The organism is Terriglobales bacterium, from assembly GCA_035567895.1.
Taxonomy (GTDB): domain Bacteria; phylum Acidobacteriota; class Terriglobia; order Terriglobales; family Acidobacteriaceae; genus Gp1-AA112.
Genome location: DATMPC010000028.1, coordinates 57,672 through 115,342, shown reverse-complemented (window position 1 = coordinate 115,342; position 57,671 = coordinate 57,672). Strand labels below are relative to the sequence as shown.

Annotated in this window: 52 protein-coding genes (2 of these 52 cut by a window edge); 21 read left to right on the top strand and 31 right to left on the bottom strand. The window is 56.4% G+C overall.

What is annotated here, in order from left to right; translation table 11 throughout:
* Together VNX88_07475 and VNX88_07470 are read left to right on the top strand one after the other, a co-directional pair.
* Window positions 1-154: the 3' portion of an isoprenylcysteine carboxylmethyltransferase family protein gene (locus VNX88_07475; GenBank protein ID HWY68490.1), read on the top strand. Its footprint begins 428 nt before the window's first position; the window shows 154 of its 582 coding nt (coding positions 429-582); the start codon falls outside the window, past its left edge; it ends in the stop codon at window positions 152-154.
* Window positions 46-1,074 (top strand): DUF3108 domain-containing protein, encoded by a 1,029-nt coding sequence (locus VNX88_07470; GenBank protein ID HWY68489.1) that lies wholly within the window; start codon window positions 46-48, stop codon window positions 1,072-1,074. Before VNX88_07475 ends, VNX88_07470 begins: the two co-directional genes overlap by 109 nt.
* A 349-nt stretch (window positions 1,075-1,423) precedes the next feature.
* On the opposite strand, the gene VNX88_07465 is transcribed toward VNX88_07470, so the two are convergent.
* Window positions 1,424-1,705, bottom strand: coding sequence for a hypothetical protein (locus VNX88_07465; protein ID HWY68488.1), 282 nt, complete (start codon window positions 1,703-1,705; stop codon window positions 1,424-1,426).
* 335 nt (window positions 1,706-2,040) lie between these two features.
* Between VNX88_07465 and VNX88_07460 the strand changes: the two genes are divergently transcribed.
* The gene (locus VNX88_07460) at window positions 2,041-2,337 is read left to right on the top strand and encodes a DUF2007 domain-containing protein (protein ID HWY68487.1); all 297 of its coding nucleotides are present in this window, start codon (window positions 2,041-2,043) and stop codon (window positions 2,335-2,337) included.
* On the opposite strand, the gene VNX88_07455 is transcribed toward VNX88_07460, so the two are convergent.
* Window positions 2,273-5,071, bottom strand: a complete 2,799-nt coding sequence (locus tag VNX88_07455; protein ID HWY68486.1) for a ComEC/Rec2 family competence protein — start codon at window positions 5,069-5,071, stop codon at window positions 2,273-2,275. The genes VNX88_07460 and VNX88_07455 overlap by 65 nt on opposite strands.
* An 85-nt stretch (window positions 5,072-5,156) precedes the next feature.
* On the opposite strand from VNX88_07455, the gene VNX88_07450 reads away from it, so the two are divergent.
* Complete coding sequence (locus VNX88_07450) at window positions 5,157-6,122, top strand: hypothetical protein (GenBank protein ID HWY68485.1); 966 nt, start codon at window positions 5,157-5,159, stop codon at window positions 6,120-6,122.
* 280 nt (window positions 6,123-6,402) lie between these two features.
* On the opposite strand, the gene rlmD is transcribed toward VNX88_07450, so the two are convergent.
* The 4 genes from rlmD to VNX88_07430 all read right to left on the bottom strand — a co-directional run bounded on the left by rlmD (window position 6,403) and on the right by VNX88_07430 (window position 10,463).
* Window positions 6,403-7,701 carry a 23S rRNA (uracil(1939)-C(5))-methyltransferase RlmD gene (gene rlmD, locus VNX88_07445; protein ID HWY68484.1) on the bottom strand — a complete coding sequence of 433 codons (1,299 nt, stop codon included), beginning with the start codon at window positions 7,699-7,701 and terminating at the stop codon, window positions 6,403-6,405.
* 5 nt (window positions 7,702-7,706) lie between these two features.
* The gene (locus VNX88_07440; GenBank protein HWY68483.1) at window positions 7,707-8,402 is read right to left on the bottom strand and encodes a hypothetical protein; all 696 of its coding nucleotides are present in this window, start codon (window positions 8,400-8,402) and stop codon (window positions 7,707-7,709) included.
* 125 nt (window positions 8,403-8,527) lie between these two features.
* A complete protein-coding gene (locus tag VNX88_07435; protein ID HWY68482.1) occupies window positions 8,528-9,376 on the bottom strand; it encodes a type III pantothenate kinase in 849 nt (282 codons plus the stop codon).
* A gap of 262 nt (window positions 9,377-9,638) precedes the next feature.
* Window positions 9,639-10,463, bottom strand: coding sequence for a biotin--[acetyl-CoA-carboxylase] ligase (locus VNX88_07430; protein ID HWY68481.1), 825 nt, complete (start codon window positions 10,461-10,463; stop codon window positions 9,639-9,641).
* 450 nt (window positions 10,464-10,913) lie between these two features.
* Between VNX88_07430 and rpmB the strand changes: the two genes are divergently transcribed.
* Window positions 10,914-11,102 carry a 50S ribosomal protein L28 gene (rpmB, locus tag VNX88_07425; protein ID HWY68480.1) on the top strand — a complete coding sequence of 63 codons (189 nt, stop codon included), beginning with the start codon at window positions 10,914-10,916 and terminating at the stop codon, window positions 11,100-11,102.
* Window positions 11,103-11,511: 409 nt separating this feature from the next.
* Here the strand turns inward: rpmB and VNX88_07420 are convergent, their stop codons facing one another.
* Window positions 11,512-13,269: an ATP-dependent DNA ligase gene (locus VNX88_07420; GenBank protein HWY68479.1), complete on the bottom strand. Its 1,758-nt coding sequence runs from the start codon at window positions 13,267-13,269 to the stop codon at window positions 11,512-11,514.
* 124 nt (window positions 13,270-13,393) lie between these two features.
* On the opposite strand from VNX88_07420, the gene VNX88_07415 reads away from it, so the two are divergent.
* Window positions 13,394-13,819: a GIY-YIG nuclease family protein gene (locus VNX88_07415; protein HWY68478.1), complete on the top strand. Its 426-nt coding sequence runs from the start codon at window positions 13,394-13,396 to the stop codon at window positions 13,817-13,819.
* Between the two features lie 68 nt (window positions 13,820-13,887).
* On the opposite strand, the gene VNX88_07410 is transcribed toward VNX88_07415, so the two are convergent.
* On the bottom strand, window positions 13,888-14,289 hold the full coding sequence (locus VNX88_07410; protein ID HWY68477.1) for a hypothetical protein: 402 nt from the start codon (window positions 14,287-14,289) through the stop codon (window positions 13,888-13,890).
* A 140-nt stretch (window positions 14,290-14,429) separates the two neighbouring features.
* On the opposite strand from VNX88_07410, the gene VNX88_07405 reads away from it, so the two are divergent.
* From VNX88_07405 to prmC, 3 genes are all read left to right on the top strand, one after another.
* Window positions 14,430-15,428 (top strand): DUF1385 domain-containing protein, encoded by a 999-nt coding sequence (locus VNX88_07405; protein ID HWY68476.1) that lies wholly within the window; start codon window positions 14,430-14,432, stop codon window positions 15,426-15,428.
* Window positions 15,429-15,545: 117 nt separating this feature from the next.
* Window positions 15,546-16,622 (top strand): peptide chain release factor 1, encoded by a 1,077-nt coding sequence (gene prfA / locus VNX88_07400; protein ID HWY68475.1) that lies wholly within the window; start codon window positions 15,546-15,548, stop codon window positions 16,620-16,622.
* Window positions 16,623-16,632: 10 nt separating this feature from the next.
* On the top strand, window positions 16,633-17,505 hold the full coding sequence (prmC, locus tag VNX88_07395; protein ID HWY68474.1) for a peptide chain release factor N(5)-glutamine methyltransferase: 873 nt from the start codon (window positions 16,633-16,635) through the stop codon (window positions 17,503-17,505).
* A gap of 41 nt (window positions 17,506-17,546) precedes the next feature.
* On the opposite strand, the gene VNX88_07390 is transcribed toward prmC, so the two are convergent.
* From VNX88_07390 to VNX88_07375, 4 genes are read right to left on the bottom strand one after another with little or no spacing between them, the layout of a single operon-like run.
* Complete coding sequence (locus VNX88_07390; GenBank protein ID HWY68473.1) at window positions 17,547-18,092, bottom strand: hypothetical protein; 546 nt, start codon at window positions 18,090-18,092, stop codon at window positions 17,547-17,549.
* A complete protein-coding gene (locus VNX88_07385; protein HWY68472.1) occupies window positions 18,089-18,949 on the bottom strand; it encodes a hypothetical protein in 861 nt (286 codons plus the stop codon). The genes VNX88_07390 and VNX88_07385 overlap by 4 nt, the downstream gene beginning before the upstream one ends.
* Before the next feature lie 12 nt (window positions 18,950-18,961).
* Window positions 18,962-20,062, bottom strand: coding sequence for a hypothetical protein (locus tag VNX88_07380; protein HWY68471.1), 1,101 nt, complete (start codon window positions 20,060-20,062; stop codon window positions 18,962-18,964).
* Window positions 20,062-21,828, bottom strand: coding sequence for a hypothetical protein (locus VNX88_07375; protein ID HWY68470.1), 1,767 nt, complete (start codon window positions 21,826-21,828; stop codon window positions 20,062-20,064). The genes VNX88_07380 and VNX88_07375 overlap by 1 nt, the downstream gene beginning before the upstream one ends.
* A gap of 321 nt (window positions 21,829-22,149) precedes the next feature.
* Here VNX88_07375 and VNX88_07370 point away from each other — a divergent pair, with 321 nt between their 5' ends.
* The 7 genes from VNX88_07370 (at window position 22,150) to VNX88_07340 (ending at window position 31,723) form a co-directional block, all read left to right on the top strand.
* A complete protein-coding gene (locus tag VNX88_07370; GenBank protein ID HWY68469.1) occupies window positions 22,150-26,415 on the top strand; it encodes a tetratricopeptide repeat protein in 4,266 nt (1,421 codons plus the stop codon).
* A gap of 91 nt (window positions 26,416-26,506) precedes the next feature.
* Window positions 26,507-27,685 (top strand): hypothetical protein, encoded by a 1,179-nt coding sequence (locus VNX88_07365; protein HWY68468.1) that lies wholly within the window; start codon window positions 26,507-26,509, stop codon window positions 27,683-27,685.
* Entirely contained in the window at window positions 27,672-28,070 is a 399-nt protein-coding gene (locus tag VNX88_07360) for an STAS domain-containing protein (protein ID HWY68467.1), read from the top strand. Before VNX88_07365 ends, VNX88_07360 begins: the two co-directional genes overlap by 14 nt.
* A gap of 102 nt (window positions 28,071-28,172) precedes the next feature.
* Window positions 28,173-29,483, top strand: a complete 1,311-nt coding sequence (locus VNX88_07355; GenBank protein ID HWY68466.1) for a hypothetical protein — start codon at window positions 28,173-28,175, stop codon at window positions 29,481-29,483.
* Window positions 29,480-30,214, top strand: a complete 735-nt coding sequence (locus VNX88_07350) for a hypothetical protein (protein ID HWY68465.1) — start codon at window positions 29,480-29,482, stop codon at window positions 30,212-30,214. The genes VNX88_07355 and VNX88_07350 overlap by 4 nt, the downstream gene beginning before the upstream one ends.
* Window positions 30,215-30,394: 180 nt before the next feature.
* The gene (locus tag VNX88_07345) at window positions 30,395-30,973 is read left to right on the top strand and encodes a hypothetical protein (GenBank protein ID HWY68464.1); all 579 of its coding nucleotides are present in this window, start codon (window positions 30,395-30,397) and stop codon (window positions 30,971-30,973) included.
* Between the two features lie 39 nt (window positions 30,974-31,012).
* Entirely contained in the window at window positions 31,013-31,723 is a 711-nt protein-coding gene (locus tag VNX88_07340; protein ID HWY68463.1) for a dTMP kinase, read from the top strand.
* A gap of 22 nt (window positions 31,724-31,745) precedes the next feature.
* On the opposite strand, the gene purF is transcribed toward VNX88_07340, so the two are convergent.
* The 16 genes from purF to VNX88_07260 form a co-directional block, all read right to left on the bottom strand.
* Window positions 31,746-33,179, bottom strand: coding sequence for an amidophosphoribosyltransferase (purF, locus tag VNX88_07335; GenBank protein ID HWY68462.1), 1,434 nt, complete (start codon window positions 33,177-33,179; stop codon window positions 31,746-31,748).
* Window positions 33,180-33,211: 32 nt separating this feature from the next.
* Window positions 33,212-35,635 carry a phosphoribosylformylglycinamidine synthase subunit PurL gene (gene purL, locus VNX88_07330; GenBank protein HWY68461.1) on the bottom strand — a complete coding sequence of 808 codons (2,424 nt, stop codon included), beginning with the start codon at window positions 35,633-35,635 and terminating at the stop codon, window positions 33,212-33,214.
* Between the two features lie 119 nt (window positions 35,636-35,754).
* On the bottom strand, window positions 35,755-36,273 hold the full coding sequence (locus VNX88_07325) for a hypothetical protein (GenBank protein ID HWY68460.1): 519 nt from the start codon (window positions 36,271-36,273) through the stop codon (window positions 35,755-35,757).
* Between the two features lie 613 nt (window positions 36,274-36,886).
* Window positions 36,887-37,495 carry a hypothetical protein gene (locus VNX88_07320; GenBank protein HWY68459.1) on the bottom strand — a complete coding sequence of 203 codons (609 nt, stop codon included), beginning with the start codon at window positions 37,493-37,495 and terminating at the stop codon, window positions 36,887-36,889.
* A gap of 220 nt (window positions 37,496-37,715) precedes the next feature.
* Window positions 37,716-37,961 carry a YtxH domain-containing protein gene (locus VNX88_07315; GenBank protein ID HWY68458.1) on the bottom strand — a complete coding sequence of 82 codons (246 nt, stop codon included), beginning with the start codon at window positions 37,959-37,961 and terminating at the stop codon, window positions 37,716-37,718.
* Window positions 37,962-37,969: 8 nt separating this feature from the next.
* Window positions 37,970-38,812 carry a CBS domain-containing protein gene (locus tag VNX88_07310; protein HWY68457.1) on the bottom strand — a complete coding sequence of 281 codons (843 nt, stop codon included), beginning with the start codon at window positions 38,810-38,812 and terminating at the stop codon, window positions 37,970-37,972.
* A gap of 234 nt (window positions 38,813-39,046) precedes the next feature.
* Complete coding sequence (locus VNX88_07305) at window positions 39,047-39,688, bottom strand: VTT domain-containing protein (protein ID HWY68456.1); 642 nt, start codon at window positions 39,686-39,688, stop codon at window positions 39,047-39,049.
* A gap of 146 nt (window positions 39,689-39,834) precedes the next feature.
* On the bottom strand, window positions 39,835-40,311 hold the full coding sequence (locus tag VNX88_07300) for a MogA/MoaB family molybdenum cofactor biosynthesis protein (protein HWY68455.1): 477 nt from the start codon (window positions 40,309-40,311) through the stop codon (window positions 39,835-39,837).
* Complete coding sequence (locus VNX88_07295; protein ID HWY68454.1) at window positions 40,308-41,057, bottom strand: response regulator; 750 nt, start codon at window positions 41,055-41,057, stop codon at window positions 40,308-40,310. Before VNX88_07295 ends, VNX88_07300 begins: the two co-directional genes overlap by 4 nt.
* A 9-nt stretch (window positions 41,058-41,066) precedes the next feature.
* Complete coding sequence (moaC, locus tag VNX88_07290) at window positions 41,067-41,570, bottom strand: cyclic pyranopterin monophosphate synthase MoaC (protein HWY68453.1); 504 nt, start codon at window positions 41,568-41,570, stop codon at window positions 41,067-41,069.
* Window positions 41,570-42,844: a gephyrin-like molybdotransferase Glp gene (glp, locus tag VNX88_07285; GenBank protein HWY68452.1), complete on the bottom strand. Its 1,275-nt coding sequence runs from the start codon at window positions 42,842-42,844 to the stop codon at window positions 41,570-41,572. The genes moaC and glp overlap by 1 nt, the downstream gene beginning before the upstream one ends.
* A 56-nt stretch (window positions 42,845-42,900) precedes the next feature.
* Window positions 42,901-44,022 carry a tetratricopeptide repeat protein gene (locus VNX88_07280; protein HWY68451.1) on the bottom strand — a complete coding sequence of 374 codons (1,122 nt, stop codon included), beginning with the start codon at window positions 44,020-44,022 and terminating at the stop codon, window positions 42,901-42,903.
* 301 nt (window positions 44,023-44,323) lie between these two features.
* Window positions 44,324-45,004, bottom strand: coding sequence for a radical SAM protein (locus VNX88_07275; GenBank protein ID HWY68450.1), 681 nt, complete (start codon window positions 45,002-45,004; stop codon window positions 44,324-44,326).
* A gap of 89 nt (window positions 45,005-45,093) precedes the next feature.
* Complete coding sequence (queD, locus tag VNX88_07270; GenBank protein HWY68449.1) at window positions 45,094-45,471, bottom strand: 6-carboxytetrahydropterin synthase QueD; 378 nt, start codon at window positions 45,469-45,471, stop codon at window positions 45,094-45,096.
* Between the two features lie 123 nt (window positions 45,472-45,594).
* Window positions 45,595-45,849 carry a hypothetical protein gene (locus VNX88_07265; GenBank protein ID HWY68448.1) on the bottom strand — a complete coding sequence of 85 codons (255 nt, stop codon included), beginning with the start codon at window positions 45,847-45,849 and terminating at the stop codon, window positions 45,595-45,597.
* A gap of 366 nt (window positions 45,850-46,215) precedes the next feature.
* Window positions 46,216-48,234 (bottom strand): ATP-dependent DNA helicase, encoded by a 2,019-nt coding sequence (locus VNX88_07260; GenBank protein ID HWY68447.1) that lies wholly within the window; start codon window positions 48,232-48,234, stop codon window positions 46,216-46,218.
* A 172-nt stretch (window positions 48,235-48,406) separates the two neighbouring features.
* Here VNX88_07260 and der point away from each other — a divergent pair, with 172 nt between their 5' ends.
* A complete protein-coding gene (der, locus tag VNX88_07255) occupies window positions 48,407-49,870 on the top strand; it encodes a ribosome biogenesis GTPase Der (protein HWY68446.1) in 1,464 nt (487 codons plus the stop codon).
* Window positions 49,871-50,023: 153 nt separating this feature from the next.
* Window positions 50,024-50,521, top strand: coding sequence for a carbonic anhydrase (locus tag VNX88_07250; protein ID HWY68445.1), 498 nt, complete (start codon window positions 50,024-50,026; stop codon window positions 50,519-50,521).
* A gap of 88 nt (window positions 50,522-50,609) precedes the next feature.
* Here VNX88_07250 and VNX88_07245 read toward each other — a convergent pair whose 3' ends face one another.
* Window positions 50,610-51,098, bottom strand: a complete 489-nt coding sequence (locus tag VNX88_07245; protein ID HWY68444.1) for an HIT domain-containing protein — start codon at window positions 51,096-51,098, stop codon at window positions 50,610-50,612.
* 631 nt (window positions 51,099-51,729) lie between these two features.
* Here VNX88_07245 and VNX88_07240 point away from each other — a divergent pair.
* On the top strand, window positions 51,730-53,670 hold the full coding sequence (locus VNX88_07240) for a 30S ribosomal protein S1 (GenBank protein HWY68443.1): 1,941 nt from the start codon (window positions 51,730-51,732) through the stop codon (window positions 53,668-53,670).
* Window positions 53,671-53,746: 76 nt separating this feature from the next.
* On the opposite strand, the gene hemH is transcribed toward VNX88_07240, so the two are convergent.
* Together hemH and hemE are read right to left on the bottom strand one after the other, a co-directional pair.
* Complete coding sequence (hemH, locus tag VNX88_07235) at window positions 53,747-54,661, bottom strand: ferrochelatase (protein HWY68442.1); 915 nt, start codon at window positions 54,659-54,661, stop codon at window positions 53,747-53,749.
* A gap of 2 nt (window positions 54,662-54,663) precedes the next feature.
* Window positions 54,664-55,731 carry a uroporphyrinogen decarboxylase gene (gene hemE, locus VNX88_07230; GenBank protein HWY68441.1) on the bottom strand — a complete coding sequence of 356 codons (1,068 nt, stop codon included), beginning with the start codon at window positions 55,729-55,731 and terminating at the stop codon, window positions 54,664-54,666.
* An 85-nt stretch (window positions 55,732-55,816) separates the two neighbouring features.
* Here hemE and VNX88_07225 point away from each other — a divergent pair, with 85 nt between their 5' ends.
* Together VNX88_07225 and VNX88_07220 are read left to right on the top strand one after the other, a co-directional pair.
* Window positions 55,817-56,932, top strand: coding sequence for a peptidylprolyl isomerase (locus VNX88_07225; GenBank protein HWY68440.1), 1,116 nt, complete (start codon window positions 55,817-55,819; stop codon window positions 56,930-56,932).
* Between the two features lie 120 nt (window positions 56,933-57,052).
* A protein-coding gene (locus tag VNX88_07220) for an OB-fold nucleic acid binding domain-containing protein (GenBank protein ID HWY68439.1) crosses the window boundary here: on the top strand, window positions 57,053-57,671 show its 5' portion. 422 nt of this gene lie beyond the right edge of the window; only the first 619 of its 1,041 coding nucleotides appear in the window; its start codon is at window positions 57,053-57,055; its stop codon lies beyond the right edge, outside the window.

The following is a 57,671-nucleotide window of genomic DNA, read 5'->3' as shown; positions in this document are numbered from 1 at the left end:
GCTGGCGCCGCGCTGGTCCGGCGAGAGCCTGATTTCCAACTTCTCATCCACGCTCTATCTGAAGCATCGCGAGTACAATGCCTTAATCGGCGCCGTTTTGATGATGCTGGCGATTACAGTGAAAATGATCCGATCTGGAAGCGCGGGGGCCTAGTAAAAGGCAGGGCAAAAACACTGATCGATAGAGACCGTACTGCGCATTTCCGGAGGATCGGCGCGATTGTACCGATAGCGCTTGCAACGATCATCGCCACCGGATTTCAAGCGACCCATCCCACACCGGCTGCACCCTCTCAACCGCCGACCGGTGTCCCAAATCAGCACTCTGGTCCCGCTCCTGCGACCGGAAAATCTGACGCGTTCGTTTCCGGCTCAAAGATCAATCCGCCGATCCCAAATTACCGCTTTCCTGAAGGTCAGATATTTACTTACAGCGTTGACTGGCGCCTGGTCACCGCCGGCAGGGCGACGGTGCGGCTGGACAATGTGAACGGCGAGCATCATATCGTCGTCGACGCTGATGCCACTGGAGCGGTGGCGTTGCTTTATCACGTTCATGATCGGCTCGAAACTTTTTACCATCCGCCGACCAACTGCGTGCTGTCTCTCACCAAGCACACAGAAGAGGGTTTCCGCCGAGTCGAGACCAAAGTTCGGTACGACTACGGCCGCAAGAAGGCGATTGTTGACGAGCAGAACATTCGCGCGAAAAACCTGAAGCACGAAGAGAATGACAATGGGAGTTGCGCCACAAATACTCTCGCGGCGTTGTACTACGTAGGATCGCAGCCGTTGCAGCCGGGCTCGAAGTTCACCTTCCCCAGCAGCGACGGCGGAAAGACCACCGACATCGAAGTCACAGTCGAAGCCCGCGAGTCGGTGAAAACGCCGGCAGGAAAGTTCGACACGATTCGCGTCTCGGGGGAAGCTCTAAATGGTCCGCAAAAGGGAAAAGGAAAAATCTGGATGTGGTATTCGGAAGACGATCGTCGCATCCCGGTCCAGATGCAGGCTCGTGCCTTTTGGGGAACGACGACGTTTCGGCTTACCCAAATGCGGCCAAGCACGACGTGATTCTCGGGCATTTCCCGCCTGGCCTTAATGTGTCTTGAGCCAGCTCTTGATGTTTAAGATTCTGACAATGTTTTGAGCCTCTGTCCCACTGTCCCGCGGGTATAGGGTTTGGGACAGTGGGACAAACTCGATCAGTTAAAATAAGCAGTTTGTAATCAGCGAATTAGATGGAATGTAGCGGTTGGGACAAAAGCCTGTTTTTCGAGCATTTGTCCCGTAGAAAAAACAAGACATCAGCGACGTTGGCTTGATAACTCTAGAGTACACATCTATGCAGGCCTGGATTACGTGGTGCCGGCCCCCGACCAGCACCAGCCGTGGCCGAACCGAAACAACATTCTTCAGAGCACTATTGCAGTCTGAATCTCTCGTTCAACAACCGCTGAAAACGGGGACGGTAGATCAGATCGTAGGCAAGTTCCTTGTCGGGGAACATCGCGAGAGCCGCCGTCTTGGCGTTGGCGATCATCTCCGACGCCTGCTCCAGTGTGAGGTCTTCATCCTGAGCGAGGACTGACATCACCATGTTCATCATCAATTGCAGCCGGCGAATCTTGCGGTTCTCTTCTTCCTGTTCTATTTCAACCTGGCTGCGTTTCTGTGGTTCCTTATTCTGGCCCGTTTGACTCATCCGCAGTATCTCCTGAAACCTGCACGGGCAAGTTCCCTCACCTCAACGGCACAATCTGTGCTCGCCGAAGGCCCCGAATCCACGGAGTCTACTTGGCCCAACTCTCCTTGCAGGAGCATTAATGAATTGGATGGACTGACGATAGGGATGCGTTGCGCAGAAATTCCAAACCAGCCGAATTGCCCTTGAGCTGGACGCATTGCCGCATAATACATCGGTTTCGCCGAGACTCAACGTGACGCAGTACACTGTTGGGTACTTCAGTGCATCCAAGTCGCTGCACTGTGGCGTCGAGTAATGCGTGAACTCGCGCTTTGTTGCGCAAAAGTGGAGGAATGATGGCTACCAATCCGAGCTTTGAACCAACGCCGATCCATGAAGAAAAAGAATTGGTAACGGTGCTCGACACCAGCGACGAAGCCGAAGCATTGGTAGTTCAGGGATTGCTCGAATCAAACGGAATCGAAAGCCTGTTGACGAATCGCGACGCTCCGCAGGACGTTCTTCCTGGCGTTGGCGGAGTCATGCTACGCGTTCGTCCGTCGGACGCCGACGAAGCGCGAGAGATCATTGAATCGCAGCGCAATGACCAGTCTGCTGAGGAGGAATCCAGCGAGGCGGAAACTCCATAGCGAGCCGGCGGCTTCCCCATCGCGCCGACGTCACTCCGCTGGCGTCGAGATATAAGCTCACCGCTCCTTCGTAGTCGGTGCGAAAAGTACACGCACCGGAGTCTGCCAGCCTGGTCAAAACTTCCGCGCGCGGATGACCATAGCGGTTGAACTTTCCCACGGAAATAAGCGCAAATTGAGGCCGAATAGCGTCAATTAGAGCGGGAATTGAGGACGAAGAGCTGCCATGATGGGCCACTTTAAGCACGTTTATAGCGCCAATTTGAGGCGAAATAAGGTTCTCTTCGCGCCTCTCCGCGTCGCCTTCCAGCAGCGCTGAGGCGTTTCCGAACGTGATTTTAAGCACCATAGACGCGTCGTTGATGCGCTTTGGCGCCAGATAAGCGTCTGAAGATGGCGCAAGAACTTCGAAATGTGCGCCTCCGAAGTCGAATTTGTCGCCCGCTACGCGCTGTAAGACTGCGATGCGCAGCTCCTTAGCGTGGGCGATAAGGTCGCTATAAGCCCGCGCCGGAGGGCTTGGAGCAACCCATAACTCCGCTGGATGAAAGTTTTTGAGGACCGTTGGCAGCCCTCCAACATGGTCTCCGTGCGCATGGGTGAGCGCTACGGAGTCGAGATGCGACAATCCGCGCGCCCAAAGATAGTTCGATACCACTTCTTCGCCAACGTCGAAACCCGACCTACTGGTTCCTAGTGCGCCACCGGCATCGATCAGCAGCGTCTTGCCGGCCGGGGTAACTACCAAAATAGAATCGCCCTGAGCCACATCGATGACGGTAATCTCCAGTTTTCCGGCAACCGTGTCAGGACGCCGGACGATTACCAGCGCGACATCCGCGATCACTAACAAGAGAATTGCACCTAAGATGCAGTGAAATCTTCGCTTCGCGCTGAACAAACACGCAGCGATTGCTGCCAAGGCAAGCGCGATAACCCAAGCTGCAGGATCCGGTACGCGCAAATCTGCGCCACGAAAACGGGCAAATGTAGCGACTCCCGCGCTCATTAAATGCAGTAGAAGTGCTGTCACGCAGCGCGGTATGAACACTAGCCACGCTCCAGCGTAGCTAAGCAGCGTGGTTCCAATCGCCACTGGAAGCAGGAAGCTCATTACGGGAACGGCCGCGAGGTTCGCCGGCAACGCCAGAGTAGTGGCGCGATGAAAATAAACAGCCATCGGCAGGGCGAGAACGGCCTGCATCAGGGCAGAGATCAGTATCAGATCAGCCGTTCTCACCGCGAGTTTTAGTCCGCCAAGCGCAAGGAATCGCGCTACCCGTCGTGGCAGCAAGAGTTCCATTCGAGCGAGGATCATGCGCAGCTCTACGCGAAACTGCGCCTGTTTCGGGAGCAGATGCAGGTCGTAGCTTGTGGAGTCCAGGTGGCGCAAAGTCTTTCGATAGAAGGCTGTTGTACGGTCCATAATGGGAACGGCGATTCCCGCGATCGTTAGGACTGCCAGGAAGGTCATCTGAAATCCCGCATCGAACAGCGCCTTAGGATCGATCACCAGCGCCACAAGTGCGGCAACTCCCAGGGCATTGAGCGAATTTCGCTCGCGATACAGCAGCCGCGCCAGCATGTAAACCACGCACGTAAACGCCGCCCGCTGGACCGGAGCGCCTAAGTCAGTCACTGAAGCGTACAAGCCGACAAAGACGACGCTCGCAATCGTTGCCGCCGTATCGGAAAGTCGCTGCAGCCGCGCGAGCCAGAAGACAGAAAAAGCAAAGATTGCTATTCCCATTCCGGAGACAACCAGCAGGTGATAGGAACCTGTGCGCTGAAAATCAAGCTTCACATTCTGCTCAAGCAACGAGCGTTCGCCCAGGATCATCGCCGCCAGCAGCGCTACGTCGGGTGAGCTGATCGAGAACACGCGCCAGCCTTGCCCGTCCGGAGTTCTCAACCCAAGCATCTGCTGCAGGAGGCTGCGCCGCGCAGCCGCACGAAGAGCTCCCCATCGCGTTCCACCACGCCCCGGCAGTACTTCCACATCCGCCGACTTCGCGCTGAATGTAGCGACGATTCCGTTGTTCAGCAGATAGGCCCGCCGGTCGAACCCGCCTGGGTCGCCATAGATTTGTGGCGTCCGTATTCGTCCGCGAATCCGAAGTCGCTCGCCATAATGAAACTCGCGCGCTGCGTGTCCAGCAAATATTGCGGCGGTTTCTGCCGATCCATAGATACCGATCCTGATTCCTAACCTAGAGGTGAGAGTGCTCGGCGTGCCTGTTTCCTGGTCGAGTTTGCCAATCGTCTCAGCTTGCAGATCAATCTGCTGGTAGCTTTCCGTTGGAGCCTGTTCCGAATCGAAACTGGAGGCGTCGGTCTCGAGTACCGGAAGTGCAGCGCGAGTCACGAATCCTGTGACCTCAACTTGCGCGTTGTCAAGTTCTGGTGGCAACAGAGCAGTCTGCAACGGCTTGCCGAGACCGCCCTCCGCAATTCCGAGCATCGCAATTGCGATCAAAGCAATCGGCGATGCGGCTCGTGGGCGAGGTTTAGCCGAGACAGCAGACAGTGTGAGCAGCAGAATTGCTGCAAAAATCGGCCAGTTTGGCGGAATCCAGTACGTCGGACCAGTAGCGAAGCCAGCCCACAGCAGTCCAGCAGCGAACGCCGTAGCTGCCCACAGCATTGGATAGCGCGAAGAGACGAGCGCCGAAGCGGCGGTTGGCGCAGGAGCGGGTGCGGGCGGCGCGGGAGCAATCGACGGAGCAGCGGCCACGGAGGGGAGAGTTTACTCCAATTGCTGCGTTTGCTAGTCATACAAACGTCAAATTTCCGGAGTATGCTTGCGAGCGTATATGCGCATGGCCTTTGCAATCCTGGTACTACTGGCAAACGCAGCCTTTGCGCAGAAGGACACTGAGTGCGCGAACCTGGTTCTCGATCAGTCCGCTACTCTGGCCGATGTGTTCACTGCCGCGTGCATTCCCGAGCGGATGGCGAGGAACTCGCTACTCGATCTGCGCACTGCAATCACAAGCTATGCTGTGCTGAACAGCTCGATGGAGTTCGTCATCGCCTACTACGAGCGCGTTGAAGGCTCCGATCTCCTCAAAGCTCCGTTGCATGTTGCCCGGTTCGCAAGGGGCCCCAAGCGTTGGTTCCAGAACGAACTCTTCAAAGATGGTCAAGCGGGCATGTTTCAGACTCCTTGCATGGGCTCGGCGGTTTCCGTGCATCGCGTTGGTCTATTCATTCTTGTTGGGACCCATATCAATCCCCACTTGGAATGCATGCAGGGGCTGGACAGCGAACTCAAGCTCAAGGACACGCGCTACGGGCGGTTTGTCACCAGCGTGAGCGGTAGGGTTGTGTATGAGCACAACACGACGGAGTTTGCCCCCACTCACCCGTTGGTTCTGTCGCTGTATGACCCTTCGAAGGAATCCGATATTCCTGTTTATCCTTTACCGTCGGACAGGGAGCGCGAGGAGTTTATCAATCAACTCAACCACCTCGTGGCATTTGAGCGTTGTGAGGGTCAGAACTGCTCCGTGCTTCCCGATCAGTTTGAGAGCACAGTGACGCAAGCCGTTTCGGAGGAGAAGACAGCGTCTTTCGCTTTTATCGCGGAATTTTCGCCCGTAGGGTACGTGCGCGATGTGAAGCAGTCTGAGGTGAACGCGAAGGTCGCGTACGTTTACCGCTTAGTTGGCAATGGAGTTGAGCATTGTGAGTTTCCTGCGGCAGAGATGAAGTCGCGTTTTGGGACGGACAAGCTGAATGAGCTGCTTGCACGGAATCTCCTGATTCGGGTCTTTGGGGATTGAGTGTGCTTTTTACGAGCACCAGGCCCGAAGGGCCGGAATAGGAGGAAACCTGTGGCGTAAGCCCAGGGTTAGCGTCCAACAATATTTCTTTGAATTTTGAGTCCCGGAGGAATGGTGATTCATGTTGGTGCTAGATTCTGATTGCCACAGCTCCGCGAATGAATGTTGCCCTTTCAGGGCTCACATCTCCTTGTCGGCGTCTTCCCAGGGCTTACGCCACTGGGCTCTGCTTCTTTCGACCCCTTTCGGGTCTGATGCCCTATCCACATCGGTTCCCCAACTAACCTCGTCGCAATACCGTACAGCTTTCAATGTGAAACGTCTGGGGAAAGAGATCGATCAGGTGCATCTCCGTGATTTGCCATCCACCAGAAGTGAGCTGCCTCAGGTCACGCGCCAGCGTCGCAGGATCACAGGAGACATACACAATCTCGCGCGGACTGAGCTTGCCGATCTGCGTGGCGATCGTTTGCCCCATGCCAGCTCTCGGAGGATCCACGACGATCAAGTCTGGCTTTAGCGTGCCGGCCACACTGGTGAGATACGCCTCAACGCTCTGCGATGAGACTCTCACGTTTGCGGGTGCATTTGCGCGTAAATCGTCGACCGACGACGGCGATGACTCGACTGCGATTACTCGCTCGAAGCGCCGAGCAAGCGGAACAGCAAAAAGTCCTACGCCTGAATAGAGATCCAGAGCCACCTTGGCCCGGCGTTCGCCGACTACTAATTGAATCATCTGCTCTACAAGAAATCGGTTCGTCTGGAAGAATGCTCCAGCGCTTACCCGATAGCTTTCGCCTGCGGCCTCGTACTTCATCGATGGCTCTCCGTAGAGAACATCGCGCCGGGGCGGCGCCGGCGTGCGGGAACGCGACTCGGCTCGTGCAAAACTGACGACACCGTGAATCTCTGGCAAGGCCGCGGCAAACGCGCCCGCAAACTTAAGCAGGGCATTGCGATCGGCACCGCCCGGACGCAAGTAGAGCTCGACCATCAAGCCATCGTCCTCCGCGTTGGCGAACAGTTCGATTTCGGCGATCTCGGCCGGTGCTTCGCTGCCGAGAGTCCAAATTGTTGTCAACGCGCGATTGATGAGCGTTGAGCTGATCGGACATTCGCGTACAGGCAGCAACTGGTGCGAGCCGGGCCGGAAGTACCCGATGGCAAAACCCGGTTGGCTGCGCAGATGAAATCTGGTGCGATTGCGGTAATGAAGCGGTGGGGACGGATGAGTCTGAATCTCAAGCGTCAACTCCAGCTTCGCAGTGCGGCGCAGAGTTTCGCGCAGGATCTCTGACTTCAGACGAAGTTGTTCTTCGTAGTTGATGTGCTGGTAATGGCAGCCGCCACACTCGCCGAAGTAAGGGCAGGGCGGAGTCGTGCGCAACGGCGACTGCTGCAGAATCTGCTTCAGTTGCGCCCGCGCAAATCCGGGACGCTCCTCTGCAATCTCCGCCTCAACCTTCTCTCCTGGCAGCACGTACGGGACGAAGATCGCCTTCGCACGCGACTCGCCTTCCGCAAGTCGGGCCAGGCCATCACCGCCATAAATCAATTTTTCGATGGTGAGTTCCACGCGCGTCACATGTAGAACAGGCTGAGGCGAGGAAGCGAATATCGCTCGAGCAAGCGCTTGTGCAGGAACTGCTTGTGCAATTGATCGATCTGCGCGGCGTTCATCTTTCCCCGATATGCGGCCATTTGCCGGTCGGCGTCGCTGCGAATGGCAAGCAGTTCCTTTTCAGGAGTCGATGTGAGCAACGCTGCCTGGAGTTTTTCCTCCAACACAGTTAACCGGCGCTCAACATCTTCCAGATGCAGGCGCCGAGAGGCGTTCGTTTTTAGATCATCGGAGATGTTCAGCAGAGAATCTGCGGCCTCGCGCGCCACTTGTCCGGCGATCCCTTCCAATTTGGCGACACGAAACAGCGCCGCATTCTTTGTCAGATAGCCGCATACTTCTTCGGCAGAAAGCCCGCTGTCGCCTCCTTCCTTCTCACGTTTACTTCCGACAGCAGCTTCTTTCATCTCCTCGGCAGCGGCGAGCACCTCCTGTGAGCAAAAGGCCAGACTATTCACCTTGCGAGTCTTGCTGGGCTTGCGGTCGTAATGGTCGAATGCAGTATCGATGCCGCGAAGCACCGCTTCAAGCGGAATCCCCGCTTCCTTCCAGGTTTCGATCAGGGCCCAGTCGAGAGTTGAAAGAAGCAGAAGGGTGCCTCGCCGGCGCTGGAAGTGTTCTTCGATTTCTGTGAAGTAGTTGAAGTAGTTGTGCAAGCAGCTATTTGACCACGTTACCGATTGTCATTCCGAAGCGAAACGAGGAATCCCTACTTTCACGAGAATGCATGGGTGCGGTAGGGATTCCTCGCTTCGCTTCGGAATGACAACGGAAGAAGGCCTCACATGGCTCGCTTCTCGGCACCCTGCGCCTTCTTCGTCTGCCTTGCTCCGGTGTTGCGCTCGTAGATGATGCGCATGCCGTCGAGCGTGAGCATTTCGTCGACGATTCCGATATAGCGCGAGCCTGAAGCGATGAGTGTTGCCAGGCCGCCGGTGGAAACGATCTTAGGTTTGCCGCCGCCGATCTCTTCGATGATGCGTTCGATTAGGCCATCGGTCAGCCCGATGTAGCCGTAAAACAATCCCGACTGAATGTGGGCGACGGTGTTGGTGCCTATTACGCGAGCGGGCCTGCGGATATCCACTTTGGGAAGCCGGGCGGTGCGCTGGAACAATGCTTCCGCCGAGACTCCCACTCCGGGAGCGATTACGCCGCCCATATATTCGCCGCGTTCGGAGATTACGTCAAAGGTTGTAGCGGTTCCGAAGTCGACGACGATGCACGGCCCGCCGTAGCGCTCGAAGGCAGCTACGCCGTTCACGATCCGATCGGCTCCGACCTCTGCCGGATTATCGACCAGCACCGGCATGCCGGTCTTGACACCAGGCTCGATGAACAGCGGCTTTGTCTGGAAGTAGCGCTCGCTCACTTCGCGCAGCGTGGAATCGAGCGGCGGCACGACCGACGAAATGACTACGGCCTTCACGTCGGCCGCATCGATCTTCTGCATGGCAAACAGGTTGCGGAAGAGAACGCCGTATTCGTCGGCGGTATTCGTGCGGATCGTTCCCACGCGCCAGTTCGCCACCATCTGATCAAAGCGCGGAGGCACACCCGCTTGCTCCTGGCTCGGACGATAGAGCCCCAGGACCGTGTTGGTATTGCCGACGTCGAGGACTAGGAGCATGGGAATACGCTATCAGAAGAATCGGGTGATCGGGTGATCGGGCCATCGGGTGATCGGGTGAAGTAAGAAACCGTCCCCTACTTACTGTCATTCCGAAACGCCTGCTTTTGGCGCGAGGAATCTGCTGTTTTGGCGTTGCAGCAAACAGCAGATCCCTCACTTCGTTTCGGGATGACAGTAAAGAGTTCCGGAAAGAGTTCCGGGATGACAGTAAAGAAACAAACCAAGCCTATGTAGTCCCAAGGTGCGCAGAGAACCAAGCTTACTTCACCCGATCACCCGATCGCCCGATCACCCGATTTTCCCTCACTCCCCCCGACAATACTGTCCGCATGCTCTCTGCGGTGCGAACGCGGAGGAATCCGCGTGCGTCGAGGCCGTCGGTTACTCCGTCGTATCCGCCGCCTTCGTCCACGTGAACGCGTTTGCCGCGCACATAGCTGGAGATGGACTCCACCCGCCTCAGCAGCGACTCCTCCCCGCCAGCAGCAAGGGCAGTCTGATATTGCGCTCCAAGCGATTTGAGCAATGCAACCAACACCTCGGTCCGCGACCACTGTTTGCCGGTTTCGATTTGTAGCGATGTTGCAAGTGCGTCGATGTCGGCGGGGAACGATGGTTGATTCACGTTGATCCCAATTCCAATCACGGCAAAGCGGAGCTGCTCGGCGTCGGCGGAGATCTCCGTGAGGATGCCGCAGACCTTCTTGCGTTCAATCAGCAGATCGTTCGGCCAGCGCAGGTCGCAGGAGATCCCGCAGGTGCGCAGGATGGCCTCGTGCACGGCTACGCCGGCCATAAGAGACAGCCAAAGCGATTGCGCCGGGAGAATCTTGGGACGCAGCACAACAGATGCGAGGATCGCTGTGCGAGGTTCGGAGTGCCAGTCGTGCCCATTGCGTCCGCGTCCAGCGGTTTGTTGATCGGCGAAGATAACCGTGCCTTCCCCGACTCCGGCGGTAGCGGCCTGCATTGCGAGCGTGTTCGTCGATCCCGTTTCGGGAATGTGGTGGAGCCGACCGGAGAAGAGTGAGCTTTGCAACGCAGCGTTGAGTTCGGCGAGGTCGTAGGGAGTTGCGGTGCTCATCTGGGCGGACTAAGTATTTCATAGTGTTCAGCGGGGAGCGCAGTACCGGCGGCGGAAGCCGCCGGGTGCGAGCCTATTGGATAGACCCATTTCAGAGTTTCTTGATGATTCAGTGACCTCGTGCCGCGAGACGCGGCACGTGCATCGCGCCCTGAAATCTCTGGATGCCCAAGGCCCTCGTCTCGGGGAATTGGTCCTTCGAAGCCCGTCGCAGGGAGATTTGAGATCCTCGTTCGCCGGGCGAGGGGCGCCCGGGCGCTCCGCATCTCGGCGTGGGTTGCGGTCTCCGAATTGCGTAATTCTGGGGCGTTCCTTTACAATCAAGCATTGGACACCTCGTCCAAACCCTTCTAGAGCGTTGTCCGCCTTCGGCGGAGCCGGCTTCCTGAAGAAATCCTGAGACTTTCGGCCTCGACTCGGCTAAAGTCTGCTGAATCTGGAGTTTGTAAGATGGCACGCGTATGCGAAGTCTGCGGCAAAGGGCCGCAATTTGGAAACAATATCAGCCACGCCCATAACGTGACCAAGCGGCGTTGGAACGTAAACCTGCGTTCGGTTCGCGCCATCGTTCAAGGATCGCACCGGCGCTTGCGCGTCTGCGCAAGCTGCTTGAAGAGTGGGAAAGTGCAAAAAGCGTAGGTGCCTGCTGGCTCTTGGTTTTCGAAGCCTCCGGTTTTCGGAGGCTTTTTGATTTGTGTTCTCACTGGGCGAATTACTCTCAGATACTGTCATCCCTCAGGCTGCAGCAAGGTTCCCTACAGTGGCAGCAAGCTAGAGGCGGCCTGGGGGATCTGCTGTTCTTGGGATCGCGAACAACAGCAGATCCCCCGCGACGCAAAACCAATTCTTCGGGGCGAAGACGATGTCGCTGCGGCGCGAGGGATGACAGTATCAAAAGGGGAATTTAGCTCCCAGCCCCTCCGGGCTCGACTCAACTTTGTGCATTCGGGCGCTTTCGGCCCTTGCATTTTCGCGGATCATTGGCCGATCGTCGGGGCAACATTCGAAACCCGCGCGAGGGCGCGCGGCGTCCTCGTTTAGAGAACATTCACTCCGCCCGGTGCTGGCTCAAATAAATTTCTTCTACCCGCTTCACAGTATCGGCTTCATCGGGCGGCTTGTCTGGCCGTAGGCGGACTATGCGGGGAAAGCGCAGGGCAAACCCGCTCTCATGGCGGTCGGAGCGCATGATGTTGTTGAAGGCTACTTCCAGCACAATTTTTGGTTCAACCAGTCGCGAGTGGCCGAAGTCGGTTAGCGTGTGCGCTTTGAACCATTGTGTCATCTCAGCGATTTCGGAGTCGGTTAAGCCAGAATAAGCCTTGCCTACGTTCATCAGTTCTCCGTTTTCTCCGCGCACGGCGAAGGTATAGTCGCTCAGCACTCCGGCGCGCTTCCCATTTCCGAACTCAACGCCGGTTACTACGCAGTCTAGTGTTGCGAGTTCCCGCTTCATCTTGAGCCAGGCATGGCCGCGGCGGCCCGGGCTGTATAGGGTCTCGCGGTTCTTGATCATGAGGCCTTCGTTGCCACGGGCCCGGGCTTCCATGAAGATTCGATCGATGTCGTCAGCCGTGTGCGCTTCACATATCGGTGCGCGGATGAGGCGGGGGAAGGTGGCCGTTGTTTCGTCTGCCTCGAAGAGACTTGATTGCATCGCGCCGCTTACAGAAGACGCAGCATGCGGCGTCTCTACCAGTTGTTGCGCGATCCTGGTAAGCATCTCTGAGCGTTCGCGCAAGGGACGATCAATCGTAAGTTCGTTGTTCGCGAAGAGAACGTCGAAGGCTACATAGACTACAGGGACCTCGCGCATCAGCTTGTCACCGACTCGCTTTCGCCCCAGGCGCCTCTGCAACGCTGAGAACGGCAAAGCGCTACCGCCAGCATTTGCTGCTCCCAGTCCCCAGGCGAGAATCTCGCCATCGAGCACCAGCGCCTCTGGACTGTTTTGGAACAGTGGAATCAGTTCAGGAAACGATTCGCTGATCTCGTCTTGCGTGCGGGAGAAAATGCTTACGCGTCCTTCACCGCAGTGGACCTGGGCCCTAATGCCGTCGTACTTATCCTCAATCTGCGCGTCCGTGAAGTAAGACGTGGCTTCTTCGCTCGACTTCACCTCGGCAGCCAACATGAAGCCGAGCGGATGGAAGAGCCGCATCCGCGCTTCTCCGAGACGGTCTTCCGCGGCGAGGCGTAGTGTTTCGCCGATGTCTCCGAGCAGCATGTTTGCGCCGCGCACGGCTAACTCAGACTTGTCGTACGCAGCGGCAAGCGCTTCTTCTACCAGGCTCTCGCGCATGCCAATGCGCAGGTCGCCGACCATCATCTTGATGGCGTACTTCGCTTCCAGCGCAGAGCATTGCCGCAGTAAGGCGCTCACCTGCTCCAACTTTGCCGTGGGACCGCGCGCGGTGGCGATGTCATCGAAGAGCTTTGCCAAATCGGGAAGCGTGAGGACAGATCCCGTGAACTCTGGTGGCCAAAGCTCGTACGCGGCGGCTCCAACGTCGCCGTGGCGGCGATAGGCTTGCGACATCTCCTCGTCGGAGCGCCCGGTGAGTTGCTGCACTGCTCGCCAGACCGTCGATCCTCCAACGTTCAGAGTTTGTTCTGAGAACGCGGGATAGATGTCACCGGAGAGAAAGATCGCCGCTTGGGAGGCAGTCTGCTCAGGCTGTGCGCGGAAGTATTCGGCGACCAGCTTGCGTTTTTCCAGCTTCTTTGTGGTCTTGGCCACCGCTTCGCAGAGCTGGGCAAAGCGCAGCATGGAAGCGATGGTAGCAGGGGAAACTGCGAAGGACATTAAGTGTGGATTGGTTCGCCGCGTCGCTCAAAAATGTGTCATCCTGAGCCCCGCCTTTGGGCGAAGGACCCTGCGGTTGGTGTTGGTTTTGGTGTTGTTGTTGATTTTGTTTAGGAGTGCAGCAATGCATGACTACAGGTATTTTGTGTACATGCTCAATAGCAGCTCGCGGCGCGCCTTGTACACGGGCATAACGAACGCTCTTACTACGCGCGTTCTCGAACATCGACGCGCGGAAAATCCGAAGAACTTCACCGCGCAATATCGGGCCTTCCGGTTGGTGTACTACGAAGAGTTTGCCGACGTCCGCGCAGCAATCGCTCGCGAAAAACAGATCAAAGGATGGACGAGGGCAAAGAAGAACGCGTTAGTGGCCTCGATGAATCCGCAGTGGCGCGATTTGATCTCCGAGTGGGAGAAGAAGTATGGGCTTGTGTTCCAGCTCGATGGTCGGATTGTGCGAGCAGAAGGCGGAAAGGCAACAGCAACACCAACCGCAACGGCAACACCAACCGCAAGGTCCTTCGCCCAAAAGCAGGGCTCAGGATGACAAGTTTTAGGGTGTTCGGACTGCTGGACGTTAGGGTTGTTCGGACTGCACGACGCAAAGATGGGCGGCTAACTGGCTTTCTCTTCGTCCTGTTCGGAAGACTTGTGTTTCTTGAAGGCGGCGTCGGCGATTTCCTGTACGGCGTTCAGAAAGGAAACTGTTGCAGAGTTAGGCGTGAGCTGTCTGACTTTCGTTTCCTGCTGAATCGTGTGCAGCATCTCGGTCACGCGCTTAAGGCGCATGCTCCGAACTTCTTCGTCGACATCCTTTCCGCGCTTCAGGTCGTCGGCTTGAATGTAAGTCCAGAGAAGTTGGCGAACGTAGTCGATTACGGCTTTGAACTCTTTCAAGGCAGCGGTGTCGAGCTCGGCCAGACGCGGTCCGGATGCCGGAAGAGGAGATTGAATTTCCTGCTGAAGCTGGCGGAGGTCGAGGGTGGCAGTGTGAATCTTCTCGGGTAACTTGGTCATCAGAAAGGGCAGATCCGAAATCCTGGGGAACCTTCGGGGCCAGACTCAGTACGATAATCCCGGCAGTTCTGGATGCCTAACGTATAATGCAATGGAGGGGCCAGTGTGGTAACCATACTTGGTTACCCCTATTACGCTCTATGACTTACTGGAAACAATATCTCCGCTTGCTGGCGGCAACGCAGCTTCTTCCCGCACTCGAGAGTGGTGAGGAAACCACGCTCGTTGGAGGGCAAGCTGTGCTTGAGGGAGTCATGATGCGTACGCCTCATGCCTGGGGGATTGCTGTTCGCAAGCAGTCGGGAGAGATGGTGTCGCACTCCGACGTCTTGGAGCGTCCCTCGGACAAGCGGAAGTGGATGGGATGGCCGGTGATTCGCGGGGTTGTGACACTGGGCTATGCCATGATGCTTGGCTTCAGAGCTCTAAAGTTTTCTGCCAATGTTGCGCTCGAGGAGATGACAGGTGGCAAGGATGCGAAGCCTGAGGACAAGCTTGAGATCAGCGGTTGGGTTGCAACCGCAAACATAATCCTCTCGCTCGGATTCTTCATCGTTGTCTACAAATTCCTGCCTCTGTTGGCTGCTACGGGCCTTAAACATTCCTTCCCCGCGCTAGATAATCGTGTGTTGTTCAACCTTGTCGACGGTCTCATCCGCATTGGGCTGTTCCTGCTGTTCGTATGGGGCATCGGGCGCGCGCGAGACTTCCATCGGGTTTACGAGTATCACGGAGCCGAGCACAAGACGGTTTTCGCCTTCGAGACTGGCGAACCGGTCGACGTACCCCGAGCGCAGAGCTTTGTTACCTGGCACCCGCGCTGCGGAACCAGTTTCCTAATGACAGTGATGCTCATCTGCATCGTGGTTTACAGCCTGTTTCCGATTGATACTTTCTGGGGCAAGTTCGCGTTGCGCATTGCTGCCCTTCCGTTCATTGCGGGTATCTCCTACGAATTGATTCGCTATGCCGCGAGGAAGCGCAATTCACTGTTCGCTCTCCTGACAAAGCCGGGATTGTGGTTGCAGCGGATTACGACGCAGGCTCCCTCTGATGACCAGGTCGCTTGTGCTATTCACGCTCTGGATCGCGCCCTCGAACTGGAAAAGCAAAATGGCGGCGAACTGGTGATTGCCTAGCGGCTCCCGCCGCTCACTTTATTTGCTCCTCTACTCTCTCTGACAACTACAGACTTTTCACGCGGCATGGCAGAGACGCAGCATGCTGCGTCTCTGCGAGAATGATTGGACTTCACCATGTTTGAACGACTTGACCGGATCGAAACCAAGTATCAGGAACTGAACGAGGCGCTCGCTGCGCCCGACATCGTCAGCGACTCGTCCCGCTATCAGAAGACAGCGAAGGCGCACAGCGAACTTACGCCCATCGTCGAACGTTATCGTGAGTACAAAGACCTGAAGCGCGGCATTGCCGACACGAAGACGATGCTGCTTGAGGAGCACGACGCTGACCTGAAGGCGATGGCTGAAGAAGAGCTGGCTACATTGCAGACCCGCCTGGATCAAACCGAGGCCGACCTTAAGGTTCTGTTGCTGCCCAAGGATCCGAATGACGAGCGCAACGTAATCCTCGAGATCCGCGCCGGCACTGGCGGTGATGAATCGTCTTTATTCGCCGCGGAGATGTTCCGTATGTACTCGCGCTATGCGGAGTCGCAGCGCTGGAAAGTGGAAGTACTGTCGACTTCCGAATCTGGCGTTGGAGGCCTGAAAGAAGTCATCGCGATGATCGAGGGCCGCGGCGCATACTCCAAGCTCAAGTACGAGAGCGGCGTCCATCGCGTACAGCGTGTTCCCGAGACGGAACAGCAGGGACGCGTTCATACATCGGCGATAACCGTCGCCGTGCTGCCTGAAGCTGAAGATGTCGACATCAAGATCGAAGCGAAGGACATTCGCATCGACACTTTTTGCTCGTCCGGCCCAGGTGGACAATCGGTGAATACCACCTACTCCGCGGTTCGTATCACGCACATTCCAACCAACACGGTTGTGAGTTGTCAGGACGAAAAGTCACAGATCAAGAACCGGGAGAAGGCGATGCGCGTTCTTCGTTCCCGTCTCTACGAGGTCGAATTGGAACGGCAGCAGGCCGAGCTTGCGAAGGAGCGCAAGACGCAGGTAGGCAGCGGCGACCGCAGCGAGAAGATTCGCACCTACAACTTTCCGCAGAACCGTGTCACCGACCATCGCATTGGTCTGACGATCCATCAGTTGCCGGAAGTGATGGACGGCAAGCTCCAGCCCTTGATCGATGCACTGGTCGCGCACTTCCAGGCCGAGAAGCTTAAGCAGGAAACGGTGGCGGTTTAGGGGAAGGGCCTTGCGGCTCGATCTCGCAATCAGAGAAGGTACTGAGCGGCTGCAGAAAAACGTTCGCGGAGACGCTCGTCTCGACGCCGAGACGTTGATGATGCACGTGCTTGGACGCGACAAGGCGTACCTCTACGCTCATCCCGAACTGGAACTCTCCTGCACTGAGCTGAATCGCTATGACGAGGCGCTGCAGCGACGCTGCGCCGGGGAGCCGCTTCAGTACATCACAGGGCATCAGGAGTTTTGGGGGATCGATCTTCTGGTGACCCCTGCGGTGTTGATCCCTCGGCCCGAAACGGAACATGCCGTCGAAGCAGCGCTGGAAAGGCTGCGCGGAATGAAATCTCCGCGCGTAATCGACGTTGGCACAGGCTCAGGGTGTATTGCTGTCGCGCTCGCATCTGAATTGCCGGAAGCAAGAATCGAAGCGGTGGATATTTCGGATGAAGCGCTGAACGTTGCGCGTAGCAATGCGGCGCGCCTCGACTTTGCCAATCGAATAGAGTTCTCGAAAAGCGACTTGTTGGGAAAGTACCTGGACGGCTCGCCAACATTCGATATGGTCGTGTCGAATCCGCCGTACGTCGGCGAGTCCGAGGCCGACAAGTTACAGGTGGAAGTTCGTGAGCATGAGCCGCATCAGGCGCTCTTCGGTGGTGGCAAAGAGGGACTCGATATTTATCGCCGTCTGATTCCGCAGGCTGCTCAGGTGCTAAAACCCGGCGGGTGGCTAGTAATGGAAATTGGTTACACGCAGGAGCAGGCCATTCGGAATTTGTTGAAGGAATGGGACGAAGTTCGAGCAGTGCCGGACTTACAAGGGATACCGCGCGTGGTAATCGGGCAAAGAGCTAAAGAACTTAGGTATCGCAAACAGTAGAGACGCAGCATGCTGCGTCTCTACCATGCTGATGGGACGGGCTAGAACGCCGGCACGCCGTCCAATATGCGGACCTTCCAACTGTCTTCAACTACCGTCACGACGGCGATGTACTTGCGCGTGACATTCTGGGAACTCACAACCTTGCCGCCATCCAGCAGTTGGATTTCGAGTTGCGCCGTATCTTGCAATTGCACGGCTGAGCCTTCGGGCGAGTAGAACGTCGCGGATACCTGGTGTCCGTGATCGACGTATCGTGTGGCGAGTCCAATCTTCTTTTGCTCCTGCACCTGAGACACTAGCTTGTCATGCGCGTAGCCGACGAAGCTTTCATCGATCAGGTCTGGACGATTTTCAGCGAGCGCCGTTTCCATGTTCTTCCAGGCGTTCGAATATGTCTTCGTGATCGACTGCCCAGTCAGCTGTTCGAGCGGACGCGGCTGGATCTGCGATGCGTCGAGCCTCACCTGAACCGTTTCACCGGCTGCCAGTACTTTCGATATCAGGGGCAGTGCGCCGCTGAGTATCAGGGCGAAGGCAACGGCAACCACAAGCAGACGCACTGTGTTTTCAGAGTTCTGTCTCATTCGCCACCTCCCCAGCGAACTTCATTTCCCAAAACGACACCGGAGGCAACTGAGATAGTCGCTCCGGGAACCGGGGGCAGCACTGCCCGGGCGATTCCCTTCTTCACGCGAGCATCAACGGTCGAGCGACCCTTGCCAGGTTCGGCAGAGATGAATGTCACGATAGTGCCGTCGGGAACTGCGTTACCCGAGCAGTCGCGCACTGGATCGGTTTCGGCGATCAGGCCGTCTTTTTCTTTGTGCACCTTGAAGTGCAGGTTGCAGGGCTCGGAAGCCGTCTCCTCGACCACGCGTCGAACGGAGTTGTCGCCGACCTTCACCACGAATTGCCCCGGCCCTGCTTTTGTTCCCGATCCGGTCTGGAGATAGGCAACGCCATTCTTCGTCGTTGTGCGCTCCACTTTGGGCGCGGCGCCTGGAACCGACAATTCGAATGTCACCGGCGTGGGAGCTACGACAAGGTTCTCATACTGATCGAAGACGAATGCCGTGCCCGCGATTACTTTGGGCTGCCCTACGGGAACACGCGAGGGTCGAGCGAGAAAGTTGACTTTCTCCGCAGCACCGGGCGCGAGGTATAGATCCTTACTGATATCCGCGTCGCCGCCTTTGATGGCGATCTGGTAATAGCCTGCGTTGCGTAACTCTTCTCCCTTAAGCTGAATCTCTTCGCCGAGCTTTATTTGTCGCTTGATCGCCGTTCCTGGCCCAACGACGTAGAGCGTCGCATCGCCGCTTCCTGAAGTGGCGATCGAAATGCCCTGGCCGGCAACTGCTTTGTCTGGAAGTCGGACATCAGCAGCAAAGGCGGAGGCCGCGAAGCAGGCAACTACGCAAATTATGAAGTTGAGGCGCATCGTCTGCATGTCCTAGCCGGCTGAGCGATCCATGACGTAGTGGTTCACGACCACCCGATAGCTGTGAACCTTGGGGGCGATGTCGTCGTTCACGCTCACAGCAAACGGCACTGCAATCTGCGGACGCAACGCCTGATCGACGTAGCCATCGGAGATCCAGATCACTTTGCCGGCGTTGTCGTAGTACGTGGCCAGAACCTGAGGAATGTTCACGAGCTGTCCGCTCTGATTCATCAGCTCGCCCTTGAGCACAGTGTGTCCCGAATCGGTCTTGTCGAGCTGCTGATGGAGTACGCCGATGACCGGATCCGCCGACGCGGGCACCAGCACGGAGGTCGGATTCAGCGTGACCTTCTTCACCTGGGTGAGATGGACACCGTCGAAGTCGATGCGGAACGGCGTTACTTCCTTGGGCAGGAGCACGTGTGAGATCTTGTCGAAGCTCGTTTCTTCTCCGAGCTGCTCGCCATCTTTGCCGATCAGGATTCCCTGGACATCCACGTAACCGGGAACGGTATCTTCGTTGACCAGCTCTCCCAAAATGATGACCTTGCCTTCGCTTTCGACTGCGTTCATGGACGTGATGCGCACGTGTGGGCTCTCGACGTTCTGCGCACCCCACTCGTTTTCTTCCGAATCGCTGTGGATGATGTCCCAGCGCAGGTAGTTCACCGGGATCACCTGCGGAGGCAGGTTCTGCTCGCGTCGCTTTGGCCAGACGATCTGCCAGTTGCCGTTGTCGCTGACCAGCTTGAGATCCTTGTTTTCATACAACGCGCCGACGGCGGTTTTCCACTCCAGATTGGCGCGTACCAGGGCTTCATTGCCGTGATGCGCGATCACTCTGGCGTCGGCGTTCTGCAATTGGGACAAGGTCTTCAGACTTCCGTCGCGGCCGGCGATGTCATGCCGCACGCTGGCGAAGTCAACGTTGCTCGATGGCGCGATCAGCGCATAGGCGCCTCGGTAGTCATCGGCCTTCACGCGATCGTAGAACGCTCTCACTGTTCCTTCGGGAGACGTGGTTTTTTCTTTCTCTCGTGTAGGCGCCACGCCGGCGGCGATTAACACGCCAGTGATGACGGCCATGATGATGGCAAGAACACGACTCATTATTGGGCCTCCCGAAGAACCGGCTCCGGAGTAGCGGAGGCGGGAAAGTCAATGGTCTCAGCCCGGCGACGACGCTCGGGGAACAGGATCAGGAGTGCCAAGGCGAACACCACGGTAGCCATGGGGAGCGTTCCCCAAAGCAGGCTTTCGAACTCGGTCGGCACCGCTCCCGGAGGCGGAGTGATCTTGTGTGCCGGCGGGACGCCTTCCTTCGCCCACAAAGTTACGTTGCCGTTGTCATAGACTTCGGCGGGCCGCCATCCACCAAATGCCAACAGCGGCTCGTAGTAACGATCGCGCACAAAAATATATTTCAGACCATAGTGGTCGGCGTGCTTCAGCATCGAGCGCAAGGCTTCCATGCCGCTGCGGAAGTATTTTGCATTCGTGAGCTGAGCCGATCCGCCCGCCATCAACTCCGGCAGCAGACGCGCCGAGTTGTAGTCGCCGTCCACTGAACTGGCATTCGCGAGAATGCCGACGCGCGCGAGCTGACTCCCGAATCCAAGAGTGATGTATCGGAACTTCGCGTGATCATCGCGATTAAGGAAGGTCACGACTTCGTCGATGCTGAAGCTGCTCGCCTGGATTGGATTGGCATGCAGCCACGCCAATGCCGCGGCTCCAGAGAGAACGGAAGCGAGCGCCAGTCCGGCGACGGCCTTGCCGCGGAAGCGGTCGATCAGCCACTCCGCAATCAATCCAGCGAATGGAAGCGCCATCAGCGTAGCCCAATAGGTGAAGCGCTCGTAAGTCAGAACCTCCCAGATGCGAGTTCCAAAAAGGATCTTTGGGATAGGAGTTGTCCCGCCAAGGCCCACCATTGCGACCAACCACCAGCCAAAGAACAATGGACGCAAGCGCCTGTCAGTTACTCCGCGCCAGAAAATGAACGGGATAGCCAATATCAGCGCGCCCATCGGAACAACCCAGAAGTTGATTCCGAGAGTGGGTTCGAGGATGTAGTTAGCGCGGCTTTCGTGATAGATCGGGGCCTGCTTGATGGGATTGTGATAGAGCTGAACCCAGTAAGGCATCAAGACGATGAGCACGCCTAAAATCGCGAGGCCTGCGAATATCGCTGTCCGCACCGCAACTCTACCCAAGGTGGCATCGGCCCTATCTTCGCGATGGTCGATAAATGCCAGCCAGATAATCGGCAAGGCGAAGAAAGGAGTAGCGAAGATCATGCTGACGTGGTGGCCAGCGGAACCTACCAGGAAGATCGCCAAGCCCTTCCAGAAGGCGAGCATGCTTCCCTCGCGAATCCACACGTAGAAAAATGGAAGCGAGTTCAACAACATTACGGAGGCGAAGGTGGTGTTGATCTGCCCGCTTTGGTACACCATCTGCGCGACCGATCCCAAAAAGATACTGCCGATGGCGGCATAGAGAGCTGCCCGTTCATTCACCCACAGTCGCGCATAGCGATACACACCGATTGGCAACAGAAGGATGATCAGCATCTGCACGATCGTGTATGCAAAATTCAGACCGACGATGTGAGAGAACAGGGCGATTAGCTGATGCACCAGTGGAGGATAGGTAGTCTGCGAAAAGCCCGCGAACCACTTCTCATTCCATGGGTTGAACCAGTGATGAGCATAGTGGTCGGCGAAGAACATGTGGGTATTCGCGTCGAAGGCACCCGCCTGCAGTTGAAACAACAGCAGCGGGGCATGGGCAGCGAGCGCAAGCAGAAACAGCCATCCGAACACTGGCAGACGTTTGGCGGTAGCAGGAAAAGGGCTGGAACTTAAAAGCAACACACGCCTCCAGAGAGTGCTTACAGGCGGTTTGGATTCCGATTCCGCAGCTTGGGTTTTCCGGCAGCTCTGGTGGGAAGCGCTCAGCATTCGGCACTCAGCATTCAGCCGGTCAGCGTTCTGGTCGAGCTACCAGGTCAGTCTCGCGTTGCTAATCGACTGAATGCTGGCTGCTAAGTGCTGAGTGCGGCTTTTTCACCTTAGCTGCTAACTCTTAGAGACTCTCCTCGCATCCAACCTCTCTTGTGGCAGAGCTGCTGCTCGAACTACGCAGGTCTGCTCACCGGTCCCCATATAGCCAAGCGCTTCCACCAAGCAGAGATGATGAAGAGCAGTTACATAGATCACATATTCGCGCCCACTCCCATGTTCCCAAGAACTCTGTTTCTGGTTCTCGCCCTCGCCGCTTCCGTGTCGGCCCAGACGTTTGAAATTGGCGGTCAGCAAAGCCAGCCGCAATCGCAACCGCAGGCAGCGGGGAAGAAAGCTGGCAAAAGTGCCGCCCAACGCCCGCAACAACAAGAGGAGTCTGGTATCGGCACCTTTGGCGAAAGTATTGCCGTACAGCGGGAGCAGCGTGCTGCGGACGATGCCCTTCGCCATAACAATGCCGCAGCTGCGTACGCTCACGCAAAACGCGCGGTAGAGATGGCGCCCGGTGATCAGGGGCGCTGGTTCACGCTGGGATACGCTGCGCGTCTATCCGGACATCTTTCTGACTCGGAGAATGCTTACAAACGTGGACTGCAGATTTCACCCGGAGCTGCCGAGGGACTCTCCGGACTTGCACAGACATATTTCCGCATGGGGCGCGTCAATGATGCCAAGCGCATGTTGCTTGATGTGATCGCGAAATATCCCAACCGCGTCGACGATCAGATGATGGCGGGCGAGCTCTTCATGCAGAGCGGCGACATTCAGCAGGCGATTCAGATCCTGCAGCATGCCGAGCAGATCAAGCCTTCCGCGCACTCCGAATTATTGATGGCGATTGGCTACATGAAGCTAAAGGACACGGCGCGAGCCAAGCAGTTGCTCGACCTGGCCCGGCGGCGGGATCCGAATAACATCGACATCTTCCGTGCAGTAGCAAATTTCCAGCGCGAGTCGCACGACTATCAAGGAGCTATCGCCACACTGAAGAGCGCCCCCTCCCAGAAGCCTGATCTACTGGCTGATCTGGGATATACATACGAGCTTGCGGGCATGAAGCAGGAGGCAGCGGATACGTACACCCGTTACGCCAACGCCGATTCCAAGAACATCAACGCGCAATTGAGCGCTGCCCAAGCCTGGATGCGACTGAACGATTCCGCACAGACGCAGCAGTTCATCGACCGCGCGGCAACCATCGATTCCAATCATTACCGTTTACACGCGGTTCGCGCGGGCTTCGCGAAGATGCAGAACAAAGATGCTGTCGCGGCCACTGAATATGAAGCTGCGTTGGCGCATATGCCTGAGGACGTGCCCGAAGGTCAAATGTTTCCGATCGAACTTCGACTGAATCTGTCGGAGACTTACAAAGGACTCGGGAACCGCGCGGCGGCGCAACAACAGATCGCCTTAGCCGAACAGGAGATCAACAAGATTCAAGTTGAGGGACCACAACGAGCCGAGTTCTTGCGCGTGCGAGCTTCGATTGCGATCGGCGGTAATGATTACAACGCCGCCGAAAAGGATCTGCTGGAGGCGATGAAGCTTGATCCGAATAACTCCAATATCGAGCTTCAGTACGCCAACCTGCTGTGGATCATGCAAAAGAAGGCCGAGTCCGAGCAGGTCTATCTGGCTGTGCTCAAGCACGATCCTAGGAATCGTTATGCCTATGAGAGCCTCGGATATCTCATGCGCGACTCTGGGAAGATTCCGCAAGCGGAGCAGTACTTCCATGAGATGGCAAAGCTCTATCCCGACGATTACGTGCCTTATCTTGCCCTGGGTGATATGTACACATCGCTCGATCGCCTGGATGAGGCGCAGAATGCCTATGAGCAGGGTTACAAGCTAGCGCCGCAGAATGCCGCGATCATCGCTGGCGGCTCCAACGCCGCAATTCAGAATCATAAGTTTCCGCTGGCAACAGCTTGGGTCCATCGCAGCACTCCGGCGATGATGGACGATCCTCGTATCCAGCGCGAATGGGAGCGCGTTGTATTTTTCGAAGGCAAGTATCGGGAATCGGCGCAGTTCGGATACAAAGTGCTGGCGCAGCGCCCAACCGATCTCGATGGCGCCGTCTATCTTGCCTACTCGCTCTACAACCTGGGTCGCTATGACGATACCCTCGCGCTAACGTCGCGCTACCAGGTCATATTGCCGAAGGAATCAAACTTCCCGCTGCTCGAGGGACACGTCCACAAACAGCAAGGCTTGCTCGACAAAGCGGTCGATGACTATGGTCGCGCGCTGCAACGCGATCCGAAGATGACAGAAGCCTATGTGAATCGCGGGTACGTGTTGAACGATCTCCAGGATGCAGAGGCAGCGATCGCAGACTTTGATCAAGCCCTGAAGTTGCAGCCGAACAACGGCAGCGCTCACTTAGGAGCGGCGTTTTCGAACCTCGAGCTACATCGCTCCCGCGCTGCCCTGGAGCAGGCAACGCAGGCTGAAAAGCTTCTCGGAAAATTGGCGCCGATTCACGAAGCGAAGGCGACTGCCTATCGCCAGCTTCGCCAGCTGCAAAAGGCCGAGACCGAGTATCGGGCGGCCATCGCGCTTGCTCCGAGCGATGTTGCGTTGCACATCGCTCTCGCCGACACGTTGTACTACCAGCACAAGTATCGTCCTACGATCGATCAGTTAACCATAGCCATCCGCGAACAGCCAGACGACCCGTTCCTCTACGCGCAGCGCGCCCATGCTGAGGCTCAACTCAAGATGCGGGCTGAGACTCTGCAAGACGTGAAGTTCGCCGAAGAGCAAGGTTCCGACCAGGGAGCCGTGTTGCTTGCGACTGGCGACGCTCTCCTGCTGCTCGGTGAGACAGATGCGGCGCAGCAGCGCTTCACGCGTGCACTCGATGCTCCGGACGCAAATCGTGTGCAAACCCGACTGGCTTTTGCACGCCTGTTTGCGAATCAGCACAAGTTTGACGACGCTCGACAGCAAGTGTCGCTTGGATTCACCGAAGCGAGAGTGGGCGAAGCTACTCCTGCGACCGCAGACGATCTCGTCGCTGCCGGAAACATCTTCTTGTCGATGAACGACTTCGACCTCGCACAGAAACTGTATGAACGAGCGAAAGAGTCCGGGGCCGCCGAGGAGCAAGTCGCTATCGGCATGGCCAATGTCGCCTTGGCGCAAGGAGATGATCGTCAGGCTGAACAATACCTCGCCAGTCTTGGGAGCCGCGATCAGTACGTCGACAACTACGACTACATGCTGGCCGAAGGTGCGATCTATCGCATGCGACATGACATGCCGAACGCAGTAAATGCGTTCGCGCGTGCGAATGCGCTCGCACCGGAAAACGAAAACCTTGAAGTCCAGCGAAGCCTGCATGAGGCAGCCGGCGAGCAGGGAATCCCGGTCAACAGCAAGATGAGCGTGCTCTCGGATTTTTCTGTGGCTCCTGTGTTCGATGACGCGACGATTTACGTAACGGACGCTAAGATCTTCGGACTGAGTGGAAACAGTGCCCAGCTTCCGAGCGGCCGCCGCCTGGTTGAGACGCAATTCACCCAAGGCTATCGCTACCATACGGAAGGAGCGCCGGTTGTGAGCGGCTTCTTCCAGCTCGATCACTACTCTGGCAACTACTCGCTACCGTTTGCCTCGCGGATAGTCGAAACCAGTACCAACAACTACAACTTTAACGGCGGAATCAGTCCTGTCTTGCGAGTCGGTAGTGCGAGATTCGAGTTCAATACCGGACTGCAATTTACGGTTCGCCGCGATTCCAATGAACTCTCGAAGTTTGACGTGAACCAGAATCTCTTTCGACAGTTCGTGTTTCTGTCCAGCAGTCCGCTGTTCAACGCGCTCACGATTCGAGGACAGGCGTACCACGAGTCAGGCCCATTCACGCTCCAGAATCTCAGCTCTGGTGAGAAGGGTGCGCGTATTGACTTCACCGTTGGTCGTCCGTGGGGCAAGAACGCGCTCGTTACCGGCTACACCGTACGCGATCTGCAATTTAGCCCCATCGTGAGCGAATGGTTCACAACATCTTCGTACATTGGCTTCCAGCGTAAGTTCGGTCAGAAACTTACCGTCACACCGATGGTCGAGATGATCCGTTCGTGGAAAGTGCAGGCTCCGCAATTCGCACGCGCTCAAGTATTTATGCCTGCCGGTACCTTTGAGTACCGCCCTACGGAAAGATGGACTGTCAACGGGAATTTCGCCTGGCAGTCAGGTCGCGGAAAAGACCCCTTGTTACACGCATATGACAACGTGCAGAGCGGAATCTACATCTCTTACCTCAGGCCCTTACGCCAGAACCAGCGTGATGGACTAGGTGAATTTGCCGTCGAGTACCCAATTCGGTTCTCTGTCGGCATCCAACAACAGAATTTCTTTAACTTGGCTGGTCACGGACAGACGGAGATTGTTCCTGTAGTTCGCCTGACGCTTTTTTAAGGCCAGAAGGCCCCTGAATGATAATTAGTTTGACGTCACCGGTTTCGCTTCAATCCGTTCGCTCCTGCGCTGCTGCGCCGTGGTGGTTGCAATGGATGTGAGAGCGATTGTTCTGATTGGATTTCCTTGCGAGCTGAACGATCAGCCCAGTTCCGCTCCCGAGTCACTCGAAAACTTTGCTGGAGTTCCTTTCGGACTCCTCCCCGTATTGGGGCAACCGGTTCTCCATCGTGTTGTTGACCGTCTGAAGTCCGCAGGAATTGACTCATTCTCAGTGCTCAATGCCGCAGAACCGACATTGCCAATGGTCGAAGATGCGCGTCGAGGAGACATCAAGTGGCAAAGCGTCTCATCAAGCCAGGCATGGCGTGCTGCCGAGGAAGAGTTCGATGCTTTGGCTCGCAGTGGGGCTGAGCTGGTGCTCGTTCTTCGCCTTGGGCCCTATGCGGAAGTTGAAATCGATCCGTTGCTTCAATTCCACCTGGATCAACGCAACCACACGACGCAGGTTGTTGACGCCGATGGTCCACTGGACTTCTTCGTCCTTTCCGGATCTCGTCGCAACGACGCTGCGTTCTTGCTTCGTAACAAACTTGGGACGATGCGGGTGCAAACTCGACCATTCGAAACCCGGGGCTATGTGAATCGGTTACAAACCACTGCCGACTTGCGTCGATTGACGGTCGATAGCCTGGTGCAGAAAACAATGATTCAGCCATGCGGCGAGCAGTTTCGTCCTGGAGTGTGGGTGGGACCCGGAGCAAAGATCGAGCGGAATGTGCGGCTGGTTGCCCCTTGTTATGTCGGGCCATCGGCGAGAGTCCGTTCGGGTTCGCTGATCACTCGGGGGAGCTCAATTGAGCATCACTCGGTCGTGGATCGTGGAACCGTTGTAGAGGGAAGCACGCTGCTGCCTCTGTCCTATCTGGGAGCTGGACTCGATCTGGTGCACTCGGTCGTCGGTTTCAAGCGAATTGCAAGCGTGAAGTATTCCGCGGAACTGGAGACCAACGATAGCAGTTTGGTTTCCACAGTTCCAGCTTCATCCATCTGGCGCACCGTTCACGACGCGTCGCGACTTGTCACTTTCGTGCCGCATCAAATAATGACGAAGCTGTTTGGCGGACGCAAACTGCAGAATGCGCGTCCTTGTCCGGAGAGCGCGGATAAGGCGTTCGATCCCAGAGCAGTTGCTCGGCCCGTGGCTCAGGAATGCCAACCTTTGACTTCAAGTGTTGTTACACAAATGAGGGAATATGGAAACCAGTAGGCCAGTAGTCGTAAAGAGGATGCCGGAAAAAGTAAATCAACAGGAAGCGAGGAAGTTCTTCGCTGACGTGCAGCCCTTTTTGACCTCAGACCGTCCGCAGCTCGTGTTCGATCTCTCGCTAGTAAAACAGCTCGATGCTGCGGGAATAGAAATGCTCTTGCAGTGCGTCGCGGAAGTAATGAAGCGCGATGGTGACTTGAAGTTGGCGTCGCTCTCCCGGCAAGCCAGCATGGTGCTTGAGCTCACGCGCACCGACCGCCTGTTCGAAGTCTATGAGAATTCGACTGAGGCGGCGCGGAGCTTCTCCGGATTTCTACCCAATGCGATGCAGTCGATTTCGGCTTATCCGAAGAGAGCGGCAGATAGCACGCAGCTGGCTGCTTAGGCCAGACCTCCTCTCGGACCATTTTCGACATCCAAGCAGCAGCAACGAACGCTGCTGCCACAATACAGAACTGAATAACACAGGCGTCAGCATCTCTCCGTAATGAGTTCAGGTTCCGACACAATTTCCCTACCCCTTCGCGCGGGGTGGCGCGTCCGCTGCGCCGATTGGATCGAGCGAGGAGCGTCGTCGCGCGTGCTGAGCGGCAGCATCGTCATGTTGCTCGGTTCTGTACTCGTAGCCGCTCTCAACTTCGGATTCAACGTCAGCATGGCCCGGCTGTTGGGACCAGCGCTGTTCGCTCAGGTCGCCGCCATGGTGACTTTGCTGATGTTGCTCTCGTCGGTGAGCTTGTCATTCCAGATGGTCTGCGCGAAGTTCGTGGCGCGAAATGTCACGCTAGACGGGAGGCTTGCAGTTTTTCGTGATCTGCGGCGGAGTGCATGGATTGTCGGTGTCGCAATCGGATTAGTGTTCGCATTGGCAAGACAGCCAGTCGCCGACTATTTGCGCATGTCTGACCCTCGGTTGCTCATCGTATTTGCCATTGGGATGGCTTTCTACACGCCGCTCGGTGTGAAGCGCGGCAATCTGCAAGGCCTGTGCGAGTTCGGCGCACTCTCTCGCAACTACATTTTTGAGGCTGCCTGCAAGCTGGCGATGGCGGTTCTGCTGGTAGCACTGGGGTACGAAGTCATCGGAGTAGTAGGTGCCATTTCGGCGTCCATCATTGCCGCGATGCTGTTGCCGGGCGTAAAGGCTGAGAGCGCGCTTAGTTACGAATCGGGAGAAGTGATTCCTGCGTCTTTCCGCGAGGCCATGCAGGCGATCGTCTTTTTTATCGGGCAAGTAATCATCAATAACATCGATATCATTTTGGTGAAGCACTTCTTCACGGCGGAACTGGCAGGACTCTATGCCGCAGTCGCCCTGGTTGGGCGAGTGCTGTACTTTGCCGCCTGGTCCATCGTAAGTGCGATGTTCCCAATTAGCGCTGCCGCTGGGAAAGATGAGAACACAAAACACGTTCTGCTGCTGCCCCTGCTGATCGTGCTGGCGATGTCGGTGGCATTCATTGCAGTTCTGGGGCTATTTCCCGGTTTCATCATTCACCTGGTCCTTGGCGAAAGCTTCCGTTCGGCCGAGCCGTTGTTGAGCTTGTACGCCGCCGCCACCGGCCTTTACGCCCTTGCCGTTGTCCTGATGACCTACGAAATGTCCCGGAAGATCGCGAATACCGGCTGGCTGCAATTATTGTTCAGCGGGGCGCTGGCCTTCCTGATTTCCATGTTCCATTCCACGTTGCGACAAGTGATTGTTGTGCAGGTCGCGCTTATGGCGCTGATGCTGTTGTTAGTTTCACTCCCATTTTTGCGTTCCATCATCCGTCTCCGATGGAAGGAGTCCCTATGATTCTTAAGCGCCGCGTTACAGACGCAGAAGTGATTGCCGAGTTTCTGAAAAACGAGTTTTATCAGAAGGAGTATGACAAAGATCGGGAGGGGTTCGAGCATCTGGTCCTTAACCCCGATCTGGCCGACGACGCGCAAAACGCCGTTCGCCGTGCGTTACTGTATCGGAGGCGCGGACACATGTGGCGCGAGATCCCCTCAGACACGGTTTGGCATGAAGCTACGATCGACGCCGAGGATCTGAAACGGATTCGAGTATTTCCGCGCGCCCATTGGCGGAAGGTCTCCGATGGTAGCTTTCTGTTGAGCGAAATCGTGAGGCGCATCCGGGAGTCCGCAATCGCGCACACCGATCCGGCTTTCCTGAAAATTCAACTTCTCCGCTATCGCTTGCAGTGTGAATCGGTGAATTCGACGGTACTGCTGATCGGCGTCGACGAAGAGCTGCCTCTGACCATCCTCGAAGGGAACCATCGATTGGCGGCGGCGATGCTGGTCTCTCCTGAGCTCGTGCACACTGGATTTCGCATGATTTGTGGGCTCTCATCTCGCATGTACGAGTCTTGCTGGTACGACACCAACATCCCGACACTGTGGACCTACATCAAGAATCGACTCGCTAATCTCGTGGACAAGGAGGCCGATGTGGGGCGTGCACTGTCCGCCACCGGCGAAAATACGACTCCAACGTTTGCGAGAACGATGAAGACTGAAAAAGCTCAAGCGAAGTGAAGCAGCTGCTAAGCTCCTAAGCCTCCGAGCTTCTGAGCCCTAAACGCTTGTATTTACGAAGCCACCTCGTGTCTCGCCCTTAGGAGCTTAGAAGCTTAGAAGCTATCTTCCAACCTGCAGCTCTCATGACGCATCTTTAAACAGAGTGTCTGATCTGCGCCTAGTCCCACTGGAGTTGTTATGTTCTTCAAGCAAATTGGTCCGCGCTTCCTGGCGGTAGTTCTCTGCTTCCTTGTGAGCAATGCACCTCAATATCTCGCAGCTCAAAATGCGCCTGCGGCGCCACAGAGCTCGCAATCGGAACAGCAGCAGACATCGCAGGCTACGGACTCAAATGCCCCACAGAGCCAGCCTGCTGCAAATCCGCAAGCCGGTGGGACACGTTACGATCCGGCTCAAGCTCCGCTCGCGCCGGTACCAAGCGCGCGTCGCTCTGAGACAAGCACTGTGCCGCCCGATGCTCCCAGTGAGGTGCAACGCAGTCAGCAGGCGCAATCGACAGAGAACACAGCTCAGCCGAAGCCGCAGCCAGCTCAGCCGGAACGGGTAAATCCCCTCGGCACTGCGACGGCGCAGCAGGGTGCGACTCGTGGTGGTGTTGCTTCACGGCCGGCAGGCGAGGCTATCGCCCCAGCAAAACAGCGTCAGGTTCACTCGCTGCTAATCAAACTGGGATTGGTGGCGGCCGGCGCCGCGGCAGTCGGTACCGTAGTTGGACTGACTCGAGGCACTTCCAGCGTTCCGCCGGGAGCACGATAGTCGTAATTCGTAGGAATTTTCGTAAGGGATCTGGGCCACGTGAGTATCAAGCGTCCACTACTGATTAGCTTCTCCGGACTTGACGGTGCGGGTAAAAGCACACAAATTGAGAACCTTCAGGAACGTCTGGCTGCAGCCGGCTTGAAGATTCGCCTGCTTACCTTTTGGGACGACATCGTGGTGATGACACGTTACCGCGAAGGTTTTGTTCACAAGGTCTATGGCAGTGAGAAGGGGGTTGGCGCGCCGAATAAACCGGTCAAACGCCGCGACAAGAATGTTCGTGCATGGTATCTGACCATCGCGCGCCAGGCACTTTACCTGCTCGATGCGATACACCTTCGCACGGCAGTGCGGAAAGCGTTGAAATCGGGAGCCGACGTCGTAATTCTCGACCGCTATATCTACGACGAACTGGCGAACCTGCCGCTCGATCGCCCGATGACGCTCGCATTTCTTAATCTCATCCAGAAGATCGCGCCCTTGCCCGATATCGCGTATCTGCTGGATGCCGATCCCGAGGCCGCTCACAAGCGAAAGCCTGAGTATCCCGTGGACTTCATGCACAGGTGTCGTGCGGCGTACTACCGGCTAGCAGCACTGCTCGGAACGATGACGATTATTCCGCCGCTCCCCTTGGCTGAGGCGAAGATGGCAGTGGTCACAGTGTGTGACAAGACTATTTTGGCGCGTGAGTTGGAAATCGCCATCGAGCCGCCGACTCGTGGAGTCGGGGCACCGGCGGCCTAAGCTTCGTTACAGTTGTCTTGGATTACTTCCAGGCGACCGGCACCGGCTCAATATCCTCTACATCTACAAAGTCGGTCGGATATTTGCCCGTGTAACAAGCGGTGCAGTAGCTAGTGTTTTCGCCCTCAGCGCAGGCACGCTTGAGGCCTTCAAGCGAGAGATACGCGAGCGAATCAGCGCCGATATATTCGCGAATCTCCTCCACAGACTTGTTCGCCGCAATGAGGTGCTTCTTCGAAGGAGTGTCGACTCCGTAGAAGCAGGGCGAAATCGTGGGTGGGCAAGAAATTCGCATGTGGACTTCAGTCGCCCCCGCATCGCGCACCATGCGAACGATTTTGCGGCTGGTAGTGCCGCGAACGATGGAGTCATCGATCAGCACGACGCGCTTGCCCTTCAGCAGGTGCTGTACGGGATTCAGCTTTAGGCGGACGCCGAAGTCGCGAACACGCTGCTCCGGTTCGATGAACGTGCGGCCCACGTAGTGATTGCGAATCAGGCCGAAACTGAACGGAATACCGCTCTCATTCGAATAGCCTATCGCAGCGGTCACTCCCGAATCGGGAACCGGGACGACCAGATCGGCTTCTGCGGGAACTTCACGGGCTAGCTCACGCCCCAATGCCTCACGACTTTCCTGCACTGGACGGCCAAAGATCACGCTATCCGGACGGGAAAAGTACACGTGCTCGAAGATGCAGCTAGACTGCTCACGGGGTGGGGCAAAGACGCGCGAGTGCACTCCCTCGCTGCCTACAACGACTAACTCTCCGGGCCTCACGTCGCGTTCGTAATGAGCTCCAATGAGATCAAAGGCGCACGTTTCTGAGGCAAAGACAATCGAGGGCTTGCCGGTCGGATTGGGCAAAGTAGCCATCGATAGCGGGCGGAAACCATGCGGATCGCGAGCCGCAAAGATGCGGTCGCGGGTCATGAGTACAAGGGAAAAGGCTCCTTCAATTCGCCTGAGGGCGTCGGCGATGGCGTCGGGAAGAGTTTGCTCTTTGGATTGGGCAATTAGATGTACGACAACTTCGGTGTCGCTCGTGGTCTGGAAGATCGATCCATTCTGCTCGAGCTGGCGGCGCAGAACCTGCGCGTTTACAAGATTTCCATTATGGGCCAGAGCGATCGCGCCTTTGTTGCACTCCACACGAATCGGCTGGGCGTTCAGCAGGGCGGAGTCGCCTGTTGTCGAGTAGCGTGTATGCCCAATCGCCAGAGACCCCGGCAACCTTCCGAGGACATCTTCGGTAAAGATGTCGGCAACGAGTCCCATAGCCTTAATGTTGTGCAGGCGCACCAGGTCGGAGCTGGCTATGCCCGCCGATTCCTGTCCGCGGTGCTGCAGAGCATAAAGTCCCAAGTAGGCAAGCTTTGACGCCTCGGCATGACCGTGCACGGCCATTACGCCACATTCATCGTGGAACTTATCGGATTTTTCGATGATCGACATAGCCTAGTGTCCACGGGTGTGACGGTTGCGAGCTATTTATCCAATAGCTCCGGCACGAGCTTTTCGGGTACGTCCGAGTGTAAGGCGCATTCGAGGGCCTGGGCCCATACATTTTTTATATCGGCCATATAAACCGAAACCGCGTTGGATGAGCCGCGACGGATCACAAGTTTCTCTCCGCCGGTTCTTCCCAGGAACTCTGCTTGAATGTTGTGTTTAGCCGCTAATTGTTGGATGGTCTGGCGGTCACCCGGGACGCAAGAAACGAGCACGCGGCTAGCCTGCTCGCCAAAGAGAGCGATCTCGATCGGATCCGGCGTCTCGCGTAAATGCAGTTCTGCCCCGATTTCGTTGCGGAAACACGATTCCGCCACCGCCACGGCCAGACCGCCATCCGAGCAGTCGTGTGCAGACTCAACCAGGCCCTTCTCGATCAGCTCGAGCACACACTTTTGTAGCGAGGCTTCAGAATTGAGATCGAGAGCCGGGGGTTCCCCCCACAGCGATCCGACGATTTCCTTCGCGTATTCCGACGAGCCAAGCTGGCGGTCGTCATACGAGGGTGTGGCGCCGCAAAGCAGAATTATTTCGCGTCCAGGAGATTGGAAGTGCGGCGTCGCCGTGCGGTGAACGTCCTCGACGATGCCCACTACTCCGAGCACCGCAGTCGGGTAAATCCCTTCGCCGAGAGTCTCGTTGTAGAGACTCACGTTGCCCCCTGTAATCGGTGTGCCAAGCGCAGTGCACGCTTCGGCTAACCCGTCGATCACCTCGGAGAACTGCCACATGATGTGCGGCTTCTCAGGATTGCCGAAATTCAGGCAATTTGTGGCTGCCACCGGTATACCACCGGCGCAGGCAACTTTGCGCGCGGCTTCGGCTACGGCGTGCATGGCTCCCACTTTGGGACTTAAGTAGCACCAGCGGCCATTGCCGTCGAGCGACATCGCAAGTCCACGACCCGTATCCTTGATGCGCATCACGCCACCATCCCCACCCGGACCTTGCACGGTGTTGGTCTGCACCATGCTGTCGTACTGCTCGTGAACCCAACGCTTCGAGCAGATATTCTGGGAGGCAAGCAGACGCTTGAGGACGCCGGTTAAGTCAGAAGTCGCGCCAAGCTGAATGTCTGTGGGCTTGTCCTTCGGGACTGGAGCCGACCATGGCTGCATGGGACGCCGGTACACTGGAGCCTCGTCAGTGAGGGAAGTGTTGGGGATATCCGCCACGATGTTCCCATGCTCGAGCACACGCATGCGCGGCTCGCCTATGACGCGACCAACGGTCACTGCGTCCAATCCCCATTTTTCGAAGACGAGGAAGACTTCGTGCTCACGTCCTCGCTCGGCGACGAGAAGCATGCGTTCCTGGGACTCGCTGAGCATGATCTCGTACGCAGTCATTCCCGTCTCGCGCTGGGGAACGTGATCCAGCTCGATCTCGATGCCAACACCTCCGCGCGCACCCATTTCACACGTAGAGCAAGTAAGGCCTGCGGCGCCCATATCCTGAATGCCGACAACAGCGCCCGTTTGCATGGCCTCAAGACAGGCTTCGAGCAGAAGCTTTTCCAAAAAAGGATCTCCGACCTGAACATTTGGACGCTTCTGTTCCGATCCTTCCTTGAACTCCTCGCTGGCCATCGTAGCGCCATGGATGCCATCGCGTCCGGTCTTGGCGCCGACGTAAATCACAGGATTCCCCTCGCCAGAAGCCTTGGCGTAGAAAATCTCATTCTTACGCACGAGACCAAGCGCGAAGGCATTTACGAGCGGATTCCCGAAATAGCACTCCTCGAACTTTGTCTCGCCGCCCAGATTTGGCACGCCAAAGCAATTGCCGTACGACGCAATGCCGCTCACTACGCCTTCGAGAATGGAATGATTCTTGTGGATCAGCTTTTTGGCTTCTAAGCTCCTGAGCTTTCGCGCGGGCGAATACGAGGCGCTTGCCCGTTGATCTCCGCTGCTAGGTGTTCCCTGCACACCGTCGCCGTCGCCCCGAGGCTTGCGGCGCTCTACGATTCGTCCAAAGCGCAGAGAGTCCATCACCGCAAGCGGACGAGCGCCCATGGTGAAAATGTCGCGCAGAATCCCACCGACGCCAGTGGCCGCGCCCTGGAAGGGTTCAATGTACGAAGGATGATTGTGTGATTCGATCTTGAAGGCGCAAGCCCAGCCGTCGCCGATGTCGATGATGCCAGCGTTCTCTCCCGGGCCCTGCACGACGCGGTCACTCCTCGTAGGCAGGCGCTTCAGGTGAACCTTCGACGACTTGTACGAGCAGTGCTCGCTCCACATCACGCTGTAAATACCCAGCTCGGTGATCGATGGCTCGCGTCCTAACGCTTGCACAATGCGCTCGTATTCTTCAGGAGTGATGCCGTGCGTCTTTAACAGCTCAGGTGTGGCTCGACAAGGAATCGGAGGAGTCTGGAGCGATTGAGTGGCCATTTCGGGGGTAAATCTATTTTCTCATGGAACCAGCTTCTTAAATCCAACCCAGAGCGAACACTAAGGTCACAGAGGAGAACCCAAGGTCAGGAAGAATTTGGGAGAAAATTCTCCTTCAACTAGAAGCTGGTAGCCTGTTTCTCGACCTCAATCGCTAAGTCGGGACGTAGCCGGAACAGTCCTTCCAGGTGGTATGCCACTCGCTCGAGTGGAATCGAAAGATACTCCCCTGTTTCAAGAAATCCCCGAACATATAGTTCTGCAAACTTCTGTACACCGAGTTGCCTGTATTGCACAACGTGAACGAGTTCGTGGAAGAGCAACGAGGAAGTGAACTCATCTTGCGCGACGATTACATTAACGAATGTAACCGCCGCCATCCGCCGAAACTGCGGCAGATTCTGAAAGCCCATGCGCTCCAGTTCAGCATAAAACGGCGGATTCTGTAGGTATCTCACTCGCGCGAGGCGCACTCGATCAAGCACGTCACCGGGAAAGTGGACCGCCAACGAAGCCCGCTCACTGTTGCTCAGCGGTCGCGATGCTGGTGCATGCGCCCGGCGCTGCTCCTCGATGAATAACGCGACGTTGGAGATGAGCTCAGTGATCTGCCCAGGTGTGAGTGGGAGACGAGTCATCAAACGACTATATCGCCTTCCACCGGTCGAAAGATCGTCCCGTTGTGGGACTAAAGTTAAACCGCCGATGGTCTCCACACTGGCAAAGATGCCTCAGAGCTGTTATCCAGCCAAATGGAATTGTGACAAGTAATCAGGAATTATTTACCTGTGCCAGGCGCAGCACGGGATTATCTGTCGCAGGCTCAGCAGGTTTACTTGGCATGCACATTGCAACTTCACAGACGTTACCTGAAATCGATTTGCCTGTGGAGAACGCATGTCTCAGTCAACTTCGAAATCGGCGAGTTGTTTTCAGATTTGGAGCACATTGGAGGTTAGGGTGCGTCAAGACACAAGCCCGTGTTTTAGAGCATGGTCGACTCTCGCGCTGTTTGACTACTTCCAGAATGAGACTCCGCTAAGTACGAAGAACGAGCGCGATCCTTGTGCGAGAGGAAATCGGAGCCAGACTGAGCAAAGCACGGAAGCAATTCGTGCTGAGCTTCAGGAGCTGCTACGGAGTGCCTACGCCGAGAGTTGGAAAGTCCGAGCAGGCAGGAGAGAGAAGAATCAGCAATAACAAACGAAGCATCGTTGTTCCTTAAGCCTGACCCGCGAGGCCGCTTAGGCTCTACGCTGTCCCTTTCCTTGTAATTCTCTCTTGCAATGCTATGCAGGCAGCCAGGGCCGCTGCCTTGTGATCGGCGGTCCAGGGAGGACCGATTATCTTGCCCGCGTCCGCAACCCTCTGTTTCGTGGTTTCTGTGGAATCTGCCAGAGCGCCTTTGGCTACCTTTTCCAAGTCGCGCTCACGGTATCGAGCTACCGGAATTTTCAGCGTCGCGCAAGCATTGCTCACGACTTCGCGAAACAACTCTCCTTCGGCGGTGTGGATCAACGGATGCGAAGCCAGAATCTGCGGCAGCGCGGGCAAAGATCTTCCGGAGGCCAGCAGCAGCGCCGTAGCTGTAACCTTATATCCTCGCGCAGTTATCTGTTTTGTAGCGGCCTCAATCGCTTCGCGTGCAAGATGTTCCGATTCGGCACGATATTGGGCGAGAAACCCCTCGGCTTTCTGAAGACCAAGCTCCTCAGCATGATGAAATGGCTGATTACCTCTCGGTCCGTCATCGCTTGTGACTACAATTCGGCGGCGATCGATAATCTCGATTGCCTCGCTGACTGCGACCAAGACTCCCCATCCGGAATGCATGCGAATGCCGAGCGCCGCACGCTTCATGGCTGCCTCTTGTCTCGGAGAAGTCTATTCCTGGATCGACACGCCTTGAAAGGATTTACAAACGAGACGAGGCGGGAGCGTGCGTGGCGAAGCGCAGCAGAAGTACGACGAGGGAAAAACTTCGCACGCCAACCCGCGGATGCACGCCTAACTGTCTTATTGCACGTTCTGCTGTACTGCCTCACTGCGTGTTGCTGATAGGTCTCACCTTTTCGCGTGCTTAGCCGGCAATGTCGGTTGCGCGACGACGTACGCGCGAAGCTTGCGCTCCCAAGCCACGGCGAGCTTCATCGAACCTATCTTCGACCCCCCTGCGGAATTCTGGTCCAGAACGCGGAGCCAGTAACATGGCGAGCAGAGTTCCAAGTCCTGCGCCAATCATCAGAAAGACAATCGCCGTCTTGGCGTGTTCTGCCCTGGAACACTGGGCGGCACGGTATTCAGCGTATTTTTGATAGTCGTTCATACCAGTTCTCATCCGGCTTTGCGGGTTCGCCGTTTGCGCCCGGTCTGCGCATCTTCGCGAATCGCGACTACGCGATTGTTGCGTTTAAGCTCGTCGTTGGCTTGCTGATTGGAGATTCCGGGGGCCTGTTTCCTCTGTCCGAGGGCGCGCAAATCCTGCTGGGGACGACCTTCCGTAATTGGACGCAGTTTGCTCTTGCTGCCGCCTGCTCCTTTTTGCTTCTGCGACGATTGATGGTGGCGATTGCTGTGCCGTTCCCAAGCCTCCGACATGGCCAGATCCTTCTCGTCGGAGAACTCGAGATCGAGATCCTCATCATCACTGAACTTTGCGGCTGCTGCATGTGCGGCGCGAGAACCCCCTCCTTGCGCGGAACCGAACATCCGTACACGAGCTTCCCGCGTTACGAGGCGCGAGTCGCCGCCCCCTCCTCGCACGCCTTGCGAGATTTCGCGCAGAGCCGCACCCGATGCTTCGGGCCGAGTAGCTTTTACCGCCAAATCGCCGATCGAAATCATACCCACTAATTCTCCGTCCTGGCACACCGGCAGGCGGCGGATCTGCTTGTCGGCCATGAGTCGTGCAGCTTCTTCCACGTCAACATCCGGCTCAATCGTCTCGAGTTCATGGCTGAGCACCTCCTCGACGTTTGTGTCGGCGGGGTCTTTGCCTTCGGCAACACAGCGCACAACGATATCGCGATCCGTGATGATGCCAACCAGGTCATCTTCTTCGTCAACCACGGGTATGGCTCCAACGTTTTCAACTTTCATGATGGAAGCCGCTTCTTCCAACGTGCTGTTCATCTGAACTGTTTCGACTTCGGTGGTCATGACCTCAGCAACTTTCATTCAGCACCTCTCCCTTACGTGTTGTGTGCGCGGATAATGCGCGAGAATTGAACAATGACTTTATTTGTCGAGCCAGCAATAGTTAGGAAACACCGGGCGAGGATTCAGTTGTATTAGCAGAATTCAAAAGCGGAGCAGCGGACGCAAGCAGCTGAGGCAAGTCAAAGATTGTGACGGGCTTGGTAGAGACGCAGCATTCTGCAGGGCCTCAAGACTAGCTGCTGCCACAACGGCCTAAGCAACTTCTTCCGGCTCTTCTCTCCGACTTGCTCTTGGCCTTCTGAACTTGAACTCATAGACAAACAATCCGATCAGGACTACGAAGCCTGCCATCACCCATATCAGGTGCCGGGCCATTACCGCTGTGACCAAAACTACGATTCCCGGACCGAATCTGACCACGAGAAAGCCAAGAATCAGAAACCGAATCACCCGCCCGGCGAAAATGGCAAGCATGAACAAAGCGGGCCGCATTTCGAACACTCCAGCGGCAAGCAGGAAGAGCTTGAAGGGAGTCGGAGGCGGGAGCATCGCCGGGACCATCATGGCGAAGAACTCCTGATTCTCGAAGCGGTCGCGCAGTCGCTCGAAGCGCTTACGATCGACGTGCTTCAGGAGGAGCAGCTCTCCTCCAGCGCGACCGATTCCGTATGGGATCAGGCTACCCAATGCAGATCCGAATGCGGCCATAAAAACGCACAGCCATATCTTCAGAGGATGGGCGTAGACATATCCAGCAACAACTGGGTCAAGCGGAATACCAAAAGCAGCAGAGTCAATAAACGCAACTGCAAGGATTCCCCAGGAACCAAGTGGTTCGACGACTGACCAGACAAAATGCGAATACCGGGCGAGGATGTGTTTGATGGCGTTCAAATCGGATGGGAAATTTTATTGTAACGTGCTGGCCAACGAGCGGCTCAGTACCGGAGGCCGTAGCCGCCGGGTGCATGAGCGCCTGGACGATGTGCGGCGGCATTGAGGCAAATTGAGTGACCCAGCGGCTACCGCAGCCGTACTGACTAATGCTCGGTTTTGCCCGCGAGCAAGTCGAGCGCGTGGGGAATCAGGGGCAGCACGACTTTCAGGGACTGCTCTGCACCTGCGGGATTTCCGGGCACGTTTAGGACGATCGAGGTCCCTAGTGTTCCGCATACTCCGCGCGTGAGCGCGGCAAAAGGAGTCTGCTTCAGTCCCTCAGCGCGCATTAACTCGGCAACGCCGTCGAGCAGGCGCTCGCATACTCTGCGCGTAGCTTCTGGGGTCACGTCACGCGCTGCGATTCCCGTGCCTCCGGTGGTCACGACGAAGCGAGCCTGAGCTGCTGCTGTGCGCAGAGCTGCCGCAATTTGCTGAGCCTCGTCAGGAAGAACCTTGCTCAGCGAGATTTCGAATCCTGCATCTTTGAGGACTTGTTGCAATCTCGGTCCGGAGAGATCTTCGCGTGATCCGCGAAAAGAGGAGTCGCTGATCGTGAGAACTGCAGCGGTCAGCTTCACGCGTCGAGCACGTTCTCTTCCGCGTCGCGGTTAGCTTCATCGAGTAGACGCAAGCCTTCCATCAGCAGGCCCTGAGTGGAACGTGTGGTGGTCTGCTCCGAGCTGCTGCCGCTGAAGTCGATCTCGAAAAGTCCTTCAGTCCAGGTGAGAACCTTGAAGACAGCTTCGTCTCCGCGAAGTCCGCCGAACAGAGCGTGATTGATTTGTCCATCATTGAAGTAAAGGTCGCAACGCTGTCCGGCGTTGCTAAGAGTGAGGCGGCAGGTTTTGTGACCGAGCTCCAGCGATTGGAACAGGTCCATGGTATTCATCTGCTGCAGGTTGCCCCGGACTACCGACTCCCCGGGCGCTTCCCGCGCCATCTTCTCCAGAGAAATCTTGTCGACTACGCGCTTGATGCGGCGGGAGATCTCTTTGGTGAAAAATGGCTTCTCGATGATGTCCTCGACCTGGTCCTGCATGGAGCGGAGTTGCTCGGTGATCTCGCTGCGGGTTGCGATGAGAATTGCGGGAAGCTTGGCGGTTTGGCGCCGTCCGTGAATCTTCTCGATCAACTGCTTACCATTTAACTCAGGCAGGGAGTAGTCGGAGATGAGCAGGTCGGGCGGCGATTCCACTACGTGCATCAGGGCCTCTGCAGCATTCGCGATGGTTTTTATCGTCGCGAACGGCGAGATCACCTGCCTGAGCAGCGCCAGAATCATCGGGTTGTCGTCCACCAGCAGGACGCGAATGTTGGATGCCATACTCAGGTCTTATCGGCTCGTCCGGCGTGGCGGACGGGAGTTTCCCGGTTGTCGGACGTACGGACCGCTCTTGCCGCCGGACTTCTTCTCCAGGCGGATGTGCTCGATGACGATGCCCTTGTCCAGCGCCTTACACATATCGTAGACCGTCAGGGCGGCAACGCTTGCTGCTACCAGCGCTTCCATCTCGACGCCAGTAATGGCAGTCGTAGTTACTTTCGAGGCAATAGCGACGCCATTCTCGCATATGCGAGTGGTCACATCAATGAACGTCAGGGGAAGGGGATGACACATTGGTATCAAGTCTGAAGTTCGCTTAGCCGCCGCGATGCCGGCGAAGCGAGCCACTTCCAGAGGATCGCCCTTGGGATTGCTGGGGAGGGCGGCAAGCACAGCTTCAGACATGCGCACGAACGCGGAGGCTTCTGCTTCCCGCTTGGTCGGCTGCTTCTCCGAAACATCGACCATCGTTGCACGGCCACTCCGATCGTAGTGTGAGAGTTTGCGGGCCATTAGCTCTGCAGAGGTAGAACGGTCATCCATTCTCCGGGATTGAAATGCTCACGATCCGGCGGGATCACGAGCAGGCAATCTCCCCGTGAGAAGGCTGCAACATCTCCGGATCCCTGCCATTTAACCGGCGCCACTTCAGGATCATCCCAGTTTCCTGACAACTGCGCTGGAAGAAAACGAGTGAGCCCTGTCTTAACACGAACTTCTTTTACCAGTCGGGCCTTCGTTCCTCGCAAGCCTGATCCTGGTGCTCCCGATAATGCTCGAAGCAGAATACTGGCGAAAAGTTCGAACGTGACCATGGTAGAGATGGGATTTCCCGGTAATCCGAGGAAGTACATCAAACGTCCATGCGACGTGGAAAGAGCGCGCCCGAATACGAGCGGCTTTCCCGGTTGAATCTGCACTCCGGTAAACAGGAATTCAGCGGAGAACTGCGAAAGAACGTCCTCTACCAAGTCGTATTCACCAGCAGAGACGCCACCGCTCAGCAGCAGCAAATCACTCTCGAGTCCCTGGGCAATCAGTTCGCGCAAACGTTCAGGCTCGTCCGGCGCTATAGGAAGCTGGATCGGCTCCCCTCCGGCGGCAATCACCTGCGCTGCCAACGAAAAGCTGTTGGAGTTGCGAATCTGATTGCTGGCCGGTTCGGAGTCGATAGACACCACTTCATCGCCGGTTGGGAGGATGGCAACTCGTGGGCGGGAGTACACGCTGACTTTCGACTTACCCACCGCAGCAGCCAGTGCGACTTGAGCGTGGGAAACGCGGGTTCCTCGTTCAATCAGCACGGCTCCCGCGCGGGCTTCACTGCCAAGAGGCACGACGTTCTCCCCATTTGTCACCGATCTCAGCAGGCGAACGGAATCGCCTTTTCGCTCAGTGTGCTCGACCATGACCACTCCGTTCGCTCCGCTGGGAACAGGAGCACCGGTCATGATCGAAATTGCTTGCCCCCTCGAAAGCTTGGTGAAACCTTCAGGAAGTTCGCCGCCTGCGCGTATCTGCCCTACGATTCTGAGTTCGGTCGGAATGAGCTGGACATCTTCGGCACGCACTGCGTAGCCGTCGCGTGTAGCGCGAGGAAATGGAGGTAAGTTGCGATCCGCGACGATCTCCTCGGCTAACGTGCGTCCCAGGGATTCGAGAAGTGGCACCTGCTCGCTAGTGCGGGGCTGTTTGCGCAGCAACTCTGCTTGAGAACGCACACATTCCTGGGCATCTTCGAAGCTGAGCAGTCTCTCGATTCGGCTGTGGGCTTGGCTCGCGGACATTCAATCAAAAAAGGGCGGCCAAACAGGCCGCCCTGAACATTGTAGTGGCTGAACGTCTACTTCTTTGTCGTCTTGAAGCCGGTGGTGATCTTTGCGCCGAGAGTATCAAGCATCTGCTTGGCGCCGTCGGCGTAGGGACCGGTAGGCTGAAGCTCCAAATACTTGTTGAAATCATCGACTGTACCGGCCGGTGCAATCATCTTTCCCTGCTTGTCGACGGTCGCCTTCTGCAGCGAATTGATGGCGCGCTGATAGTACGCGTCGGCGTGAGTTGGGTCGGCTTGGATGGCTTTCGTGAAAGCGGTGTTAGCCTCGTCTGCCTTTCCCGTATTGGTAAGCACTGCGCCTTCGTTGTAATAGAACTGCGAGGCACGCGTCGGATCCTGTTCGGCTGCCTTGTTGTAAGCGTCGATCGATTCGGGAATCTTATTCGTCCGAGCATAGGCCTGGCCGAGATTGTTGTAGTAGGAGGCCACCATCTGCTTGGAGTTCGCGCGTGTTTGCGTTGAGCCGATTTGGACGGCCTTGTTGTAGGCGTCGATCGCCTCGGGGTATTTCTTGGCGGCAAGTAAGGCGTCACCATAGACCCCGTACACCTGATCGTGCTGGCTATTGTCAGCCTCTGCCGCTTGCTGCATCACCTGGACAGCGCCGTCGTAATTCTTGGCGGTCATGTCCGCCTGAGCTTCCTTCAGCAGGTTGTTGAGATTGCCGATCTTCGCGTTTTCCTTCAGGATCTCGGCATTCTTCTTGTTAGTCTCTTCAATCTGCTTCTTTTGCTCCTCGGTCAGCTTGGGCTGGGTTTCTTGCTTTCCGGTTGGTGCAGGAGCTTGGACGGCTTCCTGTCCGGCCGGTGCCGGGGTGAGATCCATGTCCAGCTGGTTCACTTCCACACTGAGCGAAACCTGGAACTTAGTGCTGTACACAAGCTTGCCGTCTTTGGTGACGGTCACGTCGTATTTTCCGGGAGAGACGCCAATGCTGAAGAATTCGCCTTTCTTGTCGGTCTTCAGGTTGTACTTGCGGCCAGTCTCGGAATCCCTAAGTTGCACGGCCAAACCGGGCATACCCCCGGTCGCGTCTTTTACTGAACCTTTTATAGTGGCGGTCTGTGCCAACGCGCTGATTGCGCTAAGCAGCACGAAAATGAATGCAATCGCGCCTGTTTTGAGCTTCATACAATTCCTCCCCACGCATCGATGACATCTAATCTGTGATGCAACGTCCGGCTGCAGCTTTGTTGCTTTCGCGCTGCCACCCGCAAAACAAGGTAAATCGAACATAGTGCCCACTTCAAGGGCAGCAGCAAGAATCGGGCCATCGGGTGATCGGGCCATCGGGTGAAGTAACGGCCAAGAGCTCACATTTTGGGATTTCGCGATTTTGTGATTTTGCGATTTTTAATCACCAAATCACCAAATCGCAAAATCAGAAAATCGCCAGTTCTTACTTCACCCGATCACCCGATGGCCCGATCCCTCAGACTCCCTTCATCATCGGCTCCCAGATGAACTTGTGAATCTGCAAACCGAGGCGAACATTCAGCCCATCCGCAAGGATCCACTCCACGAGTTCTCTGGGGTCGAGAAGACAGTTGCGAGCGTCGCGTGCGGGACCGGCGTCCTGGCGAAAGGCGGGAGAGAACAAAACATCGCCTACGCGGGATTCAAACCCATGTTCCCGGACAAAGTCGCGGGCAAATTCATAGTCTCCACGGTCGGCTATCACGAACTTCACTTCATCGTTTGCGGTCAGCGCGTCGAGGTTCTCCAACCGAAAACTGCCCCCCTCGCCGGAAGCCGGACACTTTACATCCACGATCTTGTGGACTGATTTGGGAACGCTCCCCAGCGGGCGCTCCCCACTGGTTTCAATCAAAACCCGATAATCCTCAGCCAGCAACCTTGCCATGAGCGGCACAACTTCTCGCTCCTGCAGCATGGGCTCGCCTCCAGTGATCTCCACGAGCTTCACCGGAGCAAGCTTCTTCACCTCGGCCAGGACTTCGCCCAGAGACATCTTGCGGCCGCCGGTGAAGGTGTACTCGCTGTCGCACCAGGAGCAGCGCAGATTGCATCCGGCCAGGCGCACGAAGATACACGGTAGCCCCGCGAAGGAGGACTCACCCTGAACGGACTTGTAGATTTCGATGATGTACATGCAGGGTCACCACAGAGGACACAGAGGATCACGGAGGAAGCGAATTAAGAATTGATTTCCTCTGTGCCCTCTGTGTCCTCCGTGGTTAATTATTCCGAATATCTCGCCGTCGTCGTATCCGTTTCCCAAATCGTCACTTCCTTCACGCTAACGCGACCTGAGGTTGAAGTCCTGAGAGTGACATTGGTTTCGTCGAAGAAAAACTTAGCCAGATTCTCAGCCGATGGATTGAGCGTGGTGAAGGGCGCAACGTCGTTAATCATGCGATGGTCGAGGCGGTCGATCACTGGCTTCATGACCAGCTTGAGTTCCTTGAAATCGAGGAGCAGGCCAGCATGATCGAGTTCTTTCCCTTGCAGCGTAATCTGGACTTTGTAATTGTGGCCGTGCGGGTTCTCGCACTTCCCACGGTAATTGCGCAGGTAGTGTCCCGCGGCAAAGCTATCTTCAACAGTAACTTCGTACATGCTTCCTCAAGGTTGGTCCTCGCAGAGAGAAAAACAGAAACTCAGATTTCCGGCGATTTAGGACGTTCGCAGCCGATTGGAGGACTTGTTTCTATTGTATCGCGATGGCTCGGTGCGGCTCCCTCAACGATCGCTTAGCTCGGAGGCCCGCAGGCTGTAGTACACGCCGAACACGCCGCAGACGGCTGAGGCCAGGAAGAGAAAGATACTGCGCGTGATCCAGACGCTGTGCAGCAATTCGGCATCGGCAAATGCTCTCTGCGGCTTCGGGAGCATCGCAATACTGATTTGCGCCCCCCAACGCAGACCTACGATCGCTGAGACGAAGAGCGCGATACAAGCTGTCCATAGTATGCGCACTCGGGCCAGGGAGTTCACCGATGAGATTCTAAATCGACAGCGTGAAATCGGGCCGGGCTTCGGGTGTTTCTCACATCGTGATTTGGTGATTTCGTGATTTGAATATCACAGCATTCTCACCAGCACGACTGCTGTTAACGACAACTGTCATCCTGAGGCCCGGTGTTGGCCGAAGGATCTCCCGGAATATTGCGCTTTCAATTGCTCTGTCGCGGCTCTTTCACGAGAACTGGCCGAAGAGCCGGGAGGGAGCGATTAAGCTCGACGCATCTCGGGAGATCCTTCGGCCAACACCGGGCCTCAGGATGACAGGTGTCTGGGGCGTACAGCACTCTTGGTAAGGTAAGCAGAGTACACAGCCGAGGGGCCGTGCCAGAACACCTGTTAATTCTTCTTTTCTGAGAAGAATTTCTCGACGTCTTCCAATCCGTTCGCCACTCCATACTTCGGAAGACTCTCGAGGAACACTCGCCCATAGCGCTGGCGATTGATGCGATTGTCCAGCAGCACCAGCACTCCGCGATCGTGAAGCGATCGAATCAACCGCCCGAAGCCCTGCTTCAGCGTAATCACCGCTCCGGGAACCTGGTATTCCATAAAAGCATTGCCCCCATCGGCAGCAATCGCTGCCACGCGAGCTGCTACGACGGGATCGTTTGGCACCGCGAAAGGCAGGCGATCGATAATGACGCAACTGAGCTGGTCGCCTTGTACATCCACGCCCTGCCAGAACGAGGACGTGGCAAACAGGATTGCATTGGGCGTAGTACGGAACTCTTCTAGCAAAGCGGTGCGAGGCGCCGATCCTTGGATGAGCAAGGGATATTCAACTTCGCCTAGGAGCCTATCGTAGATGTCATGCATTTGCGCGTAGCTGGTGAATAGGCAGAAGGCACGTCCATGCGTGATCTCAAGCACGCGACGAATCACCTGCGCCGAGCGGGGAGCAAATTGGTCGCTGCGTGGATCGGGCAAATCCGGCGGGACGTAGAGTATGGCTTGACGTGAATAATCGAAATGGGAAGGCACGATCAAGGAACGTGCATGATCGAGTCCCAGTCGGCGCTGGATGTAGTCGAAGCCGTTGCTTACCGCAAGTGTCGCCGACGTGAGAACCGCAGTATCGAGGTTCTCGAATAATGTTTGTCGCAGAAGTTGAGAAACGTCAATGGGAGTTGCCTGGAGTGAGACGATGCGTACTCCTGAACGTCCGCGTCCCAGCCCACCGCGGCGTTCTATCCAAAAGACCGTGTTGCGATCCTTTGATTCCAAAATGAAAGAGAGCTGCACCTTCAACTCTTCCGCGCGCCGCATGAACTGAAATAGTTCCTCCGGCTTTTCCTTGATGCCTTCCAGCTCGGCCATCAGGCGCGTGAGCGCATTCATCACGGAGATGTATTCATCCCCGTTTTCTTCGAGAAATCCTTCGCGGTTGTTAAAGGCGAAGCGTCCTTCACCCGGCGGAATCAGGCCAAAGAAGAATTGCGAACGCTCGCGCAGGTTGGCGCAGGCCAGCGACACGGATACAGGCAGAGTTTTGCGCTGACGCAGTGTGGTTTCCACGTCACGCGCCAACTCGTCCAGGCGCAGGTTGCTGACCGACACTCCGAAATAGCTGCCCGCTACTTCCTCAAGGTCGTGCGCTTCGTCGAAGATCGCAATCCCTGCCTCCGGCAGTACGCCCGCGTCAGGAGCCTGTTCAGCAGCGCGCTTAATCGCCAGATCGGCAAAGAACAGATGGTGATTGACGATGACGATGTCGCTTTCCAGCGCGCGCCGTCGCATTTCGGTGATAAAGCAGCGATCAAATTGCGGGCATTTCTGTCCTGTACAGGCGTCGGAGCGGGCGTCGATCTTGTGCCAGAGTGCGCTGGCTTCGGGCAGTCCGGAAATTTCCGCACGGTCCCCTGTATCGGTGTGCTGCTCCCATTCCGCAATGGCCTGGTATTGCTCAACCTCGGCGAGCTCGCGCAGAATCGGCTGATTCTTGAGATCGTAGAGTTTCTGGCGGCAGAGATAGTTGTTCCGCCCCTTCATGTAGCAGACGCGCAGCTTACCCTCACCGTTGGGGAACAGCACTTGTTCCAGAAAGGGAACGTCCTTATAGAAGAGCTGCTCCTGGAGGTTCTTCGTTCCCGTGGAGACGACGACACGTTTGCCGGAACGGATCGCCGGCAATAGATAGGCGAGCGTCTTGCCCGTTCCCGTACCGGCTTCGACGAGCAGGTGCTTTTTACCCGTAATCGCCTGCTCGACCGCCTCTGCCATTTGGAGTTGGCCGCGTCGGAATTCGTAGGCAGGATGCGAGCGGGAGAGCGCTCCGCCGGGGGCAAAGAATGAATAGAGCGAGCCTGTAACTCGCGCAGGCTCCGAAGCGGTCGCATTTTGAGGAACGGAAGACAAGGGACCCGGCCGCGCACGGGCAGCGCGGAACGAATCTTTATAATAGCTTGAGTTGCTTGCGATGCTCTGCTAAGTGATTTCGCGATTCGAATGAATTCGTGACGCGATCACAGATCAGATTCACATCCGGCTGCAGCCGGCCAAATCCACAAACTCGCCAACTGAGCCTTCCTTGCCAAAGACTTCCGCCAATCTCGCCAAGCCCCCAAAGACTGGGATGGTCGGCAAGTTGCCGGTCCTCGCCATTGTGGGCCGGCCTAACGTGGGCAAAAGCACGCTCTTCAATCGTCTCATCGGCAGCCGAAGGTCAATCGTCGGCGATGAGCCCGGAATCACCCGCGATCGCTTATACGGAAAAGCTCGCTGGAATGGACGGGAAGTCGAAGTCATCGACACCGGTGGGATCATTCCCGATGAGAAGGAACTGATTCCGGCCGAGATCTATCGACAGGCGCGAGTCGCGCTCGAACAGGCTGACGTAATTGCGATGGTGGTCGACGGCCGCACAGAGCTGGCATCGCCGGATATCGAACTGGCGCGATTGCTCGTCCGCAGCGGCAAGCCGATCTTGCTGGCGGTAAACAAGATTGATACTCCAAAGCTGGAAAATATCGTGGAAGATTTCCGGCGGCTTGGGATCAGGAACGTTTTCCCCGTTTCGGCAGAGCATGGCAATGGACTCGGCGAGTTGCTGGACGCAGTGCTCGAGAGATTGCCGCCTGTAACACGTGGAGAAGATGCGTCGGAAAGAATAGAGGTACAGCCGCCCTCGGCTGTGTTTGACCAGGCCGAAACACAGGCGGGGGCGCCTGTGCCACAGGATCAGAAGGAAACAAAAATCGCAATCATCGGTCGTCCGAATGTCGGAAAGTCGACGTTGCTGAATCAGCTCACCGGGACGTCACGAGCGATTGTTTCCCCAATCGCAGGCACCACCCGCGATGCAGTGGATGAACTGGTCGAGCGCGACCAGCAGCGCTATCGCTTCATCGACACTGCCGGCATCCGCCGTAAAGGCAAAACCAAATTGATGGCGGAGAAGCTTTCAGTGGTGATGTCGCGCAAGCACCTCGAAGCCGCCGATGTCGCTCTGCTGGTGATCGATGCCGTAGAGGGAGTAACTGCGCTCGATGCGACTATCGGCGGATATGCTCACGAGAGCGGCCGCTCCGTTGTAATTGTCGTAAACAAATGGGACTTGGTGGGGCCCCAGCGTCAGGATGGAAAACCCCCTGCCGATCAGGCGCTGTTCGAGAAGCAAATTCGTTCAGTGCTCAAATATCTGAGCTACGCTCCGGTGCTGTTCATTTCGGCAACCAGCGGCAAGAATGTGGACCGCGTCTTCTCTACCGTGCAGCGAGTTGCTCTGGAGCGCCGCAAGCGAATCTCTACGGGAGAGATGAACCGTTTTTTGAAGAGCGTAGATTTCGAGCGCGCCTCGTCGCCGGGCTATGGAATCCGCATTCAGTACATGACTCAGGCTGCGATTTCTCCACCGACATTCGTTGTCTTCACCAATCGTCCGGGGAAATTGCACTTCTCCTATCAGCGCTTCCTTGAAAATCAGATTCGGCGAGCCTTTGGGTTTGAAGGAACGCCGATCTGGATCAAGGCGAGAGGAAAAGAGAAAACCTGATCGCATAGTGCCTGATCCCGAAACGGAGCGCCGGGGCGCCCTCTCCTGGCATACGAAAATCTGCGAAAACTAATTCTTGAGCTTATGCAAGCTTGTTCGTAACGCCGGGCGGGGGCGCCCCGACGCTCCGTTTCTCGGATACGAAAGGAGATCATGTCCACGATCGACGAAGTCCTTCAGGCTAACGAGAAGTACGCACAGAAGCATGCGTCGCGTCATCTTTCGCCGCGGCCCACGCGACGGCTCGCTGTAGTTACATGCATGGACACCCGTTTGACCAAAGCAACGTTAGGGCTCGACGACGGCGATGCGCACATCATCCGCAATGCCGGTGGCATTGTCACTGAAGATGCCTTGCGCTCGCTTCTCGTCTCCCACTATCTGCTTGGGACAGAAGAGTTCATGGTGATCAATCACACCGACTGCGGCCTAATGCGCTCTACCGAAGACGAGCTGCGAAGCATGATCGAGCGCCACGCCGGAACAGCAAGTCTGTCCCCGGAACGCTTTTACGCATTTAAGAAGCCTGAAGAGAACGTCCGCAAACAGCTCGAGAAATTGAAGTCCCACCCTTGGGTGAATAAGGAGATCACAGTGCGCGGGTTTGTGTACGACGTGGACAGCGGGAGACTGAAGGAAGTGTTTGCGTGAGAACGGCAATAGGCGATAGGCAATAAGCAATAGGCTAAAGCAGACGACCGGGAGATTCTCGCCGTTGTTTTTGCCTATTGCCCATTGCTTATCGCCGCTTCTCAAACTCCTTCCGCATTCTTTCCCAGGTAACATCGAGCGCCTCAGGGAGCACACGTGTCTCGCCGACGACGGTCATGAAGTTTGCATCGGCGACCCAGCGCGGAAGCACGTGCATGTGAACGTGTCCAGCGATTCCGGCTCCTGCGGCGGCTCCGATATTCATTCCCAGGTTGATACCGTCTGGGTTGTATAGGCTGCGCAAGACGGATTCGGTGCGCTGGCACAAGTCCATCATCTCGTGCGCCGATTCACGAGGAAGTTTCCTGAGTTCGTCGAGATGGTCGTAGGGGATGACCATCACATGGCCTGACGTGTAAGGGAAGGCATTCAAGCAGATGTAGCAGGCTGTTCCTCGATAGACGATCCCAACTTTGCGGTCATCCTTTTCGTCCTTCGTATGACAGAAAACGCATCCTTGGGCTTCTTTCGTACCGGTGATGTACGCATAGCGCCAGGGAGTCCAGAGATAGTCCATAGACGCGGAAAGTATAGATGAGGTGTACTGTACGGCTGGTCAGCGCCGCGAGCAGCAGAGAATTCCCTGCTCGTTCCCTGTTAATTTCTTGCATCCCGCGCCAAATCCCGTTAAACGATTTGTTGACGGTCGCTTACGAAGAAATCCACAGAATTCGCTGTTGTTTCCCTGGTCTGACGCGAAATTCGCCGATTCTGGGCAGAATTCGATGATTTCAAGATTGAATTCGAAGAATAGCCTGTCGTTTTCCGTGATCTGTACTTGGCTAGTGAATTTTCCGCGGTCTTCGGCGAGGTATCGGCACACTCTATGTGCGTAGGTCGGATACTTTGGACGGCTCTGCAGCGCGAGGCATCTCTATTAGTTATCGCTTCGCGCGAAAATGACATTAACTCGCTATTCAACTTGAGCTTGCGGGGTTTGACACTGTCTCCGAGCGGTTGCTATAGTCAGAACATTGGCCAGCAACGGAAGCGTTGTTGGTTGATCCGGCCGCAGAGTTTCCTCTAGCCCGAACGGGCCCACACTCAAGAGAGCTTATGCAGCCATCAGTCCGCTCATCCGGGCAGCCGGGTACCACCCTCTGTCTCTTCGGGACGATCCCGTGGCGTGAGCGCGACCGAGAAGGACAATGTTGTTCGAAGAGAGCACAGCCCGCGACCTGAACCCGATCGTCGAAGAGGGCTCTGCAAGCACGCAGACTTCCTCACACGAACCTGAACCAGCAACCGCGCACACTGGAAGCTCGCAAAATTCCAATCACGAGAATACAACCCTGACTACTGAAACTGTTGAAACCACCGCACTCGCCACCGAAAACCCACAATCATCCGCTCCCGAGCTCGAGACCAGCGCTCACCACGCGCCGGAATCTCCACGCGAGGAGATGGACTTTGCCGCTGCCCTGGAAAGTTTTGAAGCCGAGCAATCGGCTGCAGAAACTGCCGCTCCCGCCGAGGACCATATCCAAAAGGGGACAGTGGTAAACCTGACCGAAAAGTATGTTGTCGTCGACGTCGGATTCAAATCCGAAGGCATGGTGCCAATTGCCCAAGTCATCGGACGCGACGGCCAGCCGCGCTTCAAGCCTGGCGACAGCATCGATGTGGTCATTGATCGCGGTGAGACAGAGGAAGGCTACACCCTGCTTTCGCACGAGAAGGCAGCCCGCGTCCGTGTTTGGGACGACATCGAGAAGGCTTACAACGACAAGAGCACCATCAAGGGCTATGTTGTCGATCGCGTGAAGGGCGGCCTCTCGGTGGATGTAGGGGGCGTTCGCGCCTTCCTGCCCGGTTCTCAGGTTGACCTGAAGCCGGTGCGCAACCTCGACGGCTACAAAGGCCACGAGATCGATGTCCGCGTCATTAAGCTGAACAAGAAGCGGGGCAACATCGTAGTTTCGCGCAAGCAACTGCTGGAAGAAGAGCAGTCGGAGAAGCGCTCCAAGACGCTGGAGCACTTGGAAGAGGGCGCTGTTCTCACGGGAACCGTTAAGAATCTTACCGATTACGGCGCGTTCGTCGATTTGGGCGGCCTCGACGGTCTGCTGCACATCACCGACATGTCGTGGGGACGCCTCACGCATCCTCGTGATCTGGTGAACGTTGGCGATGAGATCCACGTAAAGGTTCTTAAGTTCGACAAGGACAAGCAGCGGGTTTCGCTCGGTTTCAAGCAGCTCACCCCTGATCCTTGGCTCGATGCCGCGGAGCGTTATCCAGTGGGCGCGCACGTTAAAGGACGGGTTCTAAGCGTCACTGACTACGGAGCTTTTGTCGAGTTGGAACAAGGAATCGAAGGTCTTGTTCACGTCAGTGAAATGACGTGGTCCAAGCGGATGAAGCATCCATCGAAGATCGTGAAGCCTGGCGACGAAGTCGAGACTGTGGTGCTGAACGTGAACCCGACGGAGCGGCGCATTTCCCTTGGACTGAAGCAGCTTGAGCAGAATCCATGGGAGCAGTTGCACGAGAAGTATCCGGTGGGCAGCGTTGTCGAAGGCAAGGTTCGCAATCTGACTGACTTCGGCGCCTTCATCGAAATCGAAGACGGTATTGATGGCTTGGTACACGTCAGTAACCTGAGTTGGACCAAGCGCGTCAAGCATCCTTCCGAGGTGCTTAAGAAGGGCGAGAAGGTTAAGGCGCAAGTGCTCGCGATCGAGCCTGAGCATCGCCGACTTTCGCTCGGCATCAAGCAAATGCAGCCCGATGTATGGGAGACGTTCTTCGCTCAACATCGTCTCGGCGATGTCGTTCACGGCAAGGTGCTGCGCACAGCGCAGTTCGGAGCGTTCGTCGAGATCTCCGAAGGCGTTGAAGGCCTTTGCCATAACTCCGAGGCGACCGACTCACACGGCACTCCGCTCAAGCTTGAGCCGGGACAAGAGTACGACTTCAAGATCATCAAAATGAATCCGGAAGAGAAGAAGGTCGGACTCAGCCTCCGCGCAGTCGGCGAAGAGGCGAGCCGCGCGGACGTGGAAGCGTATAAGCAGCCGGTTTCTAGCTCAACCACAACGCTAGGCGAGATCATGAACTGGAAGCGCGCAAGCAACGATCAGGACTAAGGAAATCTCTCTCCTAATTCCGAAGGCCGCCAAAGATGGCGGCCTTTTTTGTTGTCTGCGTTACCTCTTCTGTGTACTAGGAAGAGGTGGAAATAGGTACAGTGCTCGAATGCCGCTTCAGGCGTTCTCCTACCAGGTCAGCGAGAGCGGCGATAAACGTTTGCGAATCGTTCAAGGACTGGGTGCGGGAAATCTCAATGCCGATCCGAGAACCGTAGTCGCGGAATCCGATATCGATATCGTAAAGGACTTCCACGTGATCGCATACAAATCCGACGGGTTGAATCAGCACATGCGAATGTCCTTCTTGCTTCAGAGTCCGTAACGTCTCCTCGACGGTCGGCCCAATCCACGGACCACCGGACATTCCCTGGCTCTGAAACGCGAACACCCACTGCGAATCAGGTAGGCCGGCTTCAAGCGCTACTAGTGCCGCCGTTTCCTTTGCCTGCTGCTCGTACGGATCGCCATCGGAAATCGTCCGGCTGGGAACGCTGTGGGCCGTGAACACCACCGCCGTCTGGCGTCCAACCTTCGCGAGAGCAGCTTGCAAGTGCTCTCCAAAGGCCTCGATCAGCCGAGGATGGTCGTGCCATGAGTCGACAAAATCAATCGCCATGCCTGCGGCTTCTTTGAACGCTGCATTCCGGTAGAGTCCAACGCTGGTGCGGGAATTTTGCGGCGCCAGGCACAGGGTCACCGCGCGAACGATACCTTCGTCACGCATGGCTTTCACTGTCTCTGCAATGTACGGTTTCCAATTGCGCATACCGACATAAACAGGCGTCGACAACACTTCGGAGAGCTTCTTGGCCTGCCGCATCGTGATTTCCGTCAAAGGAGAGCGCCCAATCAAGCCGTAACGATGAGCGACCTCCTGGATGACCGAATCTGGAATCGGCCGCCCCCCAGTGACGTTGCGCATATATTCGGGAATTTCGGAAACGTTATCCGGGGTTCCGTGAGCAAGCAGGAGAACAGCGGTCTTCATTTTCAGAATGCCACGCTGGGCGCTGGTACTTGGCTGCGCTTGGAACTGTAAGCATGGACTTCCTGAACCAAAGCGATCACATTCTCGACCGGCGTCTCTGGCAGTATTCCATGACCTAAATTGAAGACGTGTCCCACACGTCCCGCGGCACGGTCAAGCACGTCGCGAGCCTGGCGTCGCACCTCTGCCTCTGATGCAAATAGCGCCGCTGGATCGAGGTTTCCCTGGACGGCGAAGTTATCGCCCAGCATTTCGAAGGCGTCGTTGATTGGGATGCGCCAGTCGACGCCAATGACCTCCGCGCGTGTCTGCTTTATCGAAGGCAGTAAAGTGGCAGTATCGGTTCCAAAGTAGATAATCGGCACTCCAGTCGCTTTCAACTCAGCAACCAGTGCCTTGGTGGGCGGCAACACGAAGCGAACGTAATCTGCAGGGGACAGGCATCCCACCCAGCTATCGAAAACCTGCAAGGCGTCGGCTCCCGCATTCACTTGTTCGGCTGCGTATTGGACGAGTACACGGGAGATGCGTCGCATCAGCTCGTCCCAGGCCTCGGGATCGCCATACATCAGGCGTTTGGTCTCTACGTAGTTACGTGATCCTCGGCCTTCGATCATGTAGCTCGCCAGCGTGAAAGGAGCGCCACAAAAGCCAATCACCGGAAGACGTGTGCCGAAGTGTCGAGCCACCAACCTCACCGACTCAGCGACATAGCCCAATTCTTCGGCACGATCGGTCTTCAGCTGGGCGATTCCATTCGCGTCGCGCAGGGGATGGTGAATCCTGGGACCGTCGCGTTCCGCGAATTCAAACTCCAGTCCCATAACCTCAAGCGGCAGCAGCAGATCGGCGAAGATGATGGCGGCATCCACTCCAAGCCGCTCGGCAGCAGTGATGGTTACTTCAGCAGCAAGTTCTGAATTCTTGCAAATCTCCAGAAGTGTGTGCTGCCTGCGGACTTTTCGGTACTCGGGCATGTATCGTCCCGCCTGGCGCATAAGCCAGACGGGCGTCGCGTCTACCGCCTGCCTGCGACAGGCGCGAACAAAACGTGAATCGGGGGCCGACATGAGCTTGAGGTTATCACGTGAAAAGCGGCTCTCAGAAATCCCGGGAGGTAACGCTGAGAGGTAAAATAAGGGGTAGCTACCTCCTATGAAACATAAGTCAGTGCTCAGTATTTTGACGACTCTTCTCTTCGCTGGTTCGCTCACTGCCGACACCGTAATCGAGGAGATCATCGCGCGCGTTAACAGCTCTATCATCACGCGGTCCGAATTGGCCAAGAGCCGCGACGAACTCCAGCAGGAGCTGAAGCAACAGAACCTTCCGCCCACCGATCCTCGCGCCAAAGAGAAAGAAAAGGACGTGCTCCGCGACTTGATCGACCAGCAACTGTTGCTGGCTAAAGGCAAGGATCTGGGTATTACCGGCGACACTGAACTGGTGAAGCGCTTAGACGATCTGCGCAAGCAGCTCAAGCTGGAAAGCATGGAAGATCTCGAAAAGGAGGCACAGAAGCAGGGTGTCTCTTTTGAGGACTTCAAAGGGGGAATCCGTAACCAGATTGTGACTCAGCAGGTGATCAGCCACGAGGTTGCGCCACGGATCCAGATCACCCAAAAAGACGTTGAAGACTACTACAACGCTCATAAGGCTGAGCTGGAACAACCAGAGTCCGTCGATCTTGCTGAAATTCTTGTGTCGACCGGCTCCGAGAACATAAACGTAGATCCCAACGCGCCACCACCGCCAGAAGAGCCCGCCAAGATCACAACTGCGGAAGAGAAAGCAAAGCAACTGCTGGCGAGCATAAGAGGCGGCGCTAAGTTCGAAGATGTGGCCAAGAAGTCTTCCGAAGGACCGACTGCAGATTCGGGCGGAGAGTTAGGTCAATTCAAGCGCGGAACACTCGCGAAGGAGTTGGAGGACCTCACATTCAAGATGAAGCCCGGCGATGTCTCAGATGTGATCCGCACAAAGCAGGGATTCGTGATTCTGAAGGTGAACGAACACACACAGGCGGGAATTGCGCCGCTGAAGCAGGTTGAGAGTCGCATCCAGGAGGCGATTTACTACCAAAAGTTGCAGCCAGCTTTGCGGACATACCTTACGAAGCTTCGTGAAGAGGCTTACATAGATATCAAACCTGGTTTCACGGACACGGGTGCCAGTCCGAACCAGACGAAGCCGATTTACACCACGGCTTCCGCCTCCGACACAAGCCAGGCGAAGAAAGCAAAGAAGAAAAAGAAGCTCGGGATATTGTGAGCACGCGATAAGCAATAGGCAAATCCAAAGCGTCCTCAAGGCAAGTTTAGGCCCGTTGCCTATTGCTAGTTGCCTATTGCGGTTTCTGAAGTAGAATCGCTTCGTCGGGTAACCGAATTCATGAAGCAGTTCTTCGTCAAAGACGCAGCCAGCCAGGAAAACCAGGTCATCACCTCATCGTTCCTCGTTTCATCCAAGCAAATTAAGCCTAAGAAGAGCGGAGAGATTTATTTGGCGCTCACTCTTTGCGACCGCTCCGGCCAAATTGACGCCAAAATGTGGGACAACGTCAATGATGCGGTCGACAAATTCGAACAGGACGACTTCGTAAAGGTTCGCGGCCTAATTAACAAGTATTCAAGCCGCTATCAGCTAACGATTCACAAGTTGCGGAGAATGGAAGACGCGGAGATCGAATACTCCGATTATCTCCCCAAGACAAAAAAGGACGTTGATGAACTCTGGCGCAATCTCGGCGCGTACGCAGCGAGCTTCAGCAACGAACATTTGAGATTGCTGCTCGAGGCCTTTATGGGCGATCCGCAGATCGCCGAAGCGTATCGCCAGGCACCGGCTGCGAAGTCACTGCATCATGCTTTCATTGGGGGACTGCTCGAGCATGTCGTATCTCTAGTGAAATTGTGTGACAGCGTAGCGCCTCTCTATCCGCAAATTAACCGCGACCTGCTGCTCACAGGTGCATTTCTTCACGACATCGGGAAGATCTACGAACTGAACT

What these genes read in the sequence shown, in the direction of transcription:
- VNX88_07320 (HWY68459.1), bottom strand. Translation starts at nt 37,495, where the DNA reads ATGAAGCGTGCGGCGCTCGGCATTCGCATGCATTCCGGATGGGGAGTC.
- VNX88_07350 (HWY68465.1), top strand. Translation starts at nt 29,480, where the DNA reads ATGATTCTTAAGCGCCGCGTTACAGACGCAGAAGTGATTGCCGAGTTT.
- VNX88_07355 (HWY68466.1), top strand. Translation starts at nt 28,173, where the DNA reads ATGAGTTCAGGTTCCGACACAATTTCCCTACCCCTTCGCGCGGGGTGG.
- VNX88_07465 (HWY68488.1), bottom strand. Translation starts at nt 1,705, where the DNA reads ATGAGTCAAACGGGCCAGAATAAGGAACCACAGAAACGCAGCCAGGTT.
- VNX88_07420 (HWY68479.1), bottom strand. Translation starts at nt 13,269, where the DNA reads ATGTCCTTCGCAGTTTCCCCTGCTACCATCGCTTCCATGCTGCGCTTT.
- VNX88_07240 (HWY68443.1), top strand. Translation starts at nt 51,730, where the DNA reads ATGTTGTTCGAAGAGAGCACAGCCCGCGACCTGAACCCGATCGTCGAA.
- VNX88_07315 (HWY68458.1), bottom strand. Translation starts at nt 37,961, where the DNA reads ATGAACGACTATCAAAAATACGCTGAATACCGTGCCGCCCAGTGTTCC.
- VNX88_07365 (HWY68468.1), top strand. Translation starts at nt 26,507, where the DNA reads ATGGATGTGAGAGCGATTGTTCTGATTGGATTTCCTTGCGAGCTGAAC.
- VNX88_07370 (HWY68469.1), top strand. Translation starts at nt 22,150, where the DNA reads ATGATGAAGAGCAGTTACATAGATCACATATTCGCGCCCACTCCCATG.
- glp (HWY68452.1), bottom strand. Translation starts at nt 42,844, where the DNA reads ATGTCCGCGAGCCAAGCCCACAGCCGAATCGAGAGACTGCTCAGCTTC.
- moaC (HWY68453.1), bottom strand. Translation starts at nt 41,570, where the DNA reads ATGGCCCGCAAACTCTCACACTACGATCGGAGTGGCCGTGCAACGATG.
- VNX88_07280 (HWY68451.1), bottom strand. Translation starts at nt 44,022, where the DNA reads ATGAAGCTCAAAACAGGCGCGATTGCATTCATTTTCGTGCTGCTTAGC.
- purF (HWY68462.1), bottom strand. Translation starts at nt 33,179, where the DNA reads ATGTCGATCATCGAAAAATCCGATAAGTTCCACGATGAATGTGGCGTA.
- hemH (HWY68442.1), bottom strand. Translation starts at nt 54,661, where the DNA reads ATGAAGACCGCTGTTCTCCTGCTTGCTCACGGAACCCCGGATAACGTT.
- VNX88_07385 (HWY68472.1), bottom strand. Translation starts at nt 18,949, where the DNA reads ATGCGCCTCAACTTCATAATTTGCGTAGTTGCCTGCTTCGCGGCCTCC.
- VNX88_07460 (HWY68487.1), top strand. Translation starts at nt 2,041, where the DNA reads ATGATGGCTACCAATCCGAGCTTTGAACCAACGCCGATCCATGAAGAA.
- VNX88_07380 (HWY68471.1), bottom strand. Translation starts at nt 20,062, where the DNA reads ATGAGTCGTGTTCTTGCCATCATCATGGCCGTCATCACTGGCGTGTTA.
- prfA (HWY68475.1), top strand. Translation starts at nt 15,546, where the DNA reads ATGTTTGAACGACTTGACCGGATCGAAACCAAGTATCAGGAACTGAAC.
- VNX88_07310 (HWY68457.1), bottom strand. Translation starts at nt 38,812, where the DNA reads ATGAAAGTTGCTGAGGTCATGACCACCGAAGTCGAAACAGTTCAGATG.
- VNX88_07245 (HWY68444.1), bottom strand. Translation starts at nt 51,098, where the DNA reads ATGGACTATCTCTGGACTCCCTGGCGCTATGCGTACATCACCGGTACG.
- purL (HWY68461.1), bottom strand. Translation starts at nt 35,635, where the DNA reads ATGGCCACTCAATCGCTCCAGACTCCTCCGATTCCTTGTCGAGCCACA.
- VNX88_07435 (HWY68482.1), bottom strand. Translation starts at nt 9,376, where the DNA reads ATGCTCCTAGTCCTCGACGTCGGCAATACCAACACGGTCCTGGGGCTC.
- VNX88_07430 (HWY68481.1), bottom strand. Translation starts at nt 10,463, where the DNA reads ATGAGCACCGCAACTCCCTACGACCTCGCCGAACTCAACGCTGCGTTG.
- VNX88_07250 (HWY68445.1), top strand. Translation starts at nt 50,024, where the DNA reads ATGTCCACGATCGACGAAGTCCTTCAGGCTAACGAGAAGTACGCACAG.
- queD (HWY68449.1), bottom strand. Translation starts at nt 45,471, where the DNA reads ATGTACGAAGTTACTGTTGAAGATAGCTTTGCCGCGGGACACTACCTG.
- VNX88_07405 (HWY68476.1), top strand. Translation starts at nt 14,430, where the DNA reads ATGACTTACTGGAAACAATATCTCCGCTTGCTGGCGGCAACGCAGCTT.
- rpmB (HWY68480.1), top strand. Translation starts at nt 10,914, where the DNA reads ATGGCACGCGTATGCGAAGTCTGCGGCAAAGGGCCGCAATTTGGAAAC.
- VNX88_07415 (HWY68478.1), top strand. Translation starts at nt 13,394, where the DNA reads ATGCATGACTACAGGTATTTTGTGTACATGCTCAATAGCAGCTCGCGG.
- VNX88_07325 (HWY68460.1), bottom strand. Translation starts at nt 36,273, where the DNA reads ATGACTCGTCTCCCACTCACACCTGGGCAGATCACTGAGCTCATCTCC.
- VNX88_07410 (HWY68477.1), bottom strand. Translation starts at nt 14,289, where the DNA reads ATGACCAAGTTACCCGAGAAGATTCACACTGCCACCCTCGACCTCCGC.
- VNX88_07345 (HWY68464.1), top strand. Translation starts at nt 30,395, where the DNA reads ATGTTCTTCAAGCAAATTGGTCCGCGCTTCCTGGCGGTAGTTCTCTGC.
- VNX88_07295 (HWY68454.1), bottom strand. Translation starts at nt 41,057, where the DNA reads ATGGCATCCAACATTCGCGTCCTGCTGGTGGACGACAACCCGATGATT.
- VNX88_07360 (HWY68467.1), top strand. Translation starts at nt 27,672, where the DNA reads ATGGAAACCAGTAGGCCAGTAGTCGTAAAGAGGATGCCGGAAAAAGTA.
- hemE (HWY68441.1), bottom strand. Translation starts at nt 55,731, where the DNA reads ATGTCGGCCCCCGATTCACGTTTTGTTCGCGCCTGTCGCAGGCAGGCG.
- VNX88_07225 (HWY68440.1), top strand. Translation starts at nt 55,817, where the DNA reads ATGAAACATAAGTCAGTGCTCAGTATTTTGACGACTCTTCTCTTCGCT.
- VNX88_07390 (HWY68473.1), bottom strand. Translation starts at nt 18,092, where the DNA reads ATGAGACAGAACTCTGAAAACACAGTGCGTCTGCTTGTGGTTGCCGTT.
- VNX88_07275 (HWY68450.1), bottom strand. Translation starts at nt 45,004, where the DNA reads ATGTACATCATCGAAATCTACAAGTCCGTTCAGGGTGAGTCCTCCTTC.
- VNX88_07450 (HWY68485.1), top strand. Translation starts at nt 5,157, where the DNA reads ATGGCCTTTGCAATCCTGGTACTACTGGCAAACGCAGCCTTTGCGCAG.